54 protein-coding genes and 2 pseudogenes (1 of these 56 running past the window's edge) are annotated in these 56019 nt (G+C 70.3%); 22 read left to right on the forward strand and 34 right to left on the reverse strand.

All coding sequences use genetic code 11. From position 1 onward, the window contains the following. Positions 1-118: 118 nt before the first annotated feature. From ABZ794_RS19215 to ABZ794_RS19250, 8 genes are all read right to left on the reverse strand, one after another. On the reverse strand, positions 119-3241 hold the full coding sequence (locus ABZ794_RS19215) for a hypothetical protein (RefSeq protein WP_357516711.1): 3123 nt from the start codon (positions 3239-3241) through the stop codon (positions 119-121). Positions 3242-3314: 73 nt separating this feature from the next. Next, positions 3315-4031, reverse strand: a complete 717-nt coding sequence (locus tag ABZ794_RS19220; RefSeq protein WP_238691219.1) for an ABC transporter ATP-binding protein — start codon at positions 4029-4031, stop codon at positions 3315-3317. Positions 4032-4051: 20 nt separating this feature from the next. Next, a complete protein-coding gene (locus ABZ794_RS19225) occupies positions 4052-6904 on the reverse strand; it encodes an ABC transporter permease (RefSeq protein WP_357516714.1) in 2853 nt (950 codons plus the stop codon). 87 nt (positions 6905-6991) lie between these two features. After that, on the reverse strand, positions 6992-7210 hold the full coding sequence (locus ABZ794_RS19230; RefSeq protein ID WP_210781026.1) for a hypothetical protein: 219 nt from the start codon (positions 7208-7210) through the stop codon (positions 6992-6994). 209 nt (positions 7211-7419) lie between these two features. Beyond that, positions 7420-8166 (reverse strand): bacterial transcriptional activator domain-containing protein, encoded by a 747-nt coding sequence (locus ABZ794_RS19235; protein WP_357516716.1) that lies wholly within the window; start codon positions 8164-8166, stop codon positions 7420-7422. Positions 8167-8186: 20 nt separating this feature from the next. Further along, positions 8187-9980 carry an ABC transporter ATP-binding protein gene (locus ABZ794_RS19240; RefSeq protein WP_210781028.1) on the reverse strand — a complete coding sequence of 598 codons (1794 nt, stop codon included), beginning with the start codon at positions 9978-9980 and terminating at the stop codon, positions 8187-8189. A gap of 17 nt (positions 9981-9997) precedes the next feature. After that, positions 9998-10522 (reverse strand): TlpA disulfide reductase family protein, encoded by a 525-nt coding sequence (locus ABZ794_RS19245; protein WP_357516718.1) that lies wholly within the window; start codon positions 10520-10522, stop codon positions 9998-10000. Positions 10523-10588: 66 nt separating this feature from the next. Further along, the gene (locus tag ABZ794_RS19250) at positions 10589-11134 is read right to left on the reverse strand and encodes a MauE/DoxX family redox-associated membrane protein (RefSeq protein WP_357516719.1); all 546 of its coding nucleotides are present in this window, start codon (positions 11132-11134) and stop codon (positions 10589-10591) included. Between the two features lie 161 nt (positions 11135-11295). Between ABZ794_RS19250 and ABZ794_RS19255 the strand changes: the two genes are divergently transcribed. Continuing rightward, on the forward strand, positions 11296-11766 hold the full coding sequence (locus ABZ794_RS19255; RefSeq protein ID WP_357516721.1) for a S26 family signal peptidase: 471 nt from the start codon (positions 11296-11298) through the stop codon (positions 11764-11766). 197 nt (positions 11767-11963) lie between these two features. Beyond that, positions 11964-14948 (forward strand): glycoside hydrolase family 3 C-terminal domain-containing protein, encoded by a 2985-nt coding sequence (locus ABZ794_RS19260; protein WP_357516723.1) that lies wholly within the window; start codon positions 11964-11966, stop codon positions 14946-14948. 51 nt (positions 14949-14999) lie between these two features. Here the strand turns inward: ABZ794_RS19260 and ABZ794_RS19265 are convergent. The 4 genes and pseudogenes from ABZ794_RS19265 to ABZ794_RS19280 all read right to left on the reverse strand — a co-directional run. Continuing rightward, positions 15000-15362, reverse strand: a pseudogene (locus ABZ794_RS19265) (cellulose binding domain-containing protein); the annotation flags it as partial. A gap of 42 nt (positions 15363-15404) precedes the next feature. Then, positions 15405-17096: pseudogene (locus ABZ794_RS19270) on the reverse strand (CotH kinase family protein); the annotation flags it as partial. Continuing rightward, complete coding sequence (locus ABZ794_RS19275; RefSeq protein ID WP_210781034.1) at positions 17093-17914, reverse strand: polyphosphate polymerase domain-containing protein; 822 nt, start codon at positions 17912-17914, stop codon at positions 17093-17095. The gene ABZ794_RS19275 and the pseudogene ABZ794_RS19270, both read right to left, overlap by 4 nt. Continuing rightward, complete coding sequence (locus ABZ794_RS19280) at positions 17911-18513, reverse strand: DUF4956 domain-containing protein (protein WP_091393400.1); 603 nt, start codon at positions 18511-18513, stop codon at positions 17911-17913. Before ABZ794_RS19280 ends, ABZ794_RS19275 begins: the two co-directional genes overlap by 4 nt. 1143 nt (positions 18514-19656) lie before the next feature. On the opposite strand from ABZ794_RS19280, the gene ABZ794_RS19285 reads away from it, so the two are divergent. Further along, complete coding sequence (locus tag ABZ794_RS19285) at positions 19657-22131, forward strand: ricin-type beta-trefoil lectin domain protein (protein ID WP_357516726.1); 2475 nt, start codon at positions 19657-19659, stop codon at positions 22129-22131. Positions 22132-22175: 44 nt separating this feature from the next. Here ABZ794_RS19285 and ABZ794_RS19290 read toward each other — a convergent pair whose 3' ends face one another. The 3 genes from ABZ794_RS19290 to ABZ794_RS19300 form a co-directional block, all read right to left on the reverse strand. Then, positions 22176-23366 (reverse strand): DUF1996 domain-containing protein, encoded by a 1191-nt coding sequence (locus tag ABZ794_RS19290; RefSeq protein WP_210781036.1) that lies wholly within the window; start codon positions 23364-23366, stop codon positions 22176-22178. A gap of 198 nt (positions 23367-23564) precedes the next feature. Beyond that, the gene (locus tag ABZ794_RS19295; RefSeq protein WP_124817594.1) at positions 23565-23786 is read right to left on the reverse strand and encodes a hypothetical protein; all 222 of its coding nucleotides are present in this window, start codon (positions 23784-23786) and stop codon (positions 23565-23567) included. A 140-nt stretch (positions 23787-23926) separates the two neighbouring features. Then, positions 23927-24241, reverse strand: coding sequence for an amphi-Trp domain-containing protein (locus ABZ794_RS19300; RefSeq protein WP_357516729.1), 315 nt, complete (start codon positions 24239-24241; stop codon positions 23927-23929). 144 nt (positions 24242-24385) lie between these two features. On the opposite strand from ABZ794_RS19300, the gene ABZ794_RS19305 reads away from it, so the two are divergent. Together ABZ794_RS19305 and ABZ794_RS19310 are read left to right on the forward strand one after the other, a co-directional pair. Beyond that, complete coding sequence (locus ABZ794_RS19305; protein ID WP_238678361.1) at positions 24386-24682, forward strand: DUF6582 domain-containing protein; 297 nt, start codon at positions 24386-24388, stop codon at positions 24680-24682. 65 nt (positions 24683-24747) lie between these two features. After that, positions 24748-25965, forward strand: coding sequence for an FUSC family protein (locus tag ABZ794_RS19310; RefSeq protein WP_357516731.1), 1218 nt, complete (start codon positions 24748-24750; stop codon positions 25963-25965). Between the two features lie 14 nt (positions 25966-25979). Here the strand turns inward: ABZ794_RS19310 and ABZ794_RS19315 are convergent, their stop codons facing one another. Beyond that, a complete protein-coding gene (locus ABZ794_RS19315; RefSeq protein WP_357516733.1) occupies positions 25980-26405 on the reverse strand; it encodes a VOC family protein in 426 nt (141 codons plus the stop codon). Positions 26406-26570: 165 nt separating this feature from the next. Here ABZ794_RS19315 and ABZ794_RS19320 point away from each other — a divergent pair, with 165 nt between their 5' ends. Then, positions 26571-28400 carry a glycoside hydrolase family 15 protein gene (locus ABZ794_RS19320; protein ID WP_210781128.1) on the forward strand — a complete coding sequence of 610 codons (1830 nt, stop codon included), beginning with the start codon at positions 26571-26573 and terminating at the stop codon, positions 28398-28400. Between the two features lie 9 nt (positions 28401-28409). Here the strand turns inward: ABZ794_RS19320 and ABZ794_RS19325 are convergent, their stop codons facing one another. Continuing rightward, positions 28410-29225: a DUF72 domain-containing protein gene (locus ABZ794_RS19325; protein WP_357516815.1), complete on the reverse strand. Its 816-nt coding sequence runs from the start codon at positions 29223-29225 to the stop codon at positions 28410-28412. 124 nt (positions 29226-29349) lie between these two features. Between ABZ794_RS19325 and ABZ794_RS19330 the strand changes: the two genes are divergently transcribed. Both ABZ794_RS19330 and ABZ794_RS19335 read left to right on the forward strand, forming a co-directional pair. Further along, positions 29350-30360 carry a glycosyltransferase gene (locus ABZ794_RS19330; RefSeq protein WP_210781041.1) on the forward strand — a complete coding sequence of 337 codons (1011 nt, stop codon included), beginning with the start codon at positions 29350-29352 and terminating at the stop codon, positions 30358-30360. Positions 30361-30421: 61 nt separating this feature from the next. After that, positions 30422-31150 carry a Clp protease N-terminal domain-containing protein gene (locus ABZ794_RS19335; RefSeq protein ID WP_357516736.1) on the forward strand — a complete coding sequence of 243 codons (729 nt, stop codon included), beginning with the start codon at positions 30422-30424 and terminating at the stop codon, positions 31148-31150. Between the two features lie 10 nt (positions 31151-31160). Here ABZ794_RS19335 and ABZ794_RS19340 read toward each other — a convergent pair whose 3' ends face one another. Together ABZ794_RS19340 and ABZ794_RS19345 are read right to left on the reverse strand one after the other, a co-directional pair. Then, entirely contained in the window at positions 31161-31679 is a 519-nt protein-coding gene (locus ABZ794_RS19340) for a hypothetical protein (protein WP_210781043.1), read from the reverse strand. A gap of 149 nt (positions 31680-31828) precedes the next feature. After that, positions 31829-32023, reverse strand: a complete 195-nt coding sequence (locus tag ABZ794_RS19345) for a DNA repair protein (protein ID WP_210781044.1) — start codon at positions 32021-32023, stop codon at positions 31829-31831. A gap of 169 nt (positions 32024-32192) precedes the next feature. Here ABZ794_RS19345 and ABZ794_RS19350 point away from each other — a divergent pair, with 169 nt between their 5' ends. Then, positions 32193-32855 (forward strand): GNAT family N-acetyltransferase, encoded by a 663-nt coding sequence (locus tag ABZ794_RS19350; RefSeq protein WP_357516739.1) that lies wholly within the window; start codon positions 32193-32195, stop codon positions 32853-32855. 227 nt (positions 32856-33082) lie between these two features. Here ABZ794_RS19350 and ABZ794_RS19355 read toward each other — a convergent pair whose 3' ends face one another. The 4 genes from ABZ794_RS19355 to ABZ794_RS19370 form a co-directional block, all read right to left on the reverse strand. Further along, positions 33083-33781: a TetR family transcriptional regulator gene (locus ABZ794_RS19355; protein ID WP_210781046.1), complete on the reverse strand. Its 699-nt coding sequence runs from the start codon at positions 33779-33781 to the stop codon at positions 33083-33085. Then, entirely contained in the window at positions 33744-34238 is a 495-nt protein-coding gene (locus ABZ794_RS19360) for a DCC1-like thiol-disulfide oxidoreductase family protein (RefSeq protein WP_357516741.1), read from the reverse strand. The genes ABZ794_RS19355 and ABZ794_RS19360 overlap by 38 nt, the downstream gene beginning before the upstream one ends. Continuing rightward, entirely contained in the window at positions 34235-34789 is a 555-nt protein-coding gene (locus tag ABZ794_RS19365; RefSeq protein WP_238691233.1) for a hypothetical protein, read from the reverse strand. The genes ABZ794_RS19360 and ABZ794_RS19365 overlap by 4 nt, the downstream gene beginning before the upstream one ends. Positions 34790-34924: 135 nt before the next feature. Next, entirely contained in the window at positions 34925-36379 is a 1455-nt protein-coding gene (locus ABZ794_RS19370; RefSeq protein ID WP_210781048.1) for a glycoside hydrolase family 3 protein, read from the reverse strand. Positions 36380-36547: 168 nt separating this feature from the next. Here ABZ794_RS19370 and ABZ794_RS19375 point away from each other — a divergent pair, with 168 nt between their 5' ends. Beyond that, positions 36548-37723: an ROK family transcriptional regulator gene (locus tag ABZ794_RS19375; protein ID WP_210781049.1), complete on the forward strand. Its 1176-nt coding sequence runs from the start codon at positions 36548-36550 to the stop codon at positions 37721-37723. A gap of 118 nt (positions 37724-37841) precedes the next feature. Here the strand turns inward: ABZ794_RS19375 and ABZ794_RS19380 are convergent, their stop codons facing one another. Together ABZ794_RS19380 and ABZ794_RS19385 are read right to left on the reverse strand one after the other, a co-directional pair. Next, positions 37842-38855 carry an ABC transporter permease subunit gene (locus ABZ794_RS19380; protein WP_357516744.1) on the reverse strand — a complete coding sequence of 338 codons (1014 nt, stop codon included), beginning with the start codon at positions 38853-38855 and terminating at the stop codon, positions 37842-37844. After that, a complete protein-coding gene (locus ABZ794_RS19385) occupies positions 38852-39850 on the reverse strand; it encodes an ATP-binding cassette domain-containing protein (protein ID WP_210781051.1) in 999 nt (332 codons plus the stop codon). The genes ABZ794_RS19380 and ABZ794_RS19385 overlap by 4 nt, the downstream gene beginning before the upstream one ends. Before the next feature lie 131 nt (positions 39851-39981). Between ABZ794_RS19385 and ABZ794_RS19390 the strand changes: the two genes are divergently transcribed. Both ABZ794_RS19390 and ABZ794_RS19395 read left to right on the forward strand, forming a co-directional pair. Next, positions 39982-40824 (forward strand): ABC transporter ATP-binding protein, encoded by an 843-nt coding sequence (locus ABZ794_RS19390; protein ID WP_091397101.1) that lies wholly within the window; start codon positions 39982-39984, stop codon positions 40822-40824. Between the two features lie 23 nt (positions 40825-40847). After that, a complete protein-coding gene (locus ABZ794_RS19395; RefSeq protein WP_357516746.1) occupies positions 40848-41744 on the forward strand; it encodes a ribokinase in 897 nt (298 codons plus the stop codon). Between the two features lie 38 nt (positions 41745-41782). Here ABZ794_RS19395 and ABZ794_RS19400 read toward each other — a convergent pair whose 3' ends face one another. The 4 genes from ABZ794_RS19400 to ABZ794_RS19415 form a co-directional block, all read right to left on the reverse strand. Next, positions 41783-42511, reverse strand: coding sequence for a hypothetical protein (locus tag ABZ794_RS19400; protein ID WP_357516748.1), 729 nt, complete (start codon positions 42509-42511; stop codon positions 41783-41785). Between the two features lie 47 nt (positions 42512-42558). Further along, the gene (locus ABZ794_RS19405) at positions 42559-42948 is read right to left on the reverse strand and encodes a hypothetical protein (protein ID WP_210781055.1); all 390 of its coding nucleotides are present in this window, start codon (positions 42946-42948) and stop codon (positions 42559-42561) included. After that, entirely contained in the window at positions 42945-43427 is a 483-nt protein-coding gene (locus ABZ794_RS19410) for a DUF6232 family protein (protein WP_210781056.1), read from the reverse strand. The genes ABZ794_RS19405 and ABZ794_RS19410 overlap by 4 nt, the downstream gene beginning before the upstream one ends. Positions 43428-43838: 411 nt before the next feature. Further along, the gene (locus ABZ794_RS19415) at positions 43839-44318 is read right to left on the reverse strand and encodes a DUF6232 family protein (protein ID WP_210781057.1); all 480 of its coding nucleotides are present in this window, start codon (positions 44316-44318) and stop codon (positions 43839-43841) included. Positions 44319-44416: 98 nt separating this feature from the next. Here ABZ794_RS19415 and ABZ794_RS19420 point away from each other — a divergent pair, with 98 nt between their 5' ends. Beyond that, positions 44417-45190, forward strand: a complete 774-nt coding sequence (locus ABZ794_RS19420; protein ID WP_210781058.1) for an enoyl-CoA hydratase-related protein — start codon at positions 44417-44419, stop codon at positions 45188-45190. 122 nt (positions 45191-45312) lie between these two features. Next, positions 45313-46935, forward strand: a complete 1623-nt coding sequence (locus ABZ794_RS19425) for an acetolactate synthase (protein WP_357516751.1) — start codon at positions 45313-45315, stop codon at positions 46933-46935. 48 nt (positions 46936-46983) lie between these two features. On the opposite strand, the gene ABZ794_RS19430 is transcribed toward ABZ794_RS19425, so the two are convergent. The 3 genes from ABZ794_RS19430 to ABZ794_RS19440 are packed head-to-tail and all read right to left on the reverse strand — an operon-like array spanning position 46984 to position 48122. Further along, positions 46984-47400, reverse strand: a complete 417-nt coding sequence (locus tag ABZ794_RS19430; RefSeq protein WP_357516753.1) for a PLD nuclease N-terminal domain-containing protein — start codon at positions 47398-47400, stop codon at positions 46984-46986. Positions 47401-47427: 27 nt separating this feature from the next. After that, a complete protein-coding gene (locus tag ABZ794_RS19435; protein WP_357516755.1) occupies positions 47428-47733 on the reverse strand; it encodes a DUF202 domain-containing protein in 306 nt (101 codons plus the stop codon). After that, positions 47730-48122, reverse strand: coding sequence for a DUF202 domain-containing protein (locus ABZ794_RS19440; RefSeq protein WP_210781062.1), 393 nt, complete (start codon positions 48120-48122; stop codon positions 47730-47732). The genes ABZ794_RS19435 and ABZ794_RS19440 overlap by 4 nt, the downstream gene beginning before the upstream one ends. Positions 48123-48164: 42 nt before the next feature. Between ABZ794_RS19440 and ABZ794_RS19445 the strand changes: the two genes are divergently transcribed. From ABZ794_RS19445 to ABZ794_RS19460, 4 genes are all read left to right on the forward strand, one after another. Further along, entirely contained in the window at positions 48165-48962 is a 798-nt protein-coding gene (locus ABZ794_RS19445) for a GNAT family N-acetyltransferase (RefSeq protein WP_357516757.1), read from the forward strand. Continuing rightward, on the forward strand, positions 48959-49372 hold the full coding sequence (locus ABZ794_RS19450; protein WP_210781064.1) for a hypothetical protein: 414 nt from the start codon (positions 48959-48961) through the stop codon (positions 49370-49372). Before ABZ794_RS19445 ends, ABZ794_RS19450 begins: the two co-directional genes overlap by 4 nt. A 187-nt stretch (positions 49373-49559) precedes the next feature. Beyond that, a complete protein-coding gene (locus ABZ794_RS19455; RefSeq protein ID WP_124862320.1) occupies positions 49560-50339 on the forward strand; it encodes an electron transfer flavoprotein subunit beta/FixA family protein in 780 nt (259 codons plus the stop codon). A 14-nt stretch (positions 50340-50353) separates the two neighbouring features. Beyond that, positions 50354-51313, forward strand: a complete 960-nt coding sequence (locus ABZ794_RS19460; protein WP_091393283.1) for an electron transfer flavoprotein subunit alpha/FixB family protein — start codon at positions 50354-50356, stop codon at positions 51311-51313. A gap of 92 nt (positions 51314-51405) precedes the next feature. Here ABZ794_RS19460 and ABZ794_RS19465 read toward each other — a convergent pair whose 3' ends face one another. Then, positions 51406-52278 carry an anti-sigma factor gene (locus tag ABZ794_RS19465; protein WP_357516761.1) on the reverse strand — a complete coding sequence of 291 codons (873 nt, stop codon included), beginning with the start codon at positions 52276-52278 and terminating at the stop codon, positions 51406-51408. After that, on the reverse strand, positions 52232-52834 hold the full coding sequence (locus ABZ794_RS19470) for an RNA polymerase sigma factor (RefSeq protein ID WP_210781066.1): 603 nt from the start codon (positions 52832-52834) through the stop codon (positions 52232-52234). Before ABZ794_RS19470 ends, ABZ794_RS19465 begins: the two co-directional genes overlap by 47 nt. A gap of 230 nt (positions 52835-53064) precedes the next feature. Here ABZ794_RS19470 and ABZ794_RS19475 point away from each other — a divergent pair, with 230 nt between their 5' ends. From ABZ794_RS19475 to mnmA, 4 genes are all read left to right on the forward strand, one after another. Continuing rightward, positions 53065-53895 carry a DUF4397 domain-containing protein gene (locus ABZ794_RS19475; RefSeq protein ID WP_357516763.1) on the forward strand — a complete coding sequence of 277 codons (831 nt, stop codon included), beginning with the start codon at positions 53065-53067 and terminating at the stop codon, positions 53893-53895. Next, the gene (locus ABZ794_RS19480) at positions 53892-54545 is read left to right on the forward strand and encodes a class F sortase (protein WP_210781068.1); all 654 of its coding nucleotides are present in this window, start codon (positions 53892-53894) and stop codon (positions 54543-54545) included. The genes ABZ794_RS19475 and ABZ794_RS19480 overlap by 4 nt, the downstream gene beginning before the upstream one ends. A gap of 105 nt (positions 54546-54650) precedes the next feature. Beyond that, on the forward strand, positions 54651-55826 hold the full coding sequence (locus tag ABZ794_RS19485; RefSeq protein WP_238691243.1) for a cysteine desulfurase family protein: 1176 nt from the start codon (positions 54651-54653) through the stop codon (positions 55824-55826). 178 nt (positions 55827-56004) lie between these two features. Then, on the forward strand, positions 56005-56019 hold the beginning of the coding sequence (gene mnmA / locus ABZ794_RS19490) for a tRNA 2-thiouridine(34) synthase MnmA (RefSeq protein WP_210781070.1). 1059 nt of this gene lie beyond the right edge of the window; the window shows 15 of its 1074 coding nt (coding positions 1-15); the start codon lies at positions 56005-56007; the stop codon falls past the right edge of the window.

Raw genomic sequence — 56019 nt, forward strand, 5'->3', positions numbered from 1 at the left:
GGGGGGGGGGGGGGCCCTCCCCCCCCAACCCCCCCCCCCCTCCCCCATCCCCCCAACCCATACTTCCCCCTCCCCCCGGGGGGGGCGGCCCCCCCCCCCCCCCCCCAACGCCCCTGGTTCAGTTGGCGTGGGTCAGGCGGGTGGTGATGCGCAGGCCCAGAAGGGTGTCGTTCATCCACGGCACCCGCTCGCGGTGCAGACCGGCGGTCATCTGGTCGGCCCAGACCTCGTACCGCTGCATCAGCGTGTTGGCGCGGGACCGCGCGCTGGTGATCAGGCAGTCGCCCAGTGGGTCACCGGGCAGGTTGGACGAGTCGACAGCGGGCTCGCAGGGCACCTTGAGGCTGACCTGGTCGCGCAGTGGGCGGCTGGAGTCGGGCGAGCACGGCGTGGGCCCGCACTGGGCGTAGTTTCCGCTCGCCGTGGCGTAGGCATTTCCGATCTTGGCGTCCGTCGGCATGTTCACCGGAATCTGGTACTGCCCGAACAGGTTCGCGGACAACACGTCGTCCGAGTCGAGGGCGTTGGGCAGACCCAACCGGGTGTACGCCTGGAGCAGCCGCGCCGCCGTGTTCACCTTCTTCAGGGCGGTGGGCACCGCCCCGCTGACCTGGGTGCTCTGGTCCCGTACCCGGTCGTACATGGACTTCTGCCGGGCCTGGAGGAAACCGCGCAGGGTCGGCGTCAGCGTGGCGTCCAGTGCCGTGTTGTTCACGGCCGTCGCGCCGCTCGCGAAGGCGTACCGGCCGGACGGCCACTTCTGGGTCAGGGCCTGTTCGGGCGTGGTCTGGCTGCTACAGCTGAAGAACTCGCAGTAGACCTGGTAGACCTGCTCGTCCGGCCAGGTGAAGTCGGCGGTGCGCGAGTTCTGCCAGGCCACGGACGAGTTCAGCCGGAACCGGCTGTGGACCTGCAACCGCAGCTTGCCGTAGGAGCGGATCACTCCGCTCCCGTTGCCGGTCGTCCGGGTGTGGACCCAGCTCGGCGTGTAGCAGTGGCCGACCTCGGGCAACTCCCGTACCCCGGCCGGCGGCTCGTCGTGGCGCGGTGTGTACGCGTACTGGAGTGCCCGCACCATGTTCGACATCAGCTCGTAGCGAACGTTGCTGGGCCGGTCGATCTGCCTGCTGCCCTCGCACGCGGGCACCGTCGCCTCGTCTGCCTTCGCCGGCGCCTGGGCGAGCGGCTTGTCGGTGTCCCAGAACAGGTCGTAGTTCTTGGGCGTCTTGACCTGTACGCCGTTGGCGTCCGGCTCGTAGCGGACCTGGACCTCGTTGGTCCGGAAGGCGGCCAGCGCGGTCGACAGTTCGTTGGTGGCGGCGACGTACTCGTTGACCAGCCCGGTGATCAGCCCGTTGGCGTTGCCGTCGACCGGTCGGCCGAAGCTGGCCGCGAGGTCGGCGATACGGGTGCCCTCCGCCTCGATCTGCGCGGCCCGGCCGGCGCTGACCTGGGCGGCGTACGTCGGGTTCTGCAGCATCAACATGGCGTACGACTGCGCGCCGAGGTTCCACACCGTCGGGTTGCCGACCGGTGTCGACGGTTCGACCATCGAGGGGTCACGTCCGCTGGCGACCCGAGCCAGGTAGTTGATCGACCGGGCCTCGCCGAAGCTGTTCAGTACTGTGGTCGGGTCGACCGCCGGGTTGTCGGCGTCGGTCCTGGGCACCACGAAGGCGGCGCCGCTGGCCAGCTGTGTCGAGGTCAGGTGGAATTCGTTCTCCGGGTCGACGAACTCGCCGTACGTCGGGATCGGTTGACCGAAGTTCTCCAGATAGCCGACGTACTTGTTGATGTCGGCGCGGGCGTCGTGCAGGGTGGCGTCGCCGATCGCGGCCAGCACTGTGGCGGCGATGTCCTCCAGGCGCAGGCCGAGCTGGGCGACCTGCTGCTGGACGAGGGTGATCTGCGCGGTGTTGCCGGCGATCGCGGCGTTCAACTTGTCGAACTGGGCCATCATGTTCGCGTACACCGTGTTGATCTGGGCCTCGACCCGCGCGAAGCTGGCCCGCATCTCGTCGCCGAGGGCCCGCACCTCGTCGCGCAATGCTTTCACCTGGGCCAGGATCTGTGCGTCCAGCGACGGTCCGCTGCTGCCGAAGAGACCGACGATCGACATCACGGCACCGAAGACGTTGCCGGTCATCGCCAACGTCGCGGTGCTGAAGATCGAGCCCGCGAGGCCGCGGCCGGTGATCGCCGCCGCGTACTTGGAGATCGCGCTGATCGTGGTGAGGACCGCCTCCCCGATCACCTTGGACTTCTTGCCGGCGGCCGGGTCGGCGAACCCGATGATGGTGGAGACCATGCCGACCCCGGCCTTGATGTCGGAGATCGTCTGCTGCCGAGCCGTGTCCCGGTCCTCCGCCGCCTTCTTGGCCGCCGCGGTGCACGCGGCGCTCGGCGGCCCTTCCGGCGGACACTTGCTGTTGTTCTCGCCGATCTCGAGACGGATCTCCAGGCTCAGGCCGAGCAGCTCCGCGTGCAGGGAGGCAAGCTGCTGCTTGGCCGCCGCGACGTACGCCGTCGAGTCGTCCCGCAGCGCCAGGATCGCGTCGAGGTCGACATGTGAAAGTCCGGGATCCTGCTGGAGCTCCTCGTAGGTGCTGGTGATGTCCACCCCGACCGGCTCACCGAGGACGGCGTTCCAGGCGGTGGCGACGGGCGCGCTGGCGGCCCCCGCCTGTCGGGTCGCGGACCACACCGCGGCGAGGGCGTCGTCGCGGCCGCGCAGCCACTGGGCGGTCCGCAGCGCGCCGGAGGCGAGTTCCTCGCGGGTGTCCCACGGCTCGACCGTCTTGCCGATCACGGCCCCGACCAGGCCGGTGATCTCCGGCGAGGTCCGGGTGTCGCCGCCGGGAGCGCCGAGCAGGATGTCGACGGACTTGAGCAGCAGGTCCTGTTCGGGCAGCAGGAGGTCGAACGCGGTCAGCGAGCCGTCGAGCAGCTGCTGGCGTGCGGTGAGCTGGGTCTGTGCCTGTTCGGCAGTGGCGTTCGGGTGCAGCCGGTGCCACTGGACGAACTCGGCCGACAGCACGACGGTGGTGATCCGAGCGGCGCCCTGGAGATGGATCTCGGCGACCTGGCCGAAGGCCCGGTCGGTGAGCGCTGCCTGAGGGACGGGGACGGGGACGGGATCGGCCGACGCGGGCTCGCCGAAGAGCACGCTTGCCGCGGTGACCGCGATCATCGCCAGCGCGGCAGTCCCGCGCCTGGTGCGCGTGGAACGTTTGGATGTCATGGCGCGAACGTATTGAGCGGCCGGAAAGGGCGCTGAAACCGTGCTGATCCGGGCTGGCTGCCCGGTCCGCGCCTCAGCCGTCCAGGCTGGTGAGGCGCCCGTCCCGCATCTGGACGGCTCGGTCGCAACGCGCGGCGATAGCGGCGTCATGGGTGGCCATGATGAGAGTCGTGCCCTGCTCGTCGCGCAGCCTCAGCAACAGGTCGACGATCGCGGTGCCGGTCTGACTGTCGAGATTGCCGGTGGGTTCGTCGGCCAGCAACAGGGCAGGTTGGTTGATCAGCGCGCGGGCGATGGCGACCCGTTGCTGCTGCCCCCCGGAGAGCCGCGACGGCAGGGCGGCGGCCCGGTCGGCGAGCCCCACCATCGCCAGCAGTTCGTGGGCACGAGCGACCTTGTCGAAGTCGGTGCGGAACGGAATCAGGGGTGCCACGACGTTGTCCAGGGCGGTGAGCGTGGGCAGCAGGTGGAACCGTTGGAACACGAAGCCGACCCGTCGCCGGTAGGCGGCCAACCCCCGGCCGGCCAAGCCGGTCACCTCCTGGCCGCCGACCTCGATGGTGCCACCGTCACTTCGTTCGATGGCACCGATGAGGTGCAGGAGCGTCGACTTGCCCGAGCCGCTCGGCCCGGTCAACGCGATCGCGGTGCCGGCGTCGATCTCCAGGCTGACGTCGTTCACCGCGACCAGCGGTGCGCCGTCGGGCAGCGGAAAGGACTTCCGTACCCGGGTGAGACACACCAGGGGCACGGTGACGGTGCTCGACGGCGCAGCTGACGTCCGTTCCATCGGACCTACTCCTTTGCCGCTCACCCCTCGGCGAGCAGGTGGGCGGTGGGCAGTCGGCGGAGCACGGCGATCGGCACCACCACGGACAGGGCGGAGACGGCGACGCCGAACACCAGGGCGGCTCCGGAACACCAGAGGATTCCAGCGGTGACGCCCCCGGCGAAGGTCGCCGCCGCGCCGAGGCCGGCAGCGGCGCCGAGCGTGCCGCCGATGGCACCCATGCCAATGGCCTCGATGATGACCAGCCGGTTCAGCATGGCGTCGGTCCAGCCGACGGCTGCGAACAGGGCGAACTCGGCGGCGCGCTCGGAGATGTTGAGATAGAGCACGTCAGCGACCGACACGATGCCCAGCACGATCGTGACCGCCACGGCGATGTGATCGACGGTGCGGGCCTGGATGGTGACGGCATCACCGAGCAGGGTGCCGGTGATCGCACCACGGAACGCGAACGTGATCGCCAACAACATGGTCAGCGCGGCCACCCCGATCGTCAGACTCAGCGCGCCGAGCGCGGTCCGACCGGGGGTGCGGGCAAGGTTGGCCAGCGCGAGGGTGCCCAGCCGGCGCGGCGCCTGCCGGCGGAGGGCGAAACCCGAGACGGCGGGCCTGATGATCTCGCCGGGATCCGGCCGGGCGGCCCGCCAGGCCGGCCAGCCGCCGGCGAGCAGGGCCAGGGCCACCGCTGCGGGTACGGCGAGCACTGTGTGGCTCCACGCGATGTTCAGCCCGAGACCGAACGCGATCCCGAGCGCCAGCCCGGTGCCGGCGATGCCTGCGGCGAGGCCGATGCCGACGATCTCGATGAACATCAGCTGGAGGAGGTGCCGGCGGCCCCAGCCGAGGCAGGTGAGGATGCCGAACTCGGTGCGTCTGGCGCGGATGGCGGCGGTGTTGGCGTTGAGCACTGCCAGCGCGCACACCGCGAGCACCAGGACGGACAGCAGTACGCTCTTGCGGTCGGCCGCGCGGACCAGCACGGACGCGACGCCCTTCTGGACCCAGGGCTCGGCCACGGCGAGGTCGGGCCGGCCGTAGTTGCCCGCCGGGTAGTGCACAGTCATCGCGGTGGGCGACGACCCCAGAGTTATGTCGACCTGGAGGCCGGTGCGTTGCGCGATCTCCTCGGCGATCACCCGTACCCGCTCCCGGGAGACCGGGTCGATGCCGACGTCTCCGGCCAGTCGGACTCGTACCACGCTGATCGGTGCGGTGGTGTTGAGCTGGTACTCCGGGTAGCTGGGCTCGGTGCTGTACGCGCCGGGGTCGAAGATGGCGGGCAGGGCCGCCATGGTGGTGAGCATCAGCGGAGGTTGGCTGAGCAGGCCGGTGACGTTCGAATTCGGGGTCAGTCGTCGGCCGCCCAGTGCCCGCCGTGACGCTTCGTCGGCACCCTCGGCGCCCGGGTTGAAGTACGTGTCCATGGGCACCGCTGACAGCGCGCTGCCCAGCGAAACCTTGGCGGGGTCGAAGGTGCCCACCGCGCCCAGCGCGGCGTCGGGCATGCTCACGTCCCCCGGCTGCTCCTGGTAACCGTGCGCCAGGTTCCGATGGACGGCCACCTCGCTGCGCACGCTGGTGTCGGCGAACTCCATCGGCACGTGCCGGGACGACCCGCCGTCGTCCGCGCCCTGACCCCAGATCTTCAGGTCGTACGGATCTGGCTGGGCCCGCAGACCGTCCCCGGCCCGTACCCTCTTCGGCGGTCCGACGGTCCAGAACTGGTCGAGCCACCTGGTGTTCGACGTTGCCAGGTCGTACTCGACACCGAGGTCGTCGGGGCGGAGCAACCGGTCGAGCAGGTTCTGGTACGGCTCTTCGAACGACATCGCCCGTTGGGCGACCGGCGTGCCGGACTCGTTGACCAGAGCGGCGCGGAGCCGCTGGTCGTCGGCGGATCTCCGGACCAGCTCGGGCGCGTCGGAGTTCAGGCGCTGCACTGTGACGTTGAGCGTCCTGTCGACCTGGGGTCGGTCCGCGACGAGGATCGGGAGCACCGAGTAGGGGTACGGCATGCCGTCCAGCCGCCGTGAGGTCGGCGCTTCGGCCGAGGTGAAGTATCGGCCCGAGGTGACGGCCTGGTCCAGCCCGGCCAGCGTGGCCTCCGACTCCGGGTCGACCGCGGCCATCAGGAACGGCACCGTCCACGCCAACGTGACTGTCGGCCGCGTCGCCTTTCCCTCGCGATCCGTCGAGCCCATGCCGCCGACACACGTCAACGACGATCGGGCTCGGAGGTCGGTCGGTGCGAGCCAGTCCTCAGCGGTGATGGCCGGAGCCGCTGGGCAGATCTTCACCCGCTGGCCGTCGGCGTCGACCTCCTCCGGCGGCGGCAGGCCCCCGCCGCTCTTCAGTTCGCTGTTCGGCACCACGTCCAGCCGGTTCCGCGTCGCGTAGAGGAACGCCGGCCCGTCCGGGATCTGGCTCAGCCCCGCGTCTGTCGCCCAGGTCGGCTGGACCCGCAACACCTGACGCTCGGCGGTCGGGTCAAGGTGTTCCGACAGGTCGACCGTCACGGGCACTGTGCGCATCACGTACCCGATCATCGCGACCGGTGCCGCCACCGACACCCCGCGCACCGCCTGGATCTCGCGCCACTGATCGTGGGTGATGCCGCCACGCATGCCCGCCAACTGGCCCGACTGGACCAGATTGCGCTCCTGCTCCAGCGGCAGCACCGCGTCCCGGGGGCGTACCAGGAGGTCGTAGACCGGGCGGTAGTTGGCGCTGACCGCGCCGACCGCTTCCAGCCGGGAGGTCACAGCGGCCCCGGTGAGCACCGTGAACCCGGCTACCGCGACGGCGATCATCGAGAGCAGGGCCAGTGACCGGCGTAGTCGCACCCGCCACTGCGACGCGGCTATCCCCAGCATCGACGCACCGTGCCCCGCATCGTTGGTCCTCCAGCATGAGGCCGTCGGTCGGATGGTGACATCCGACCGACGGCCGCGAATCGACGATCAGCAGCAGCCCGTGGAGTAGCTCACGTAGGACGCGTTGCAGTCTCTCGCCGTGTTGGCGTAACAGCGGACCTGCCCCGCGACCACCTTGTTGTAGTAGTAGTAGCAGAAGGGCCCTCCACACCCGACATAGGCGAGAGAGCAGACGTTGCACGCGGACGCCGTGGCCTTCGGCAGCAGCGTGGCCAGTAGCTTGTCGGCCAGCTTGTTGATAATCATACGACCTCTCTCCTTCTCCGTCGGTACGACGGTTTGTCGACAGAGGCCACGATGTCATCGACCGCTTACGATTCGCTAACGGTGCGCTAATGCCCCCGGCGAGCGGCTGCGGATCGGCATTCGCACTGGTCACGACCGCCCACCGCACGACGACGGCGGCCATGCCGCCGCCTCGTGCGGTGGGCGTCGGTGGCAGGTGGGCGACGGTGCTACCGCTGACCGCTCGCGCGGATGATGCCGACCAACCGGCCGATTCGTTGACCGGGCACGACGCCGAGGTCCCCGGCCAGGATTTCGCACAACTGGTCGTGAGCGGCCAGGGCGGACGCGACGTCACCACGCCTCACGTGTGCCTCGATGAGGTGCTCCCAGGCCCGTTCCCGGTACGGCCACCGGCGTACGAGTGGCTCCATCGCGTCGATGACGGAGTTGTGGTCGCCGAGGACGAGTTGCGCCTCGGCGAGGTCCTCCATCGCCCGCCACCGTCGCTCGTCCAGTGACGCCGCCACGACCGCCACCCCAGCTGACCGCGCGTCGACGCAGGCGTCCCCCCGCCACAGCCGCAGTGCCGCGGAGAGGGCGGCGACCCGGCGTTCGGCACCTTCGGGGAGCCGAGCGCCGGCACCCCGTTGCGTCAGGTCGTCGAAACGGGCGAGGTCTGTCGACGCGAGGCGGGCGCACAACAGGTAACCCGGCGGACGGGTCTGCAGGATGTTCACGGCGTCCGGCCCGCCGAGTCGCACCAGGCTTCGCCGCAGGGCCCAGACGTGGCCCTGTAGTTTCGTCGTCGCCGTCGCCGGCGGGTGGTCGTCCCAGATCACCTCGATGAGACGGTTGACGGCGACCACAGTGCCCAGGTTGAAGGCGAGCGCCGCCAGCAGTGCTCGCCTGCCCAGGCCGCCGACGGCCATCGGCTGCCCGCCGACGGTTGCCTCGATCGGACCCAACAGTGACACTCTGAGCAGGGTGTTAGCGTTCACATCGAGGTCCGAGTGGTGATCGCGTCGTCGTAACCGGATGCCTGGAGTTGGAACAACTCGGCATAGCGCCCTCCCGATGCCATCAGCTCGTCGTGGCTGCCCTGTTCGAGGATGCGGCCGGCGGCCAGCACGGCGATGCTGTCCGCCTCCCGGACGGTGTTGAGCCGGTGCGAGATGAGCAGGCTGGTGTGTGTGCGGCGCAGCGACATCAGCCGCTGGTTGATCTCGTGCTCGGTCGCCACGTCGAGACCTGACGACGGTTCGTCGAGGATCAACACGTCCGCGCCCTCCCTGAGCAGGGCTCTGGCCAGCGCCAGCCGCTGCCACTGCCCCCCGGACAGCACCACCCCCACCCCGGGCAGATCCCCGTCGCTGAAGGTTCGCGTCAGCATGGTGTCGTACCCGTTCGGAAGCGCAACCAGGGTGGCGTCCATGTCCGCCGTCGCGGCTGCTGCCCGTACGCGGGCCCGGTCGTCCAACGCGCTGATGTCGCCGACCGCGATGTTGTCGTGTGCGGAGAACTCGTAGGTCATGAAGTCCTGGAATGTCGCCCCGAGACGGGCGCGGAGCGAGGCCGGGTCGATGGTGGTGATGTCGACGCCGTCCCACCGAATGACGCCCTTGTTCGGGACGTGGAAGCCGCAGAGAAGTTTGACCACTGTCGACTTTCCGGCGCCGTTGTCGCCCACCAGGGCGAGGGACGAGCCGCAGGGGATCCGTAACGTGAGACCGCGCAGGACCCAGTCGTGCTCGGGGGCGTACCGGAACCAGACGTCGTCGAACTCCAGACCTCGCCTCAGTGGCGGCAGGGCGGGCAGCGGAACGGCACGTCGGGCCTCGCGGATCACCGCGGTGATGTCGACGTAGTGGCCGAACACGATCAATGTCTCGCCGAGCATCGCGATCTGTCGGACCAGGCTCGACGCGGACATCTGCAACGCGGTCAGTGCCGCGATCACGAGCACGAGGTCGCCGACGGTGCCATGTCCGTCGACCACCCGTGCGACGAAGACGGCCAGAGCGACAAGCGAGACGATGCCGGTCAGCGTCGCGAGGGCGCTGTCGACCCACAGGGCCAGCCGGTCCTGGTGACGTTCCTGTCCCTGTGCCGCGCGCAGCTCGCGCAGCAGGCGACCCTGGAAGAACTGGCCGAGCCCGAACAGCCGGATCTCCTTCGCGGCGCGCATGTCGAGCAGGAGTGCCGCGTAGAACGTCTGCCGGCGGAACATCGGCACGGTGCGTTCCAACATCGCCCCGCGCATCCGAGCCAACCGGATCTGGGCCACGAGAGTGGGCAGCACCGCCAGCATGACCAACGCGCTCACCAGGGGAGACCAGCGCACCAGCGTCACGCCGAAGGCGACGATGGTGATCATCTCCTGCCCGATGCCCAGGACCATGCTGTTGAGCTGGGTCGGCGCGAAGCGACTCGCCTCGTGGGCGAGCCGGAGCCGATCATGAAACTTGCTGTCCTCCAACTCCGTCAGCCGAGGATGCGCCGACACCGCGGTGAACAGTTCCTGCTGCGTGCGTATCGTCACCCGGCGTTCCGCGTCCCGCTGTACGTACTGCGAGACGTGCAGGATGACCGGCGACACGATGGCCAGCGCGCCGAAACCGACGACACCGAGCCAGATCGTCGACGTGGCGTCGGCGGAGAGACCGTCGATGAGGGCTCGGGTGAACCATGCGGTGGCTACCGCGGTCAGACCACCCACCACCATGATCACGACGCTCACCGCCGCCGCCCAGGGCGCGGCGCCGAAGTAGATCCCGAACGCGCGACGCATCAACGCTGCCGACCGCCTCATCGGCTGCCCAATACCTCGCTCAGGTCATGCCCGCGTGCCGCCAGTCGTCCGTCCGCGCCGAAGAGCACAAACGATGGAGTGCCCTGCACCTGGAAGGCGGCCATCACCGTGCTCGGGCTGTCGTCAATGACGAGGAGGCCGGCCTTCCGCAGCGTCGGGCCAAGCTCGTCGGTCATGCCCTCACCCACCGTGAGGAAGCTGACCACCCGTACGCCCGTGCCGCCGAACTCCTCGGCCCGGTCGGCCAACTTCTCCGCCTGCGTGGGGCAGTGTCGGCATCCGGCGGAGAAGAACCCGACGAGGGTCGGGCTGCCCGCGAGGTCGGCGCTGGAGACCTGGCCGTCCGGTGACACGAACTCCGGCAGGGTGGCGCCGACCGGCAGCCCCGAGGCGGGCGGCGAGTTCATCTCGATGAGTTTCGCCTCCGTCTCGCGTAGCCGCCTGATGACCGCGGCGCTCAGCGCGAGATCGACGAGAACGAGCGCCGCGAGTATGCCGACGGCGGTGGACAGAAATAGCACTGTGGGCTCCTTGGATCGGGGCGCCGAAGCGCAGCGCACGAGAAGTGCGCGATCGATTGGAGAGATTCAGCGGGCGTGAGACGCTCCACGAAGGAGCCAGGTGAGGTCGTCAAGCCTGACCAGCGTCGTGACGATGAATCCCGCTAGGGAAAGAGCCAATATGAGGTGCGGCGGCTCTAGACTTCTGAGCGATATGGCGGGCAGGGTGATCGCGCCAAGAAGGGCGCCGGCGGCCGTGCTGGCGAGGAAACCACTGCGAGCGACGTGCCGCCACGCAACGGGCGTGTCCGTCGGGCCGAAACAGTGGCACCCCGCCGTGGACCCTTGTCGGACGGCCCGCGCGAGCACGACGGTGAACGCGCCGAAGAGCAGCACGGCCGCGGTCAGGCCGATGACAGTGCCCTTGGGCCACAGGACGAGCGCCAGTACGGCTACCTCGGACCCGATCGATGCCACCGCCACCGGGCGGGACCAGCGCACGGGGGCGACCCGCAGTTGGGCAATGGCGTCGGCGAACGCGCGATAACTCATTCGACTACGCACTTTTCCGGTGACAGATATCGCAAGAACGCCGGCCAGCGTCAAAATGGACGCGACAACAGCGACACCCACATAGTCCCCCATTCCCCGTGGTGCCCATGTGCCGAGGTGCGAGTCGCACAGACCTCAAGAACCCCGGCTGGGAAACCCGAGATTATCGGCGTGCTTCGATGCTGTCAACGGGTTGATTTGCCGACGGAAAGATGAGAGTAATACCCCTCGAAGGGGGTCTTATGACCGACGAGTCACAATTCCTGCTCACCGTCCTGGGTGGGTTTGCCGCGCTTGCGGCACCCGTCGTCGGCGTTGCCCTGGCACGTCAGCGACTGATGATAGTCGATGTGATGGGTGACAGCATGGCCCCCACGCTGGCGCACGGCGACCGCCTCGTGGTGCGCCGAACGCGCCGACTCCGGGCCGGCGGCATCGTCGTCGCGCGCCATCAGGAGGGTGGTCCCCGGGGTGTCGTCGCGGGCTCTCCCGCGTCCGGCTGGCTGGTCAAACGCCTCGTGGCGCTGCCGGGCGACGCCGTCCCGGACGTGGTCGCCCCGGCCGTCGGTGCCGGGGTGCGGCAGGTGCCGGCCGGCATGGCGGTGCTGCTCGGCGAGCATCCGGACAGCGTTGACTCGCGTCGGTGGGGATTCGTGCCGCTGAAAGACATCGAGGGCGTTCTGGTCAAGCGGCTGGGGTCTACCGGCCGGTAGGGCAGGCGACTATTGCCCGGTCATTGGCGCGCATCTATAGTTGCGCGGATCACAACAATCATGGCCGTGGTGACGCGGCCGGGTCGTCGAAGCGCTTCGACGATTCGTCGTTCAGGCCCGTCAGCCGGGTGTCGAGCCTGGTCACGCCGGTCTCGGCGCCCCGCTGGGCGTCTGTCGTACGACATGAGGAGAACCGCATGCGGAACTGGCGCCTTCGGCGCGGAATCACCGCGCTCGCGCTCGCCCTGCTAGCCCTACCGACCGTTCCCGGCACCGCGCTCGCCGAACCCACCTACCCGTTCCGAGATCCCCACCTGCCCGTGAACGCGCGGGTCGACGACCTGCTGGGCCGGCTCACCCAGGACGAGAAGATCTCCTGGCTGCACCAGTACCAGCCGGCCATTCCCCGGCTGGGCATCGGCCTGTTCAAGACCGGCACCGAGGCGCTGCACGGGGTGGCCTGGTCCACCGACATCGACAACAACGGCGCGGTGGTCAAGGCTCGTGGCACCGTCTTCCCACAGCCGGTGGGCATGGCGAGCACCTGGAACACGGACCTGATCCGGCAGGTCGGTTCGGCCGTCGGCGACGAGGCGCGCGGCTACCACGCACAGAACCCCCGGGTCTGGGGGCTCAACCTCTGGGCGCCGGTGGTCAACCTGCTGCGCGACCCCCGGTGGGGCCGCAACGAGGAGGGCTACTCCGAGGACCCGCTGCTCACCGCCGAGATCTCCACCGCTTACGGCTCGGGAATGACCGGCGGTGACCCGAACCACCTGAAGAGCGCGCCGACCCTCAAGCACTACCTGGCCTACAACAACGAGGTCCGACGCGACGTGACCTCCTCGAACGTGCCGCCTCGGGTGCTCAACGAGTACGACCGTGCCGCCTTCGAACCGGCCATCGCCGCCGACGCGGCGACCGGGATGATGGCCGCGTACAACCTGGTCAACGGCCGTCCGGCCACAGTGGACCCTGACCTGGCCACCGTGGTCCGCGACTGGACCGACCAGCCGCTGATGAACGTCACCGACGCCTGGGCGCCGAACAACCTCGTCGCCTCGCAGGGGTACTACCCGACCCAGGCCGAGGGGAACGCCGCGATCATCAAGGCCGGCCTCAACAGCTTCATCACCGACGACACCAACGCGCAGCCCACCATCACCGCGATCAAGCAGGCGCTGGCGACCGGCCTGCTCACCGAGGCGCACATCGACGCCCGGATCCGCGAGATCCTGAGCGTCCGGTTCCGGTTGGGTGAGTTCGACCCGGGCGGCGGCCGGTACGGCGGCATCACCCCGGACGTCATCAACAGCCCCGAACACCAGCGACTGGCCCGGCAGGCCGCCGGCGAGGCGATGGTGCTGCTGAAGAACGAGCGGCAGGCGCTACCGCTGGACCCGGCCCGGACTCGCAAGGTGGCGGTGCTCGGCCCGCTGGCCGACACCCTCTACTCGGACTGGTACGGCGGCGACCTGCCGTACCAGGTCACGGCGCTCGGCGGCATCCGCGAACGGCTGGGCAGCTCGGCCAGTGTGAGCGGGCTCGACGGGGCGGACCGGATCGCGCTGAAGGACGTGTCGACCGGCCGGTACGTCACTGCCACCGGCACCACCGACGCCAACCCGGTCACCGCTACCGGTGCCACTGCCTCGCTCGACGCCCAGTTCGACGTTGTCGACTGGGGGCAGGACGTGGTGACGCTGCGCAACGCCGCCAACGGCCGCTACCTCGGCTACAACTGGGGGCCGTTCCTCACCCGCGACGAACAGCCGAACGGCTGGTACGTCCAGCAGCAGTTCAAGCTGGAGCCGCAGGCCGACGGGACAGTGGTGCTGCGCTACGTCGGCTACGAGACCAAGGAGAGCTGGTTCGGCGCCGACACGTACGTGACCATCGGTGACGACGGCGCCCTCAAGCTCGGCGCATCGACCCCGGCCGCCGCGACCCACTTCAGTCGCGAGGTGATCAGCAGCGGAATCGACCGGGCGGTGGCGGCAGCGAAGGCGGCCGACACCGCCGTGCTTGTGGTCGGCAGCAACCCGTTCATCAACGGCCGCGAGGCGCACGACCGGACCTCCACCGCGCTGAGCGCCGGCCAGGAGGCGTTGGTCAAGGCAGTGGCCAGGGCCAACCCACGGACCGTCCTCGTGCTCCAGACCAGCTACCCGGTCACCATCCGGTGGGAGCAGGAGCACGTACCGGCAATCGTCTGGACCACCCACGCGGGCGCGGAAACCGGTCACGCGGTCGCCGACGTCCTCTTCGGCGATCGCAACCCGTCCGGCCGGCTCACCCAGACCTGGTACCGCTCGGACTCGCAACTACCGCCGGACCTGCTGGAGTACGACATCATCTCGTCCGGGCAGACCTACCTGTACAGCCGCGCGAAGCCGCTCTACCCGTTCGGCCACGGGCTGTCGTACACCCGCTTCCGGTACGGCCAACTGCGTACCGGTGCGCAGTCGGTGGCGGCCGACGGCACCATCACGGCCAGCGTCGACGTGACGAACGTCGGCAGCCGGACCGGGACCGAGGTCGTTCAGCTCTACACCCACCAGCGCACCTCGCGGGACACCACTCCGATCCGCCAGCTCAAGGCATTTGAGCAGGTGAAGCTCGCGCCTGGGCAGACCCGTACGGTGACCCTGCGCCTGCCCGCCGCCGACCTGGCGCACTGGGACGTCACCCGCAGCAGGTGGGTGGTCGAGTCGTCCGTCCACGACCTGATGGTCGGGGCGTCCGTCGAGGACATCCGGGCCCGCGCCGCGGTCCGGGTCCGCGGCGAGACCATCCCGGCCCGCGACCTGTCCCGGCCCACCAGGGCGGAGAACTTCGACAGGTACGCGGGCGCCCGGCTCGTCGACGAGACGAAACCCAGCGGTACGGCGGTCGGTGCCACCGCCGCCGGTCAGTGGATCTCCTTCGACGGTTCCGCGCTGCGTGCCGACGCGCGCACCTTCACCGCGACTGCCGCCAAGGCCGGTGCGGGCGTCGGCACGGTCCAGATCCGGTTGGGGTCGCCCACCGGCCGGCTGCTCGGTACCGCCACAGTGCCCAGCACCGGCGACGACTACCGGTACGTCAGCACCAGCACCGAGTTGGCCCGGGCCGTCGGCACCCACGACGTGTACCTGGTGTTCGACTCCCCGCTGCGGTTGGCGGAATTCTCGGTCAGCTGACCGGAAGCCCGGGCCGGGTCGATCGTCGACCCGGCCCGGGCCGGTTGTTGGTCAGCTCGCCGTGCAGGTCAGCGTCGGTGTACTGGGAGTGCCGGTGGACGAGCCGAGGAACCCGAACGCGGTGCTCGCGCCGGCGCCGAGTGCCCCGTTGTAGGCGACGTTGCGGGCGGTGACCGCCGACCCCTGGCTCGTGACTGTCGCGTTCCAGGCCTGGGCGACGCTCTGGCCACCGGCGAAGGTCCACGTCACTGTCCAGTTGCTGATCGCCGAGGTTCCCGCGGTGACCCGTACCTCGCCCTGGAAGCCTCCGGTCCACTGGCTGGTCACCGCGTACGTCGCGGTGCAGCCGGCCGACGGCGGTGGCGTGGTGGGCGGCGGTGTGGTGGGCGGCGGTGTGGTGGGCGGAGGTGTGGTGACGGAACCACCCCAGCCGGCGGTGGAGTCCAGCCAGGCGGCCCGGCGCAGCATCCAGTCCCGCATCACCTGGACCTGTCCCTGCCAGGTGGGCGAGGTCGGGGTGCGGAAGAAGCTGACCGTCGGTGCCGTCAGGTTGGGCCAGCGTTGGAAGTTGCGCTGGGCCGCGTTGGTCAGCGGGGTCGCGAGAGCATTGATCCGGGTCTGGAGCGCGGCGTCGGAGAGCAGACCCCGTCGCAGCGTCTGCCAGCGCGACCGGGCCTGGTTGACGAACGCGGGGTCGCGTAGCAACTGGGCGAACCAGTCGTTGGCCGACGGCTGCCGGGTCTGCTGGTGCTGCCAGCCCGACACCTGGTCGTTGGCGAAGAATCCACCGACACCGAAGCTGAGGTCGAAGTCCCACAGCGGACCCGCGAAGATCTTGCTGTCCCGGTCCTTGTAGAAGTGCGAGCTGCGGACGTAGGCGTCCATCTCCCGACTCAGCTCGTTGACGATCATGAGGTTGACGAAGGAGTCGACGTCGATGTACTTGCGGTATCCGGTGGTCGGGTCGGCGAAGTTCGACGAGTGCAGCACGTCGTTGAACTCCTGGAGGTGACCGCGCAGCCAGTCCCGTTGCTGCGGTTGCAGGGGCGACGGGTCGGCGACCTCAAGGTAGTTCCAGCAGGTGGCCGCCGGCCCGGTGCACGGCAACGTCGGCTCCTCGGCCGCCATCCACTCGAATTTCCAGATGTACCCGCCCTGGATCTTCGGCAGGGTCACGTCGTCGGAGTCCAACTGCTTGAGGTCGAGGCGGTCCTTGGAGTTCTTGATCGTCTCCATGAACATGTAGACGCCCATGTAGTCGCTGGCACCCACCGGTGCCGCGTCCGTGTTGAGGTAGAACTCGGCGAACGCGTAGCGCGGGGCGGGCAGCCCCATCTCGCGCCCGAGGTCGTAGACGAGCGCCTCACGGATCAACGCCTTGTCGGGGAACGGGCCGCGCAACACCCAGTCGGAGTCGGCGGGCATGCCCAGCACCGGGTGGTCGGCGTCGTCGTTCTCGTTGTCCCAGAACTCGACGCGGAACGGCGTCTTCTCGAACGTCGCCGACGAGTTGCCGCGCAGCCGGAATCCCGCCCGGGTGCTGAGCGTCGGGGCGGCCGCCAACGATGTGGTGCCGCCGCCCGCCGGTTCGAAGATCATGGTGGTGGCGTCGAAGTACTCCCGGTCGGGCCGGCCGGCACCGTACGAGTCGATGAGTACCACCGGCAGGTCGTGGGCGGTGGTGACGTTCTGGGCGGCGTACATGGCGGTGCCGGGCGCACCCGTCGGTGTCTGGCCGACGAACGCCTGTGCCCGTAACTGGGTGGTGCGGGTGAAGCGCAGCGCCGAGCCCGAATAGAGCGACGACTGGGCGGTGGGCGGCTGCCCGTTGGTGGTGTAGCGGATCTGAGCGCCGCTGACCGCGCTGCTCAGCGTCACCGCCACCTCCCCCTGGAAGGTGCCGCTGGGCACCGAGAAGGTGATGTCGCCGACCAGGTCGTCGTCCGCGGCGGCCGGTGCGGCGGCGGCGGCGGCCTGGTTGCCGGCGAGGAGTTCGGTGACCGGTTGCGCGGCCTGGACGGCGGCGACGGGTTCGGCACCGGCCGGTGGCGAGGACACCACGAGGATGCCTGCGACGAACACGGCGGTGGCGGCGATCCCGGTGGCACGAAGGGCCGCCACCGGAAGACCGGTGTTTCGGGTGGTCATGCGCACGATGCCTCCTGTTCTGATCGGGTGGGGACTGTCAACTCCAGGAGCGCCGAGGACGGGTCGGCGCGGAAATGGCGGCGTAGCGTCCGTCGCCACGGCACATCTGGAAGGTCCAGGCGGAGAGCCGCGAGACCGGTGGCGTACTTCGAGATACGTACGGGCCGGGTCCCGCGCTGCCACAGCGCGCGGTCGACCAGCGAAGGGGCCGAGCTGGTCTTGGTCTCGACCACGGCGATGCCGGGCAGCCGCAGTGCGCGGTCACCGTCCTGCCAGGTGAGCCCGGTGTCGATGGTGACCCGGCTCGCCGTCGCCGGCAGCAGCAGAGTGGAGCGACGGTAGCTGGTGACCAGTACCGGCTCGAGCGGACTGCCGGTGAGATTGGACAGAATCGACTCCCGGTCGAGCACATCGTCGACGAACCCGCGCCCGGACCGGACGGTGCGGCGCTCCTCGGCCAGATACGGCAGTCGGTGTTTGGTGACCCGTCCGCGTGCTCCGCTGATCTTCACTTCCAGCCAGCACTGGGCGGAGTCGAGGTAGGTCCGGGTCCGTACCTTGAAGCGCCTGCGCCGCCGGTACGCGGCGCAGTGGTAGCTGGCCAGGCAGGGCGTGTCGAAGTACACCGACTCGTATCGGAAGCTGCGCTCACCGTCGATGTCCAGCACCCGGGCGTACGGGGTGAGCTGGTCCAGCAGGTGCGGCAACGCGTCCACCGTGATGACGTACTTGCGGTCAACCCTGCACTGCAGCGCCGCCCGGTCGATGACCTCGGCGAGTGCGATCGGCGTCAACGTCGCCAGCGGTGCCGTGCTCATCGGAGCGCCCCGGCCCGTACCGACTTGCTGGTGCCGGCCGCCGCGCTGCGCCGGGCGACCGAGTATCGGACGTCGACCACTGTGGTCTCGTTGACCATGTCGAGCCGCTGGACGATGGCGTTGTGCACCCGGGCGTTGAGCAGCTGCTCCAGTTGGGCGACGAGAGCGACGTGATCGGTGACGGCGGAGTCGAGCACCATGATCTGGTGCCGGTAGTGCCGGAGCAGGCGTCGGTGATCGCCGACGAACATCACCGCGACGATGAGTGCCATCAGGCCGCCGCTGAGCCAGACCGAGGTGGTGCTGAGTGCGCCGAGAATGCCCAGCGCGAGAGCGGAGAAGTAGTACGCGACCTCGTGCTGGTCGAGCTCCGTCGACCGGAGTCGGATGATGGAGAGTACTCCGAACAGCGCCAGCCCCAGCCCGAGCCCGGCGCCGACGTCGCTGGCGCTCAGCGCGCTCGCCACCGCGAGGACGCCGACGTTGACCCCCAGGTAGGCGACGACCAGGTCGCGCCGGCGGTGCCGGGGGAAGTAGAGCCCGAAGACGAGCAGCGCCACCGCGCAGATGTCGATCGCGAACAGGACGAGCTGCGACATCGCTGGGGTTCCTCCTGGTTCACGCCGGAGCGGACCGACGCCAGGCCGCCGTCGCTGCGTGGCGACCTGCGGAAGGTGGCCGGACCTCCGGGCTACTTTTCGGTAAACTTTCGGTATTTCGTTGGTGACTGTAAGCAGAACATCAATGGAAGTCAATGTGTGATCCGTGCTCCCATGCGGGTCGCAGGGCCGGCTGGCGAGGGTTCTGGGTGCCTGACGTGGGCATGCCCGGGACGCTGCCTCGGCTGGTGAATCCGCCGAAACTTTCGGAGTCTTTCGGACCCCGAAGCCTCTCGATGATCGGGTCCTGGTCGCGGGTTGATCGTTGGTCCGGCCCGGGGTCGCTGAGCCCTCTCGGGACCCGCCCGGATGGGTGGGCTCAGCATCTGCGGCGCCTATGGAGCTGATGCCGCAAACGAATCAGGCAAGGGGGTCGGCTGTCGGTGATGTCGTAGGCGATTCAGCTCCAAAGGAGGGTCGGGCCACCGGCACTCCCTGGCCCGGCACCCGCTGGGTCGCCCTGATTGCTCGCGAAGTTCAGCGCCCCGGCACTGCGGGCTAGCCCCATGCCACCGCCCGGTTGCCGATCGCCGAGGGGTGTGCGAGTGGTCGCGGGCCTGCACGACGAGCCCCGCGGCGTCGTCGCTGCGGATTCGTCGGACGACGTATGCGGGGGTCCGCAGCCGGCATGGTTGATCTGCCCGATCCGAGGGCATTTCGGCATAGACGCCCTCCAATTGCCGGTTGCATTGGTCAGACGTGTGACCTACGCTCCCAGTAAGAATTTCGGGGCGGTTAACAAAGAGTGCGGTCGGGGCGACGGAAGTCCCCGCCGGCCCTTAGTGGCGTCGCTGTTCCGTACTCGTCGCTCGATACGCACTTTGGGCACCACATCGACGACCAGTGAGAGGAACAGACGTGAAGTCAGCCATATCCACCGCGCGAATGTCAGTGTTGGCGGTGGCGGCGCTTGTCGCCGCCACACTGCCGGCAGTGTTGACAAACCAACTACCGGCCTCGGCCGCAGTACAGGCGACCTACTATGTCGCCCCGGACGGTAACGACGCCAACCCGGGGACGATTCAATCGCCGTTCAAGACGGTTGAACGCGCGCGGGACGTGGTTCGTACGATAAATTCGACCATGAGTGGTGACATCAACGTGTATCTCCGCGGCGGGAGATACCCGGTCACCAGCACCGTCGAGTTCGGTGCCAGCGACTCCGGAAACAACGGGTTCCGGGTCGCCTACGCCGCCTATCCCGGCGAGACACCGGTCCTCGACGGCGGCGTCCCGGTGACCGGATGGTCCCAGCACGGCGGCAATATCTGGAAGGCGCCACTGGACCGCGCCAACAAACTGCGGGCGCTATACGTCAACGACAAGCGCGCGTACATGGCGTCGAAGACGATCGGCTCGGCGGGCTGTTACGGCACGTACAACATCACGGCCAACCAGGCCGCGTGGGCCTGGGAGTCGGGGTCGCAGTGTGACGGCGCGAAATACAGCCTGAACGATTTCCCTGCCGTCGCCCGCAACCAGGACGACATCGAGATCGAGACCGGAACGACCTGGACCACTGCCATCGTTGGCGTCCGCCAGGTGACCACGAGTTCCGACGGCGCCAACCGGGTAGCGCTCTTCCAGCAACCGGGCGCGGCCATCGCGCAGGGCGCGTTCAACGGCAACGCCCAGGTGGGTGGCACGCACAAGCTCATGAACGCCTACGAGTTCCTGGACGCCCCCGGTGAGTTCTACTTCGACAAGGGCAGTCGGACGCTCTATTACTACAAGGCCAGCGCCGAGAACATGTCGACCGCGACGGTCTACGCGCCGAACAACGTCTCCACAGTGCTGCGGGTGGCCGGCACCTCGACGAGCAGCCACGCGCGCAACATCACGTTCTCCGGCCTGACGGTGCAGCACTCCGACTGGAACCTGGTCAACGTCGCCGGCTCGTCCTTCAAGCAGGCGCAGCAGGGCAATCTGAGCGCGAACGTGTACGCCAAGGGCAACTTCCACGTCTACCACTACCGCAACGTGGACGTGGTTCCCGGCATCGTCCAGGTGCAGAACGCCGACGGGATCCTCCTGCAACGTAACCGGATCCAACACACCGGTGCCGACGGGATCAGCATGGTCAACGACGTGCAGGGCACACAGTTGATCGGCAACCACACCAACGACATCGCCGGGTCCGCGATCCTCGTGGGCCATCCGCAGCACGTCTACATCGGGGACGGCACGTCGACCAACCGCGAGAAGTACTCCGCGTCGGTCGAGGGGCTACCGAAGAACATCGACATCAAGAACAACTACCTCTACGACAGCGCGGTCCTGTTCAACGGGCACAGCCCCATCTCCGCGTACTTCGCCGACACCCTCACCATCCAGCGCAACCGGATCGAGAAGACCCCGTGGTCGGGCATCACGCTCGGCTGGGGCTGGTGGAACTTCGACGGATCGTCGGGCTCGATCGTGCCGAACCGGCCGACCACCACGGCGAGAAACAACACCATCAGCTACAACCACATCATCGACACGGTGCAGCGCCTCAGCGACACGGCCCCCATCTACACACTCGGGAGCCAGCCCGGGACCACCATCACCAACAACTACCTCCAGGGCGTGCCGTCGGGCCACAAGTACGGACTGCACCCGGACGAGGGATCGGCCTTCATCACGTTCCGCGACAATGTCCTGAGTATCGACAAGAACGTCACCTGGATGATCAACTCGGACGACTTCGGGCGGAAGCACGATCTGAGCATCACGCAGATCTACGGCCCGATCAACAAGGTCTCGAACAAGAATCTGCCGAACAGCACGGTCGCCGACATCCTCGTCTCCTCCGACTATGTCTGGCCCGCGGCGGCGTACGGCATCGCCGCGAACTCCGGCCTTGAGGACGCGTACCGGGACATCATTCCGGCGAGCAATTTCTCCGCACCGAACTATGTGCTGCCGGCCAGCACCTTCGTCACCAGTGCCACCGCGACGATCCCGATCCGGAGCATCGGCGACGCCACCAGGTCGGTCTGGTTGGCGCCGTCCGGCACGACCACCTTCACCGCCGGGCCGACGATGACCAGGGCCGCCGGCACCGCCACGTCCATCGCCGTGCCGGCCACTCAGGGCGAGTACCGGCTGTACGTCGTCGACGCACAGGGCAACCGGTCGGCCGAGTCGACAGCGATCGTCCGGCAGCAGCAGGGCGGCGGCAGTACGGGGAGCGGACAACTCGTGGGTGGCCAGTCCGGCCGCTGTGTCGAGGTGCCCAACTCCTCGACCACCAACGGCACTCAGACCCAACTCTGGGACTGCTCCACGGGCACCAACCAGCGGTGGACCCAGACCGCCAGCAAGCAGCTGACCGTGTACGGCAACAAGTGCCTGGACGCCTCCGGGGCGGGCACTGCGAACGGCACTGCGGTCATCATCTGGGACTGCCATGGCGGGCTCAACCAGCAGTGGAACGTCAACAGCAACGGCACCGTGACGAACGCCCAGTCGGGGCTCTGCCTCGACGCCAACGGCGCCGCCACTGCCAACGGCACCAAGCTCATCCTCTGGTCCTGCAACGGCGGCACGAACCAGCGGTGGACGCTGCGTAGCTGACCCGATCAGACCCCGGGGCCAGGCCGACACGGGCCTGGCCCCGGCTACTTCTGGTAGCCGTAGTTGTCGCAGGTCCGGCGTCCCTGCACGCAGTTCTTCGTGCGCTTGTTCATGGTGTCGACGTCCCACATCACGAACGCGTCGCCGTGCATCGACGAGGCGCTCTTGCCCTCCTTGTCCGAGGACAGGTAGTAGCCGGCCGGGGTGCCCTTGGCCGGGTACTGGATGTCGAAGGTGATCGCCGGGATCCGGACCGGGTGACTGGTCGGGCAGGAGTTGCCGCTGCCGTACGCCACGTGGTCCTTGTGGTTGGGGCTGTCCAGGTGCTTGCCGTCCCAGCAGTCGGGGAACTGCATCATGAAGTGCAGCGTCGCGTCGCCCCCGCAGATGGGCCAGTTGCCGTTGGTGCTGCGGGCGATGCCGTCGAGGTCACCGGGACCGTAGAAGGCGCAGTAGAACTGGCCGGTCGCGCCGCGCGGGGTCGGCTTCTTCTTCCTGGCGTCGCCGGAGATCATGCGCAGGCCGTTGGGCATCGGCATCTGGCCTGTCGAGTTCTTGGCGAGCGAGCGGTAGTAGACCCGGAACCCGGTGGTCTCGACCGGCTTTCCCGTCGCGTTGTCGTAGAGCGTGGGCACCCAGTAGGCGGAGTGGTCCTGGACGGGCTTGCAGGAGGTGGCAGTGAACTTCGTCAGGTCGCCGGCGACGGTGTTCGCGTCGACGGCCTTGTTGCCGACGAACGAGTGCATGTGTGACGCGCCCGGTAGGCCGGGGGCGACGATCGGGTCGTCCGGTAGCCGGTGGCTGTACTGGCAGTCCGCCCGGAACTCCGGGAGGTTACCCACTCCGGACGGGACGGGGTCGGTCTTCAACGCCCGGTACGCGTCGGCCTGCGCCTTCCAGGTCGCCCGGTCGACCGGAATCCAGCCGGTTGCCGGGACCTTCGGCGCGGCAGCGGTCGACGGTGTCGCGCCGGCCGACGGGGTAGTGGCGGCCGACGGCGTCGCGGAGATCGACACCGCCACGCCGGGCGCCGCCGGCTGCCCGGCCGGTGATGACGGGTATTCGAGGGCGTTGGCCGCGTTCGACGCCTCGGGCTGCGCCGCGCCGTTGCCCAGGTACACGCCCCCGGCCGTGATGACGAGTACGGCCGCCGCGCCGACGGCCACGCCGAGCCTGTTGCGGCCGAGCCAGCCCGGAACGCGATGACGGGGCGGCGGCGGGCTCTCGTACGACACGGGTCACTCCCAACGAGTAGACGCCAGGATGACCCGAACGGCCACGGCGGCCGAATGGTAGGCGCTTCCGGCTCGCGCTCGGAAGGTCTTTAAACCTTCCTTAAAGTACGCGCGCAGCCCGGCGTGGGTGTGGGCATCGACCGTCGGACTCGACGGTCGATGCCCACACGTGCTGCCGGGTCGACTCGACCGGCGTCGCTACTTGGCGGCGTTCAGGGCCACCAGTGCCTGGGCGGTACGGAAGTACGGGCTACGACCGAGGTCGCCGACGGTGGTGATGTTGAACGCCTCCTTGAGCAGCTTGGCATCCCCAGCGCTGACGCCGGTGAGCGCATCCACCGGGGAGTCGACCAGCTCGGCGAGAGTCTTGTCCTGGTAGGCCTTGACGACCAGCTTGCTGAAATCGGCGGCGACAGTCATTCGTTCTCCTTCGATCTAAGGGGTGGGCAACTCGTAACTCGCCCAAAACTGAAACATCCGGCGGATCTAGATCATCATGTGCGGATGGGGACCCACGGTGGACAGCGCCAACGAGGGGCCGCCGGGCGCTCGTCAGGCGGTCACGCCTCCGGCGTGGCCTCGGCCGTCTCGGTCGGCTCGGCGGCCTCGTCGTCCTTCGAGGGCTCCTCCTCGTCCGCCACCGTGACGCGCGCGGGCTCGGTCCAGGAGAACTCGATCTCGACGGACACCTCCGTCTCGCTCTCCCGCTCGATCTCCAGCTCGCACCGCACCGTGTCGGCGACCGTCACGGCACCCGCCGCGCCGTAGAAGAGCCGCCCGTCAGACTCCAGCTGGTTCGCCAGTTGGCGCAGCCAGGCGGCCAGGTCCGAGCGTGACACCGTACGGGCGTCCTCGTAGATATCCATGTCGGCCATGCTCGCATTCCATAAAGGACAGCGTGCGCAGGGCTTCGGCTTCGGACGGCCCCGGCCGGCATGATATGGATCTTGCCGGTGGCGATCGTCGGAAAATGTCGGCTTCGGAGGTGCCGTCGGACAGCGTGCGGGTAATGCTGGGCGATGACATCGACCTGGAAGCCCCACGAGAAGCACGGCGGCCTGTCGGACAAGGACAAGCGTGAGCTGCCGGAGAGCGTCTTCGCGTTCCCCGACAAACGCAAGGAACCGATGACCGATGCCAGCCACGTCCGCAACGCCATCGCCCGGTTCGACCAGGTGCAGGGCGTCACCGACAAGGACCGCGACCTGGCCTTCCAGAACATCCTCGCCGCCGCCAAGCACTACGGTGTCGACGTCGCCGAGACGAACTGGCGCCAACTCGGCAAACTCCCGCACACGCCGAACCCCGCCCACTGACGGGACACCGGCACGATTTGGCTTGCTGGCCGGATAGGCCCGTATTCGCTGGGTAAGCCGCGCGGATGCCCGCCAAGCAGGAGCCGGCAGCTGACAACGCCCCGCCCCCGCACGGGGTGTCCCGGGCCGACCGAGCCTGGGCCAGCCTGCCCGATCGGGTGCGGCACGGGCTGCGCTCCCGCGCCTGGCGGTTCCGCCTCTACGGGCTGCTCGCCGTGCAGGCCGGCGTCGCAGCGACGATCGCCTGGTTCGTGGGGGCCCAGTTCCTGGACAATCCCTCCCCGGTCCTCGCGCCCACCACCGCTGTCGGCATCGTGGCCGCCTCGATGGGCACACGCCTGCGGCGCACCATCGAGCTGCTGGTCGGGGTCGTCCTCGGGCTCGCAGTCGGTGACGCGCTCATGCCGCTGTTCGGCATCGGGGCCTGGCAGACCGGCCTGGTCGTCGTACTGGCGATCATCGTCGCCATCCTGCTCAAGGGCGGTGGCTCCCTGCTCACCCAGGCCGGTGGCACAGCGGTGCTCATCGCCACCCTGGAACCGCCAGTGCGTGACCTGTCCGTTCCTCGCTTCGTCGATGCCGCGGTGGGCGGACTGGTCGGGTTGGCGGTCGGTCTGCTGGTGGTGCCCATCCACCCGCAGCGGACGGTGCAGCGGCTGGCCGAACCGGTTCTCGACCCGGCCATCGCCGCCCTGCACAACCTGGGCGCGGCGCTGCGCCGTCGGGACCTTGACGGCACCGAGCAGAGTCTGACCGGCCTGCGGATCCTCGGGTCGCGGGTGACCGCGCTGGACGAGGGGCTGGGGGCAGCCCAGGAGGTGGTGCGACTGGCGCCGTTACGGTGGCACCAACGCAGGTCCCTGGTCCGCTACACCCAGGCCGTCCGACATCTCGAGCGCAGCCTCTACGGTTGTCGGGCCGTCGCGCGGAGACTCACCAAGGCTCTCCGGGAGGATGAGCCGATACCGGAGGAGTTCGCGGCCGCCATCGAGCTGCTGGCCACCAGCATGCATACGCTGAGACGCACCACCACCCCCGAGCGGGCGGACCCGCAGCAGGCGCGCCAGCAGATCCTGACTGCTCTCAAGCTGGTCGAAGAGGCGCAGGGGCCCCCCGCGCCGGATCCCACCCGTCCGCACGCCCACCGGTTGGGCTACTCGGGAATGATCGCCGCGGGTGAATTCCGCATGGCCGCCCAGGACCTGCTCATCGCCAGTGGGTTGGACACCGACGAGGCGGCAGCGCTGGTGCGGCAGACGCCGGGTCGGGACGAGTGGGACTGAACCCCGATCACCCCTCAGGTCGCCTTCATCCCGGCGAGGACGTCGAGATAGTGCGGGTTCTTCATGACCCCCAGCACGTTGCCGAACGGGTCGACCACCGCCGCGGTGATGAACCCCTCGTCTCCATGCGGAGTGATCGGCTGGTACTCCGTGGCACCCAACGCCAGCAGCCGCTCGACTGTCGCGTCGAGGTCGTCGACGCACCAGTGCATGACCACGCCGCCGGGCCCGGTCGCCGCGCCGGCCGGTGCGTACCTACTGTCGATGATGCCCAGCTCGGCCTGATAGTCCCCGATGCGGAACTCGGTGTAGGCCGGGCGTCCGTCGGGGCCGGGGCGCATGAAGTACGCCTCGATGCCGAGGAAGTCCGCGTACCAGGCGGTGGCTGCCGTCACGTCGTCCGCCCAGATGTTCAGGGTGGCGAATCCTCGCAGGCTCATCAGGTGTCCTCTCGTCGATGTCGTCGGTGTTGACGCTATCGACGATTGCGGAAGGTTAGCTTCCGCAATCGGCCGCGCGTCTCGACGGTGTCGAGCCACGGGCCGCATTTTTCCCCTGCACCCGGGTAGTCGCCGCCATTGCCAGTACGAGTGGCGGGGGACAGCGTGGACAGCTACCCGGCAGTCGAGGACCACGGTCTGATCGGTGATCTACAGACCGCGGCACTGATCAGCACGGACGGTACGGTCGACTGGTTCTGCGCGCCCCGCTTCGACTCGCCGAGCGTCTTCGGCGCGCTGCTGGACCGCCGCAACGGCGGCCACTTCCAGCTCTCGCCCGACGGCGTCGACTACACGAGCAAGCAGCTCTACCTGCCCGGTACGCCGATCCTGATCACCCGCTTCCACAGCGCCGACGGTGTCGGTGAGCTGTTGGACTTCATGCCGGTCACCGGTGCCGAGGCCACCGACCGACACCGGTTGATCCGGCTGGTCCGGATGGTCCGGGGGAGCATGCGGTTCCGCTTCCACTGCCACCCACGGTTCAACTACGGGCGCGATCCGTACGAACTGGAGGTGCACCCCGAGGGCGACGTCTTCCGGAGCCCGACGATGGCCCTCACCCTGGCCGCCTTCAAGAACTCGCTTCGCGAGTTCGACGCGAGGGACATCAAACGGGACACCGATGGCGTGTCCGCGTCGTTCACCCTGCACGCCGGTGACATCGGCGGGGTGGTCCTGGAGACTGCCTGTCCGCACGCGCCTCGGGCACTCAGCACCGACGAGGCGTGCGATCTGCTCGCCGAGACCCGCGACTACTGGCGGCGGTGGGTGGGCGGTTCCCGGTACAAGGGGCGCTGGAGGGAGGTGGTCGAGCGGTCGGCGATGACCCTCAAGCTGATGACGTACGCACCCACCGGCGCCCTGGTCGCCGCGCCCACCGCAGGACTGCCCGAACAGGTCGGCGGGCAGCGGAACTGGGACTACCGCTACACCTGGATCCGGGACGCGTCCTTCTCCGTGCACGCGCTGCTGCGCCTGGGCTTCACCGAAGAGGCCGAGAAGTATCTGCTCTGGCTCGACGCGCGCATCCGTGAGGCACGGGACGGCAACCTTCCCCTGCAGATCATGTACCGCATCGACGGCTCACCGGACCTCCCCGAGGAGGTGCTGGGTCACCTGGAGGGGTACCGCGGCTCCGCGCCGGTGCGGATCGGCAACGGCGCCGCGGGCCAACTCCAGCTCGACATCTACGGCGAGGCGCTCGTCTCGTTGGAACTCGCGGACCGCAACGGGCTGATCGCGCCGTACGAGGGGTGGCGCAAGACGGCCGGGCTGATGGACTGGCTCTGTGCGCACTGGGACCAGCCCGAGGACGGCATCTGGGAGACCCGTTCCGGCCGGCAGGACTTCACCTACGGTCGGGTGTTGTCCTGGGTCGCGCTGGACCGGGCCATCCGCATCGCGCGTCGCCGGGGCCGCCCCGGTGACATCGCCCGCTGGTCCGCCGAACGTGACGCTATCTACGAGCAGGTGATGACCCGAGGGTTCAACCAGGAACGTGGCGCGTTCGTGCAGCACTACGGGTCGGACATCCTGGACGCGTCGTTGTTGGCGATGCCGGGGCTGAACTTCATCTCGCCGACCGACCCGATGTGGGAGTCGACGCTGCGGGCGATGGACACCGGCCTGGTCTCCGACAGCCTGGTCTACCGCTACGACCCGAGGGCCTCGCCGGACGGTCTCGCCGGCACCGAGGGCACCTTCAACATGTGCACCTTCTGGTACGTGCAGGCGCTCGCCCTGGCCGGCCGGATCGACGACGCCCGGTTGACCTTCGAGAAGATGCTCACCTACAGCAACCCGCTCGGCCTCTACTCCGAGGAGATCGCGCCGACCGGTGAGCAGATCGGCAACTTCCCGCAGGCGTTCAGCCACCTCTCGCTGATCAGCACGGCGGCCCACCTCGACGACCTGCTCGACCAGCAGGGTTGACCCGTCGGGTCAGAACAGCGTCAGCGGCTCGACCGGGATCGGCTCGGGCAACGCGTCGAGCCCGGGCACGCGTGCTCGTACCTCGTCGTGGAACCGGCGGGCGAGCGCCGGCGCGTCGGCGTTGTCCGGGGTGTGGATGAACATCGTCGGCGAGCGCCCCTCGCGAAGCCAGGTGACCGTCACGTCGATCCAGCGCTGCCACCCCTCGACAGTGCGCGTCGAGTCGTCGCGACCGAGGTAGCGGACGATCGGCCGGTCGGTCAGCGCGACGGACCTGAGCGGCACGCGGGGCTTCTTGGTCCAGGCGTCCCGCTCCGGGTCGCTGGTCGGCGGGCTCGCGAAGAAGGCGGTCGTGTCGAAGGGGATCCACTCGGCCCGGGTGGCGGCGAGTGTCGCCCCGAGCAGTCGGGTCGCGTGGGCGTCGGTGAAGAACGCGGGATGGCGGACCTCCACCGCGTACCGGTGGGACCGCGGGAGCTGCTCCAGGAAACGGCCCAGGGCCGGGACGTCGGCGGGCGCGAACGAGCCGGGCAGTTGGATCCAGAGGGCGTGGGCGCGCGGGCCGAGCGGTTCGATGGCGTCCAGAAAGACGCGCAGCGGTTCGTCGACGTTGGTGAGGCGGCGTTCGTGCGTGATGACCTTGGGAAGTTTGAGGACGAACCGAAAGTCGGGACCCGTCTGGGCGGCCCACGAGGCCACGGTGTCCCGGGCCGGGGTCGCGTAGAACGTGGTGTTGCCCTCCACGGCGTCGCACCAACTGGCGTAGTGCCGCAGGCGCTCGGTGGGCGGCAGTCGGTGGCCCGGCCACGACCGGTGACTCCACATCGCGCACCCCACGTGCAGACGCATGACCGCCCTTCCCACTGGTGACCGCGCTCGACCGGAGCCCACCGTATACGGGCCGGCGGACCCGGCCGGGCCCACGGTGCGGCAGGTAGGGTCCGACGCCATGCGTGTGCTGTTCGCCAGTCTTGCGTCCGTCGGTCACACCTATCCGCTGATCCCGCTGGCGATCGCCGCCCGAGAGGCCGGGCACGAGGTCCACTTCGCCGCCGGGACGGAGGTGCACCCGCCGCTCGCCGCGCACGGCCTGCGACCGTTCCGGCCCGGCGACGCCTTCTACGAGGTGTACGCCGAGGATCTCGCGCCGGAGCTGGCGCGGCTGCGGCCCGACCTGGTGGTGCACGAGTGGGGGCTGCCGGGGGCGGCCGTGGCGGCTCACCGGGCCGGGATCCCGGGCCTGTGGCACGGGTTCGGCCGGATGTTCCCCGAGGGCATCGGCCTGGAACTGCCCACCAGGAACGCCGAGGTCGTCGGCCGGCCGCACCTGGACATCTGGCCGCCCTCGCTGCAGGACACGAACTTCCTCGCCACCGAACGTCGGATCGAGCTGCGACCTGTCGCCTTCTCCACACCGGCCCCGCTGCCTGAACGGGTGAGCCGTCGCACGTTCCGGCCGTTGATCTATCTGAGCCTCGGCACCGCGTTCGGCACGCCGGAGCTGCTGCGCACCGCCATCGCCGGCCTGGCGGCGCTGGACACCGAGGTGGTGGTCGCGGCCGGCCGGGTGCCTCTGGAACAACTGGGCGAGTTCCCCGACCACGTCAGCGTGCACCAGTGGGTGTCGCAGGCGGAGTTGTTGCCGCTCGTCGACCTGGTGGTGCACCACGGAGGTAGCGGCACCACCCTCGGCGCGCTCGCGGCCGGCGTACCGCAGTTGCTGCTGCCGCAGGGCGCCGACCAGTTTGCCAACGCCGACACGCTCGCCGCCGCCGGTGTCGCGGTGCGGCTCCTTCCCGGCGAGGTGGACCCGAGCGCCATCGCCGAGCAGGCGCACCGCCTGCTGCCGCGGCGGGGCCAGGTCGAGCAGCACGACGCGGCCCGCCTGATCGCCGAGGAGATCGCCGGCATGCCCTCGCCGGCGGCCGTCGCCCGACTCCTGCCGGAGTACGCCGCCTGATCGGACGCAACATCGTCAACTCAGGGTTGACGATACGCATGCGTCAACCTATGGTTGACGCATGACAGATCCTCTCCAGATGAGTAACACCGTCAAGCTCGACGACCTGATCCAGGCGATCAAGACGGCGCACACCGACGCGCTCGACCAACTCACCGACGCGGTCATCGCCGCCGATCACCTCGGCGAGGTCGCCGACCACCTGATCGGCCACTTCGTCGACCAGGCCCGGCGCTCCGGCGCCTCCTGGACCGACATCGGCCGCAGCATGGGGGTCACCAAGCAGGCCGCCCAGAAGCGCTTCGTGCCGAAGGCGACCGAGGCGGCAGCGCTCGACCCCAACGCCGGCTTCGGTCGGTTCACCACGCGTGCCCGCAACGTGGTGATGGCCTCGCAGGAGGAGGCCCGGGCCAGCGGCAACGCCGAGATCGCCCCCGAGCACCTGGTGCTGGGCCTGCTGGCCGAGCCGGAAGGGTTGGCCGCCAGGGTGATGGCTGGTCGTGGCGCCACCCCCGAGGTGGTACGGGAGGCGGTCGGTGCCGTCCTCCCACCACGGGCCGAGCAGGTTCCGGACCTCATTCCGTACGACGCGCGCGGCAAGAAGGCGCTGGAGCTGACCTTCCGGGAGGCGCTGCGCCTCGGGCACAACTACATCGGCACCGAGCACATGCTGCTCGCGCTGCTGGAGCAGGAGGACGGCGCAGGGGTGCTCACCAACCTCGGCCTGGACAAGGCGACGGTCGAGGCCGACCTGGCCGCCGCCCTCGCCGCCGCCGTCGGAAAGAAGTGAGAACCCGGGGTCAGGACGCCTCAGGGAAGCCGTAACGCAGGGCGTGCTCCGGATCGGCCGGGTCGATCTGGCGTACGCCCGCGTCGGCGAGGCGCTTGTTGACCTCGTCGAGTTGCTCGCGCACCAGGCGGGCCTCCTCCTCGGTGACCCGGCCCCGGTGTGGCTTGCCGGCGTGCTCCAGCGTGCCGTAGTCGATCTTCTCGGTGCTCTTGCGGGCCTTGGGTGGGCGAACCCGCTCGGCCGTCTTCAACAGCTGCGCCATCGGCACGTCGGTGGCCATCGCGTCGAACTCGCTGGCGGTCAACACCACCCGGCGGGGCTCGCCGCCACCGTGCCGATCGTGGATCTCCACCACCGCCACGTCCAGCGCGGCGTCGTCGATGTTCTCCACCTCGCCCGGGGTGGCGTCCAACTGCACGGGCCCGGCGACCAGGTCCGGGTGCTCCAGCACGACGATGCGGACCACCTCGTCGTCCTGCTGCAGAACCGTGCCGGTGAAGTCGGAGACGTGGATCGTCTTCTTGCCCATGCGCGGAGCTTCTCCTGTCGTAGGCCGGGATGGCGGACCACAAGAAATTACCCGACAGGTGTGCGAAAGCCACCGCTGGACCTCCTCCGGTGTGTCGCCCCGGGCGAACGTCAGAGACTGCCCTTCGGCGCCACCGACTCGGCGGTGCGTCAGTGGTTGTTCAGACGGTGCCTACTGGAGTTGCCGACGGACAGCTTGTTCAGGCCGGCCCACGACAGGGCTCCGCCGCCGATCGTCCGCGGGTTCCGGTAGCGCGGCTGGGGCGGATTGCCTCCGACGGCCTCCGCCGCCTGCCAGAGTCGCTCGGGGTCCTGCTGGTAGTGGTCGCTCGGCTGAATCGGCATGCGTTCACCGTCCCAAACAAAGGTGTCCAGATATGGAAATACATATGACGGTCGATTCATGTGCCTGGTTCCCGCACCCCTTTCCCGCTCGGCCCTGACGTATCCTGCGCCCGGCCCCGCCGTCCGGCGTACGGTGATCGACAACGGGTCGGGTGACGGGGAGGTGCGCATGCTCGACCGGCGACTTCACCTGCACCTGGCCACCTGGCTCGGCCAGTGGCCGGCCGGGCCTGGGTTGCACGTGGTCGCCTCGCACCGGCGGGCCGAACCGGCCTGGGATGGCCGGCTACGCCCCGCGCTCGCCGTGGACACCGGGCAGAGCGCCGTGCTCTCCGTGGCGCCGGACCGTGTGGCGGCGATCCGCGCGTTGGTTCGCCGTACGCCGGCTCGCTTGCTCGCCGCGCTGCCGGAGGCTGTCGGCCGACCCGATTTCTGCGTACACGACGGCCCCTTCCGGTGGAGCCTGGCACCCGCCCCGCTGCCCGACGTGGGGGAGTGGACCGAGCCGACCGCCACCGGGCTGCCGCCGTGGCTGCGACTCTTCGACCGACCGGTGCTGGTGGTCCGTGACCCGGACGGCGCCTATCTGGCCGGTGCCGGGATCAAACGGCACGACGCGTACGGGCACGAGTTGGCCGTCGGCACCGTGCCGGCCGCCCAGGGGCGCGGCCTGGCCCGTCGACTGGTGGCCCAGGCGGCGAGGCGGGTGCTCGACGAGGGGGCGGTCCCCACCTACCTGCACGAGCGGGACAATCACGCCTCGGCCCGGGTCGCCGAAGCGGCCGGTTTCCCGGACCGGGGCTGGCGCGCGTACGGCGTCTATCCGCGCTGAGACAGGGCGGGGCTGGGCGCGGACCGTGGATCCCGGGCCGGATCCACGGTCCGCAACCTCCCCCCAGGCCCCGGTTCCGGGTGTAGCGGCTGTCGCCGGCGGCGTGCCGCCACGTGTCGATCACGCTACGTATCGAACAGGCTTGGGGCAAGGTTGAAGCTGTTGGTTCGGAGTGTCGAAAAGCGGACTTGACCTGCTGCTTCGCTGGCCGAAGGAGGTCGGCCGGATCAGTGACGGAGCGTGCGAATCAGGTCGAGCACCTGTCGGGTCACCGGCCGCAGGACCCGGAGCCGGGACAGCGTCACGAGCCGGTCGACCAGTGGTACGGCCCCGTCGATGAGCTGGCGGGTCTTGGTCTGGCCCGGTGATCGGTCGTGCACCCAGTAGAGGATCACGCCCATGTACGCGAGCCAGAGCAGCTCGGGCAACTGCGGGCGCAGCTCGGCGTCGACAGTGGCCGTCGATCCGGTCAACACCTCGCCGAAGAGGTCGATGGCCGCCTGTCGGGGGCCGGAGGACTCCGCGGAGAAGGGGCTCAACGGGGAGGTGGGCTCCGCCGCCGTCTTGAAGAAGGTCGCCGCGAACCCGTGTGAGGGCGTCAACACGTCGATCCCCGCGTGCAGCACTCCGGCGAGCCGGGGACCGAACGCCTCCTCCCGATCGAGCACTGGCTGCGCGGCGGCCCGGTGCTCGACCTGGGACTGGGCGTAGAACTCCTGAATCAGATGGTCCTTGGAACCGAAGTAGTAGTAGGCGTTACCGACGGCGACGCCGGCCTCCTGCGCTATCGCCCGCATGGTGGTCTGGGCGTATCCGCGTTCGCGGAACAGCCGCATCGCGGTGTCCCGGATCAGCTGCCGGGTCTGCTCGCCTCGGGCGGTGGCTGGGTCACCCGCAGTGGTCGTCTGCGCAGGCTGCTCGGTCATCGAGGTCACCGTATCCCGCCGGTTCGTCGGTCGGCTCGGCCCACGGGTCGCGGATCCGCTCCCGGATCGCCGAGGCGGCGGCCACCGTCTGCCGGGCGAGGGGCAGCAGGTGCGGTCGGGCCAGCCGCTCGGCAGTGGACCGATGGTCGGTCAGTGCCCAGAGGCAGGCGAACCAGGCGCCGTCGCCCGCGTACACCTCGCCAGCGTCGGCGATCACTGTGAGATCGCGCAGCGTCGCGTCGTGGTCCAGGCCGGGGAAGCGCCGCCGGGCCTCGGCGGACCCGGCCGGCACGAACTCCAGAGGTACGAGTTGGGCGCGGGACGACAACCAGCGGCGGGCGGCGCGGCAGAGCGGGCAGGCCGCGTCGAACAGGACGGTGAACCCCCGGATCCCACCGCCGGAGTGAGCGGTGGGATCCGGGAGCCGACCGACGCCACCGGTCGGGGGCACTGTCATCGGGTTGGTGGGTTGGTCGTCGGGCCGCCGCCCGGCTGCGGGCCACCCGGCTGGGGTCCGGCCGGGTGCGCGCCGGTCGGCTGCGGTCCGCCCGGGTACGCGCCGACCAACTGCGATCCGGGAGGGGCGGATGGCATGGGGAGTCGGCCGATCGGGGCGAGCGGGGGGTGGGTGGCGAGCTGGCGGAGTCGGTTTCGGCGGTAGCGACCGAGCGCGAAGACGTTGAAGAAGTGCAGCGCGCCGAGGACCAGCAGCACCAAGCCGATTTTGAGAGACAGCTCCTCCATGGCCTGGCTGGTCGAATCGACTGGGTCGGGGTGCTTCATCGCCACAGTGACGTAGCCGAGGTTGAGCAGGTAGAAGCCGACCACCAGGAGGCTGTTGACCGCTCGGGCGAGTCGTTCCTCGGCGAACACCTCCTCCAGGAAGACCTGCCCGTTGCGGGACAGCGCTCGCGCCACCCAGATGGTCAGGCCGACGCTGACCGCGAGGTAGATCACGTACATCCAGACCTTGATGTCCATGTGGACGCCCTTCTTGAACGTGTTCAACTACCGACGTCATCAGACTAGGGCTGATATTGAACATGTTCAAGAAGTGGCGACCAGTGACTGTGGACACTCTGGTGCGGCGCTGAGGGCGCGCCATCCGGCCGAGCGTCTCAGCCCGGCCGGATGGCGCCCTGCTCAGCCGGCCAGGCCGAGCACCTCGGCCGCCGCGCGACCGTTGGCGTGGCTCGCGCCGAAGGTGGTGACGAAGGCGCGCACGCCCGCGGGCCGCCACTGTGCCGGCCAGCCCATCTCCACCACTGTCACCGGGTGCTGGGCCGCCAGGTCGGCGATCAGCTCCGGGCCGCCGGGCAGCCGGTGCAGGTGTCGCCCGACCAGCACGATGGGACGGTCGCCCGCCAATCCGCGCAGCGTGGCCGGGTCGGTCTCGGCCGCGATCACCCGGATCTCCGGCACCCCGTGCAGGTGCGGACCCAGACCCCACGGCACCCGACCCTCGGCGATCGTCGACTCGGTGTGCAGTTGCACAACCAGTGGCTGGTCCAGGCCGGTGAGCAGACCGTCCACCCGGACCGCTCGACGCGCTGCCGCGTACCCCAGCTCGGGGTCGCCGGTGGTCGGCGACCCGCTGGCGGCCCGGGTCCAGGCGGCGAGATCGGCGGCGCGGCCGGCCGCCTCCTCGACCCGCGCCCTCGCCAGCCGGCCGTCGGCGAGCGCGTCGACGATCTCGGCGGCCACCCGCTCGACCAGTTCGGCGTCGACCTTCGCGCCGATGCAGAGCAGGTCGGCACCCGCGCTCAGGGCCCGGACCGCAGCCGGCCCGACCCCGCCGGCGGCCACCGCGGCGCCCCTCATCTCCAGCGCGTCGGTGATGACGGTGCCGGTGAAGCCGTACTCGGTGCGCAGCAGGTCGACCAGGACGGCTCGGCTGAAGGTGGCCGGGTCGGCGCCGGTGAGCGCCGGCACCCGGATGTGCGCTGTCATCACGGCGCGCGCCCCGGCGGCGACGATGGCCGCGAACGGCGGTAGGTCCCGCTGGCGGAGCAGGCCCAGCGGAGCGTCCACCGTGGGCAGCTCGTGGTGGGAGTCGGTGACGGTGGCGCCGTGCCCGGGGAAGTGCTTGGCGCAGGCGGCCACGCCGGCGGCCTGCAACCCGGCCACGGCGGCGGCCGAGTGGGCGGCCACCCGCACCGGGTCCGCGCCGAAGGACCGGGTGCCGATCACCGGGTTGTCGTCGGCGGTGTTGACGTCGACGGTGGGGGCGAGGTTGACGGTGATGCCGAGCGCGGCCAGTTCGGCGCCGATCGACTGGTAGACCCGTCGGGTGAGGGCCACGTCGCCGATCGCGCCCAGGGCGGCGTTGCCGGGGTACGGGCTGCCGGTGGCGTGCGCCAGCCGGGTCACGTCGCCACCCTCCTCGTCGATCGCGATCAGCGCGTCCGGCCGACCGGCGCGCAGCGCGGCGGTGCTCGCCGCCACCTGCGCGGGATCATGCACGTTGGTGCCGAACAGGGTGTGCCCGGCCAGCCCGTCGGCCAGCAGGTCGACCGCCCAGTCCGGCGGGACCGGTCCCGGGTACGCGGCCAGCAGCGTGCCCAGCGCGAGCCGGCGCAGTCCTGGATCCAATCCCACGTGCTTCCCCCTTCGGTGCCCCCGCGGGTACGAAACGTCGTACCGGTGGTGGTCTTGGCCCTGCCGACTCGGCGGAGCGTCCCACCGTCGAGTGGCCGTTACGCTACGGCTACCCGTTCGCAGGTCGGTTTACAGTTAGCAAAGTTTACTAAAACTAGAGGACGTCTCATGAGTGCGACCCGGCTGCCCGGCACCCCCCGCCTGTTGCGGGCGCTCAACGACCGTGCCGCGTTGGAGCTGCTCCTCGAACGCGGCCCGCTGACCCGGGCTCGACTCGGCGAGCTGACCGGGCTGTCGAAGGTCACCGCCTCGCAACTGGTCGAGCGGCTGGAGGAGCGCGGCCTCGTCGCGCGGGTCGGCGAGCAGGCCGGCGGGCGAGGACCGAACGCCCAGCTCTACGCCGTCCGCCCGAGCAGCGCGCACGTGGTCGGCGTGGACGTCGGTCCGGACCGGGTGGTAGCCGCCTGCGCCGACATCACCGGTGCTGTCATCGGCCGGGTGGAGCAGTCGACCCGGGACACCGACGACCCGGTGGGCGTGGTGCACAACGCCGTCGTGCAGGCGGCGAGCAGCGCCCAGGCGCAGCTGAGCAGCGTACGACGGATCGTGCTCGGCACGCCGGGCCTGGTCGATCCCGGCACCGGCGACATCACCTTCGCCTTCAACCTGCCGCGCTGGCACAGCGGTCTGCTCGCCGCGTTGCGGGACGACCTGCACACGCCGGTGGTCTTCGAGAACGACGTCAACCTGGCCGCGGTGGCCGAGGCGCAGTCCGGCGCAGCGCAGGGGCTGTCGGACTTCGTGCTGGTCTGGGTGGGCGCCGGCGTCGGCCTGGCGATCATGCTGGGCGGGCGGTTGCACCACGGCAGCACCGGCGCCGCCGGCGAGATCGGCTACCTGCCGGTGCCTGGTGCTCCCATCCCGCGTGACGTGTCCCGCCGCGCCAAGCCAGCCTTCCAGCAGTTGATCGGTGCGGACTCGGTGCGCGCGGTGGCCCGCGAGCACGGCTACCCGGACGCCGACGCCGCCGAGGCGGTCCGCACGGCCGTCGCGGCCGGCGCCGACGGCGGCCCGATGCTCGACGAACTGGCCCGTCGGCTCGCGCTCGGCGTGGCCAGCACCTGCGTGGTGCTGGACCCGCCACTGGTCGTGCTCGCCGGCGAAGTCGGCCAGGCCGGTGGCGCGGCGCTCGCCGACCGGGTGCAGCAGGAGGTCGCGGCGATCACCCTGGTCCAGCCGCGAGTGGTGCCGACCGGGCTGACCGAGGAGCCGATCCTGCACGGCGCGCTGCGCACCGCCCTGGACGCGGTGCGCGACGAGGTGTTCGGCTCCACCGTCGGCTGAGCCCGCTGCGGCGGTCATGTGAAGGAATATTTCACCGCGTGTCTGTGCGGTGCAAGCTCTTGCCGCGTACCGGCCTGCTCCGGGCCGCCCATCGCAGGACGGGCGGCCCGTTACAACCTCAGATCAGGTCGCGGCGCCGGAACACGGCGAACGCCGCCGCGGTCAGCCCGCCGGTGATCGCCAGCAGCACCAACAGCGCCGGCAGCCAGGTCACCGTGTAGAACCCCTCGCAGTAGGGGAATTCGGTGCTGCCCCGGCAGAGCTGCTCGTCATAGAACCGCGCCTCGCCGTTGAGCCACGCCCCGGTGTGGCTGGAGAGCATGAACAGGTCCGACTTCCGTGCGTCGACGATCTCCAGGACCAGCCGGGCGCCCAACTCCCAGACCACCGCGTACGCGGCGAACGCGCCCAGCGCCGCCGACGTGTGCCGACCCAGTGTGGCGATCGCGAAGCCCAGCGCGGAGGCCAGCAACACCAGCACCAGGCCACGACCGTGCACCGCGCCGAGCGAACTCCAGAAGTCGCCGTCCAGCCGGCCCGGCAAGCCGGCGGTCTGCCCGATCACCCAGAACGTGCCGAGATAGGCCAGCGACGCCAGCAGGGCAAGGACCAGCACCGTGCCGAGCAGGGTGCCCAGCTTGGTCGCGAGAACCGTCAACCGGCGCGGTCGCCAGAGCAGCAGGTTCACCACCCCGCCGGAGTTCAGGTCGGCGCCGATGTAGGAGGCACCGACCAGGAACCCGAACAGCACCAGGAACGCGATGAGGAAGTACAGCAGCGGCTCGGCCTGCTCGGCGAAGCTGAACACCCCCGGCAGGAAGTCGGCGGCGATCGGTAGCCGGTCCTGCCGGATTGGGTCGATGTCCGAGCAGTCGCTGGGGAAGTACCTGTCCGTGTCGGACTGCAAGGTGCCGTCCTGACGGGCCAGGCACTCCTGGTGGGTGGCCTCCAGGTCGCGCCGGGCCTCGGCGGCCTGGGCCCGCGCCGAGTTCAGCTCACTGACGCTCGGCTTGTGGGAACCGGCCAGCGTGGTCGCCGCCGTGACGGCGAACGCTAACACCAACAGGACGAGCATGAGCTGCACGAAACGACGCGCGGACAGTCGCTCCAACTCGGCACGCACCAGGTTCACGCGTCCACTCCCCGATCGAGGTCGATCACAGCTTCGCCCTGCGGCAGCGACGAGTCGCCGACCTGCCGGGGCACCGACGGATGCTCGTACGCGCCGGTCAGCTCCAGGAAGACGCTCTCCAGATCCGGCCGCAGCGGCGTCAGCTCGCCCACCCACAGACCCTGCTCACCGAGCACCCGGCTGATCGCCGTCGGGTCGCTCACCCCGCTCACCACCAACGCTCCGCCGTCCACCGCCGCCGTCAGCTCGGCCGCGTGCAGCAGCTCGACGGCCCGCTCCGGTTCGGCCACCCGGACCAGGAACTCGTGCCGGTCGTGGCCGGCCAGCACCTCGTCCACCCGACCGGTCGCGACCCGCCGCCCCCGCGAGATGATCGTGACGTGGTCGCAGATCAGCTGGATCTCGCCCAGGATGTGACTGGACACCAGCACTGTCACCCCGTTGGCCGCCAGCGACCGCATCAGGTCCCGCATCTCCCGGATGCCCGCCGGGTCCAGTCCGTTAGCCGGCTCGTCCAGGATGAGCAGACGCGGGTCCTTCAACAGCGCGGACGCCACCGCCAGACGCTGCTTCATGCCCAGCGAGTAGCCCTTCACCCGTTCATCGCCCCGGTCGTGCAGGCCCACCAGATCCAGCACCTCGTCCACCCGCGAGACCGGCACACCACCGGCGCGGGCCAACAACCGCAGTGTCCGGTAGCCGGTGAAGTTGCCGAAGAACTGCGGGCTCTCCACGATGGCGCCGACCTGACCCGCCACCCGGGGCAGCAACTCCGGCGACGGTTCGCCGAGCACCGTCATCCGGCCGCTGTCGGCGCTCACCAGCCCGAGCAGGGCCCGCAGGGTGGTGGTCTTGCCCGAGCCGTTGGGGCCCAGGAAGCCGTGGACCTGACCCGCCTCGACCAACAGGTCGAACCCGTCCACCGCCACCCGTCGGCCGCTCCGCAGGCTGCGGAAGGTCTTGCGCAGACCCTCGATCTCGATGACCGCGCTCATCCGCGCGGCTCCGTACGTGGGCGGGGCATGGGCCGTCCTTCGGGCTTGGTGATCAATGACACGGCGCTTCACCCTATGGCCGGGGTGCCGCCCATGGGGGGCACCCCGGCGCTGCGTGGTTGGATGGTGTGGTGACTGGTGACCTGATCCCCGGCGCTGCTGGCGCCGCGCCTGCCGCCGCTTTCGTGGACCCGGATCTGGTGGTCAGCCTCGACGGCGTCGGCGTACGCCGCTCTGGCACCGCCCTCCTACAGGACCTGACCTGGCGCGTCGAACTGGACGAGCGGTGGGTGGTGCTCGGCTCCAACGGCGCCGGCAAAACCACGCTGCTCAACCTCGCCGCCGGTCGGCTGCACCCCACCACGGGTGTCGCGCACGTGCTCGGCGAGCGAATCGGCCGCACCGACGTCAACGAGCTGCGTACCCGGATCGGGCTCACCACCGCCGCGATCGCCGAGCGGCTGCCCGCCGACGAGCGGGTCAGCGACGTGGTGGTGACCGCCGCCTGGTCGGTGGTCGGCCGCTGGCGGGAGAACTACGACCGTGGCGACGAGGCGCGTGCGCGGGCCCTGCTGAGTCAACTCGGCGTCGGTGGTCTCGCCGAACGCCGCTACGGCACCCTCTCCGAGGGTGAGCGCAAGCGGGTGCAGATCGCCCGTGCCCTGATGACCGACCCGGAGCTGCTGCTGCTCGACGAGCCCGCCGCCGGGCTGGACCTGGGCGGTCGGGAAGACCTGGTCGCCCGCCTTGCCGAGCTGGCGTACGACCCCGACGCCCCGGCGATGGTGCTGGTCACCCATCACGTCGAGGAGATTCCGCCCGGCTTCACCCACGCGATGCTCCTGCGTGAGGGCGGGGTGGTCGCCCAGGGCCTGCTCGCCGAGACGCTGACCGGTGACAACCTCTCCAAGACCTTCGGGCTGCCACTCGTTGTCGAGCGGTCGGGCGACCGCTTCACGGCTCGCGCCGCCTGAGCGTCGGACAGGCGGAGACGGCCGTGCCGCAGACCCGGGTTGCCGTGGTGGGCAGCGCCAACATGGACCTGGTCGCGATGGCACCCGCGCTGCCTCGACAGGGCGAGACCATGCTCGGCACCGACTTCGTGATGGTGCCCGGCGGCAAGGGCGCCAACCAGGCCGTGGCCGCGGTCCGGGCCGGCGCCTCCTGCGCCTTCCTCGGCGCGATCGGCTCGGACGCCTTCGGCGTCACCCTCAAGGCCCGCATCACCGCGGCCGGCGTGGACACCAGTCAGCTTCGCGTGGTCTACGGCACCTCCGGAGTGGCGCTGGTGATGGTCAACGCCCAGGGGGAGAACGCCATAGTGGTCACCCCCGGCGCGAACGACGCCCTGGTCGGCCTCACCGAGGAGGAGCTGACCACTGTGCGCGCGGCGGACGTCCTCGTCGCCCAACTGGAGATCCCGGTGCAGACCGTGACGGCCGCCGCCGTGGCCGCCCACGAGGCCGGCACGAGGGTCATCCTGAACGCCGCCCCGGCGCGGGACCTCCCACCCGAGCTGCTCGCCGCCGTGGACCTGCTGGTCGTCAACGAGGGCGAGGCGCAGGCGCTCGCCGGCCGGGGTCGGGAGGAGCCGCGCGCGCTGCTCGACCTGACCCCCCGGGCCGTGCTCACCCTCGGCGGTGAGGGCGCCTGGTACGTCGACCGGGACGGCACCGAGGTGCATGTGCCGGCGGTACGTGTCGACGTGGTCGACTCCACCGCCGCCGGTGACGCGTTCACCGCCGCGCTGGCCGTCGGCTGGGGCGAAGGGCGCGACCTGGTCGACGCGGTGCGCTGGGCGTCGGCGGCCGGCGCTGCCTGCGTCCGCAAGCTCGGCGCCTCGGTGGCGCTACCGCGACGCGCCGAGATCGACGAGCTGTACGTACCGGCCTGACCACACCGGCTCGCTCGCTCGCTCGTGCGGGCCGGCCGTCAGCTGACGGGTTCGTCGGTGAGCTTCTCGCCGCGTCGACGCAGCATGCCCAACCCGGGGATGCCGGCCACGGCGAGCTTGAGGTCGCGGGTCACGTCCAGCAGGTCGTGCAGGTCGGGGCCGACCCGGTCCAGCGTGGCCAGGATCGGCAGGATGTCCGCCGTCAGGTGTTCCTTGAGCTTCGGCAGCTCGTCGATCAGGTGGATCGCCGCGCTGATCTCCTCGTGGCTCAACTCCTTCACGAACCGCCCGGCCATCGGCGCGGCCCGGCGCAGCGCCGGCTCGTATGCCGCCAGCAGCTCTGCCGCGGTGGCGGCGGCCTCCGTCGCGGTGCCCACGGTGGTGGCGGCGCGGTTCGCGACCCGGTCGGCCTCGGCGACCACAGTGCCCGCGGCCCGGGAGACCCGGTCGGCCTCGGCGACCACCACGGCGGCGGCGGTGGCCACCTCGGTGGCCGTGTCGATGGCGGTGGTCGCGGCGGCGCTGATGACGGCCACCTCGCGGACCGCCGCCTCGGCGTCGGTGAGCACCTGGTCGGTCCGGTCCAGGGTCGTCTCGATCCGGTCGACCACGCCGTTGATCCGGGCCATCAGCGCCTCCACCCCGTCGAGCACGGCGAATGCGCGGGCGGGCACGGCCGCCATCGAGGCCGCGGAGCCGAGCGCCTGGTCGAGAGCGGAGCGGGTCAGACCGACCACGGCGGCCGGGGTGGGGAGGGGAATCGCCATGGGATCAAGTGTGCGTCGGCTGTGCCACAACCGCCCGACGGAGCCGGTCAGCGGGCCCGTCGGCCGGCGGTGTCGGCGCGGGCCACCCGCAGCGCCCACCAGATCAGCGGCACCTGCAACGGCAGCCGGCCGTACGCGATGGCCCGCTTCGTCGGGCGGCGCTGGCGCCAGTCCACGGCCATCTTCACGTTCGCCGGTAGGACGGCGACGAAGAGCGCGGCGGCTGCCCGCCCGCCGGCCCGCCGGGTGGTCGGGTTGGCGACCGCCGCCGCCACCGCCAGTTCGGCCACGCCGCTGGCGTACGTCCAGAATCGGGGCGGGCCGGGCAACGCGCGCGGCACTATCGGGTCGTAGACGCCGGGTCGCAGCAGATGGGTGACGCCGGCCGCCGTGAGCAGGCCGGCCAGCGCGACGGCCTCGCCGCGGCGGGTGGTCATCGTTGGTCCCCCTGCTGTTCGACGGCGCGCTGCACGGCTCGGTAGATCTGCCCGAACCGTAGCGCGTCCGGGGTGCGCACCAGCAGGTCCTCCCGGCCGTGGTGCTGCACCCACAACTCGTGCACATGGTTGCCGCGCTCGTAGGAGCGGTCCAGCCAACCCAACGGGATTTCCAGGAACGGCATCAACGCGAGCGCCCCCACCGCGCAGGCGGCGAGGATGATCAGCGCCAACTGCCAGTTGCCCCGGTCCTGTGCCGACCAGGCCAGTGACAGCACGCAGACCACCGCGACCAGCGGCGGCAGCGAGAGCAGCAGGACCAGGACACCGCGCCCCAGCACACGGCCGCGTACGGCGAGGGTTTTCTGCCCCCGGTCGTGCCAGACGAACGTCACGTCGGACAGGGCGATCACGTGACCGCCCGCCCGGATCGACTCGGAGGTCACCTGCACCGCGTCGTCCCGGTAATAGAGGGTCATCACTAAGCCTAACCACCGCCAGGCAACCCTCGCCTCGCTCGGACCTTGGCACGTGGCTTCTTTCGCAGTGGATCGGCCAGCCTGCGCAGAGGTTTCGACGGAGGCCGTCCGGCGGGGTGGAGGTGATGTCGCAGTGGTCCTTTGGAGCTGAATCGTCTGCGACATCACGCGTCGCGCCGCAGCCTTGTGGCCTTGCGGCCTTGCGGCACAGAGGCACAGAGGCGCCGCAAGGCCAACGGTCCGATTCGTCTGTGATATCAGCTCCATAGGCACTGCAGGAAGGTTGCGCCGGCGTCCGCTGCGCCGGCGTCCGCTGCACCCCGCCTGGCTCGGCGAGCCCGGTCGCTGCGCAGGTCCCACCGGTGACGACCGGCCCCGGTCGGGTAGGGACGTGAAGCGGAACCAGGCCGGCTAGCGGCGCGTGACGGGGCGGGCCGGCTGGCTGTGCTCGACCGCACGCTGCACCGCCCGGTAGATCTGCCCGAAGCGCAGCGCGTCACCGGTGTGCAGCAGACGCACCGGCTGACCCCGCCAACGGGCCCAGATCTCCAGTTGGCGGCTACCCCGGGCGTACGAGCGGTCCAGGTGTTCGAAGAGGAAGTCGGCGACCGGCCCGACGGCCAACCCGACCAGCACCGACGCGCCGACGATCGCGATCGTCACTGTGGGTGAGCGGTGCAGCCAGACGGCCACGCCGATGCCGAGCACCGCCGCGACCAGCGGGCCGGCGAGAGCTGCGCCGATCGCACCCCGTCCGACCAGCACGCGCCAGGAACGGGTGCCTCGGCGGTGCCAGATCATGGTGATGTCGGCCAGCTTGTAGCTGCGACCGTCGACACTGACGGTGGTGGAGGTGACCTGCACCGACCTGTCGTCGTAATACGTGATCATGGCTGGACTCCCGCCCACGGGGCTGACACCACACTACTTACCCAAACGAGCCGGGTCGTAAGGTTGGCACGCGACTTCGACGAGGAAGTGAGGGCAGCGTGGGCGAGTTCGTTCGGCTGGAGACCACTGACGGCATCGGCACGATCCGGCTGGAGCGGCCGCCGATGAACGCGCTCAACACCCAGGTGCAGGAGGAGTTGCGCGCCGCCGCCACGGCGGCCACCGCCGATCCCGAGGTCCGCGCCGTCATCGTGTACGGCGGGGAGAAGGTCTTCGCCGCCGGCGCCGACATCAAGCAGATGGCCGACATGTCCTACGTGGACATGGCCGACCGGGCGGCGAACCTGTCCAGCGCGCTCGGCGCGATCGCCCGGATCCCCAAGCCGGTGGTCGCCGCTATCACCGGGTACGCCCTCGGCGGCGGCTGTGAGCTGGCGTTGGCCTGTGACTGGCGGGTCGTCGCCGAGGACGCCAAGCTCGGCCAGCCGGAGATCAAGCTGGGCATCATCCCGGGTGCGGGCGGCACCCAGCGGCTGGCCCGCCTGGTCGGCCCGGCCCGCGCCAAGGACCTGATCATGTCGGGGCGGATGGTGGACGCGCAGGAGGCGCTGCGCATCGGCCTGGCCGACCGGGTCGCCCCGGCCGCCGAGGTGTACGACACGGCCGTCGCGCTGATCACTCCGTACCTGACCGGTCCGGTGCAGGCGCTGCGCGCGGCGAAGCTGGCGGTCGACGGTGGCCTGGACATGGATTTGAACTCGGGCCTGGCCTGGGAGAGTCAGCTCTTCGCGGCGCTGTTCGCCACCGACGACCGGCGTGAGGGCATGGCGGCCTTCGTCGAGAAGCGCAAGCCGGGCTTCACCGGCCGCTGATCCGTCGCCTTCCGCCCCGACGGCCTCCTGACCTCGGCAGCGTCTGCTGGCCGGGGCCACGGTCGCACTGCCAAGTGACTGGCCGGTAACCTGTGATCCCGGCCACGGACGATGGGAGCGACATGACGGAGCGGATCGAGGGTCACGGCGGCGAGTTGGCGCTCGCGGCACTACGCGCGCACGGCGTACGGGAGATGTTCACGCTGTCCGGCGGGCACGTCTTCCCGCTCTACGACGCCGCGTACAAGACCGACTTCCCGATCTACGACGTCCGGCACGAGCAGTCCGCGGTCTTCGCCGCCGAGGCGGTCGCCAAGCTCCAGCGCCGCCCCGGTCTCGCCGTGCTCACCGCCGGGCCCGGTGTCACAAACGGCATCTCCGGCATGACCAGCGCGTTCTTCAACGCCTCGCCGGTGCTGGTGCTCGGCGGGCGCGCGCCCGCGTTCCGCTGGGGCTCGGGCAGCCTCCAGGAGATGGACCACCTGCCGCTGGTCGCCCCGGTCACCAAGCACGCCGAGACGGTGTTCAGCACCGACGACATCCCGCGTGCGGTGGGTGCGGCGCTCAACGCCGCGCTCACCCCGCACCGCGGCCCGGCCTTCCTCGACTTTCCGCTGGAGACGGTCTTCTCGGTCGCCGAGGCCGACTTGCCCACCGTGACGGGTGTCGACCCGATCGCCCCGGACCCGGAGGAGGTCGGCCGCGCGGCGATGCTCATCGCCGGGGCGCAGCGGCCGGTCATCATCGCCGGCTCCGACGTGTACGCGGGCGACGCGGTCGCCGCGCTGCGCGAGGCGGCCGAGGCGTTGCAGGTGCCGGTCTTCACAAACGGCATGGGTCGCGGCTCGCTCCCGCCGGAGCACCCGCTGGCGTTCGCCAAGGCTCGTCGGGCCGCGCTCTCCGGCGCCGACGTGGTCGTGGTGGTGGGCACCCCGCTGGACTTCCGGCTCAGCTTCGGCGACTTCGGTGACGCCAAGGTGGTGCACATCGTCGACGCCCCCAGCCAGCGGGCGACGCACGTGCAGCCGGCCGCCGCCCCCGCCGGTGACCTGCGCCTGATCCTGTCCGCGCTGGCCGATCACTCCGGTGACCGGGCCGACCATTCCGACTGGATCGCCGACCTGCGCGTCGCCGAGGACGCGGCGAAGGCTCGCGACGCCGCGGAGATGGCCGCCGAGACCGACTCGATCCGCCCGGCCCGGATCTACGGCGAGCTGCGTCGGGCGCTCGCCCCGGACGCGATCACCATCGGCGACGGCGGCGACTTCGTGTCGTACGCCGGGCGGTACCTGGAGCCGGCCCAGCCCGGCACGTGGCTGGACCCGGGCCCGTACGGCTGCCTGGGCACCGGCATGGGCTACGCGATGGGCGCCCGGGTCAGTCACCCGGACCGGCAGATCTGCGTGCTGATGGGCGACGGCGCTGCCGGCTTCTCGCTGATGGACGTCGAGTCGCTGGTCCGCCAGAAGCTGCCGGTGGTGATCGTCGTCGGAAACAACGGCATCTGGGGGCTGGAGAAGCACCCGATGCGGGCCATGTACGGCTACGACGTGGCCGCCGACCTCCAGCCGGAGCTGCGGTACGACACGGTGGTCAGCGCGCTCGGCGGGGCGGGGGAGACGGTCGCCAAGGCGGCCGACCTGGGCCCGGCGCTCCAGCGGGCGTTCGACTCCGGAGTGCCGTACCTGGTGAACGTGCTCACCGACCCGACCGACGCGTACCCCCGGTCGTCGAACCTGGCCTGAGTCGCACCCGCCGCCGTCGTCGCTCCTGCGCCGGCGGCGGCGGCGCGTTCACACCTCCGGTCGGTCGCCCTCGCGCGGCGGCTCACCGTCACGGCGGCGCAGGTCGTCCTCGCGCCGCCGCAGGTCTTCCTCCCAGCGCTGGAACAGCTCCTGGTCCTGCTGCTGGGCGCGTTCCTCGACGGAGCGCAGGAACTCCGGGTCGTCGTCGGGGGCCACCGGCCGAGGGCGCTGCCGTTCGCCGCCGCCGGTGCCGACCGGCCAGCCCTTACGGGTGCCGGGGCTGGGCTCCCGGCCGACGATGAACCAGGCGATCGAGCCGACCAGCGGGAAGAACAAGATGATCAGCACCCAGGCGATCCGGGGAAGGGCGCGGATCTTGCCCTCCTCGGCGGAGAGACAGCTGATCAGCGCGCAGACGGCGAGGACAATCTGCACCAGGAAGAGGAGTACGCCAAGCCGGGCCATGCACCCATGATGACGCACCGGCGCGCGTCACCACAGTCCGCGCAGCACCAGCAGCACTCCCAGTAACGCCAGCACCACAGTGCCCACCGTGACCAGGGGAAGTGTCCGGCCGCCGGTGCGGGCCGGACCCGTTCCGGTACCCCGTGGCCAGCAGAGCACCAGCAGGGCGCCCCACACCAGAACGGTGCCGCCGGTGATCAGCGCACCGGTCGCGTCGCCGGTCGACGCCAGCCGGACGGCGAGCACGCTCACCACGGTCACCGTGAGCAGGGTGCGCCGCCAGGCCAGCCGGGTCCGCTCCGGTTGCAGCCCCGGGTCGCGTCCGGTGCTCACTGCTCGCCGACCGCCCGCATCAGGACGGCGACCACCAGCAGCAACGCGCCGACGCCGACGGCGAGCGCCAGGACGGCGGGGAACCGGGACGCGGGCAGCTCTTGACCGAGCCGGATGGCCCGCTCGGTACGCGACCAGTGGTCCACCGCGCGGATCGCGACCGCCGCGCCGAGCAGCAGCAACGCCACAGCGATCACCTCCCGCAGGTGGCTCATCGGCAGGGGTGGCAGGAACTGCGCGGCGGCCAACCCGCCCCCGACCAGCGCCAACCCGGTGCGCAGCCAGGCGAGGAAGGTCCGTTCGTTGGCCAGGGAGAAGCGGTAGTCCGGTGTTTCACCGACCGAGCCCAGCTCCGCCGGGTCGAACCACCGCCTGATCGCCTCCCACACAGTGGGAGATTATCCGCTTCCCATCCCGCTTAGCCTGGGCCGGTGACTGATCTCGACGTACAGACGCTCCGGGCCGCCTACGACAACCAACTCCGTCCGGAGATCCCCGACCCGGTTCCGGCCGGGGTGACGGTGGAGCGGGACGGGCCGCTGGTCCGGATCTCCGGGCTCGACTCCGGTGGCTTCATCACCTACCGCGACCTGGGCGGGTTGACCGGCGACGCGCTGGACGAGCTGATCGCCCGGCAGGTGCGGTTGTGCAGGGAGCGGGGCGAGTCGGCGGAGTGGAAGCTCAACGAGCACGACGAACCGGCGGACCTGGCGGACCGGCTGCGGGCGGCCGGCTTCGTGCCGGAGGACCGGGAGACCGTCGTGGTCGGCCCGGTCGCGCCGCTCGCCGCCGCGCTGCCGGTCGTCCCCGAGGGGGTACGCCTGCGTGAGGTGACGTCCCGGGAGGACCTGGAGCGGATCGCCGCCATGGAGGAGGAGGTCTGGCAGGAGGACCGGTCGCACCTGGTGTGGGGCCTGGCCAAGGAGATCGACGCCGACCCGCACTCGATCACAGTGGTGGTGGCCGAGGCGGACGCGACGGTGGTGAGCGCCGGCTGGGTGCGCTTCGCTCCGAACACCGGCTTTGCCACCCTGTGGGGTGGGTCCACACTGCCGCAGTGGCGTCGCAAGGGCATCTACCGGGCGCTGGTCACCTACCGGGCCCGGCTCGCCGACCAGCGGGGCCGGACGCTGTTGCAGGTCGACGCCTCGGAGGACAGCCGGCCGATCCTGGAGCGACTCGGTCTCGTCCCGATCACCACCACCACCCCGTACGTCTACACTCCGTGATCATGGAACAGCGGTTGACGGACGAGGAGCGGCTGACCCTCAAGACGGGTGCCTTCGGCGCGGTCTTCCTGGTCTCCAACGCCGACCCCGGTGTGCTGGGGGTGATCCGGGAGAGCATCGCCGCCTCCGGCGCGCTGGCCGACGCCAGTGGCACGGTCAAGGAGGCGCTGACCACCGGCCCGCTTCCGCGACTTCCCCGGGACTCGCAGCTGGAGATCGAGTCGGTGGTACTGCCGGCGCTGGGGCAGGCGGTGCGGATCCTGCGTGAGAAGTCCCCACGGGACGTGGACGCGTACCGCGAACTGGTGTTGGCCGCGGCGGACCAGGTGGCCCGGGCGCACGACGGGGTGGCGCCCGCCGAGGCGGCGGCCATCGACCAGATCCGGGTCGCGTTGGCCGAGCCGGCCTGACCGGCCACGCGTCGGTGAGCTGTGTCACTCTGAGTGCTGCGGGAGCGCAACCTACTGGCAGGTAACATTGCGCCGTGGGCAACTGCACAACCGCCCTCGGTTGACCTGGCGTCGACCGACGCGCGACGCTGCGCCCCAGACCGGGCGAGCGAATCGCAACACCACACAGGAGGGTCGTCGAAGCGCGATGAACATCGTCGTACTCGTCAAGCAGGTGCCTGATTCGGGCGCGGACCGCAACCTGCGCAATGACGACAACACCGTCGACCGCGGTTCGGCGAACAACGTGATCAACGAGATGGACGAGTACGCCATCGAGGAGGCGCTGAAGATCAAGGAGGCGCACGGCGGCGAGGTCACCATCCTGACCATGGGTCCGGACCGGGCGACCGAGTCGATCCGCAAGGCGCTCTCCATGGGCCCGGACAAGGCCGTGCACGTGCTGGACGACGCCCTGCACGGCTCGTGCGCCGTCGCCACCTCGAAGGTGCTCGCCGCCGCGCTCGGTCAGCTCAATGCCGACCTGGTCATCTGCGGTGCCGAGTCCACCGACGGTCGGGTCCAGGTCATGCCGCACATGATCGCCGAGCGGCTGGGCGTCGCGGCGCTCACCGGTGCCCGCAAGCTCACCGTCGACGGCGCCACGCTGACCGTCGAGCGGCAGACCGAGGAGGGCTACGAGGTGGTCACCGCTGCCACCCCGGCCGTGGTCTCCGTCTGGGACACCATCAACGAGCCGCGCTACCCCTCCTTCAAGGGCATCATGGCCGCCAAGAAGAAGCCGGTGCAGACGCTCTCGCTGGCCGAACTCGGGGTCGCGGCCGACGAGGTGGGCTTCGACGGCGCCACCAGCGCCGTCGTCGAGCACACCAAGCGCCCCCCGCGCTCCGGCGGCGCCAAGATCACTGACGAGGGCGAGGGCGGCGTCAAGCTGGTCGAGTTCCTCGCCACCGAGAAGTTCGTGTGAGAGGGGGGTCTGACATGTCCGAGGTTCTCGTCGTCGTCGAAGCCACAAAGGAATTCGGCGTCAAGAAGGTCACCCTGGAAATGCTCACCCTCGCGCGTGAGCTGGGCACCCCGAGCGCTGTGGTGCTGGGCGGCGCCGGCGCCGCCGAGGCGCTGAGCGGCAAGCTGGGCGAGTACGGCGCGGAGAAGATCTACGCCGCCGAGGGTGACGAGATCGACGGCTACCTGGTGGCCCCCAAGGCGACAGTGCTGGCCGAGTTGGTCAAGCGGGTGCAGCCGGCCGCCGTGCTGCTGGCGTCGGCCCAGGAGGGCAAGGAGATCGCCGCCCGGCTCGCCGTCAAGCTCGACAACGGCATCCTGACCGACGTGGTCGGCCTGGACGCCGACGGCACCGCGACCCAGGTCGCCTTCGCCGGCTCCACCATCGTCAAGTCCAAGGTCACCAAGGGCCTGCCGTTGGTCACCGTCCGGCCCAACTCGGTCACCCCCGCCCCGGCGGCGGCCACCCCGGCGATCGAGCAGCTCAGCGTGTCGGTCACCGACACCGACAAGCTGGCCACTGTCGTCGAGCGGGTCGCCGAGCAGAAGGGCTCCCGCCCCGAGCTGACCGAGGCCGGCGTGGTCGTCTCCGGCGGTCGGGGCGTCGGCAACGCCGACAACTTCAAGCTGGTCGAGGAGCTGGCCGACCTGCTCGGCGGCGCCGTCGGCGCGTCCCGCGCGGCCGTCGACTCCGGCTTCTACCCGCACCAGTTCCAGGTGGGCCAGACCGGTAAGACGGTCTCCCCGCAGCTCTACGTCGCCCTCGGCATCTCCGGCGCCATCCAGCACCGGGCCGGCATGCAGACCTCGAAGACCATCGTCGCTGTCAACAAGGACGGCGAGGCGCCGATCTTCGAGCTGGCCGACTTCGGGGTGGTGGGCGACCTGTTCAAGATCGTCCCGCAGGCCGCCGAGGAGATCCGCAAGCGCAAGTAAGCCAGCGATACGGCAGTGGCCGCCCGTTCGCACGGGCGGCCACTGCCGTTGGGAGCTGATCGGCGAGCCGGGGAGCTGAGCCGGCCCGCCGATCAGCCCGTCAGAGAGCCCCTCAGCAGACTGTCGCCGGAGTGGCGGGTGTTGTTGTCGTACTGCTCGGCGGAGACGTCGACCACCGAGTAGCTCTTGAGGTCGACATTCGGGGGGAGGGGTAGCAGCGCGTCCGAGCCGCCACCAAGGGTGCCGACCGAGAACATCTCCATCGTCGTCGGATTGATGAGCCAGACCTCGTAGTACCCCGCGACGCTCGGGAGATTCGCCACCTGCAGATGTAGTTGGCCGTCCTTCAAAACCCGGGCGTCACCCTTGGCCGTCGGCGGGGTCGACCCGTACGCCGCCAGCGGCGCGCTCGCCACCACCACCGGCGGCGGGGTGGGCGTCGGATCGTCCGGTCGGAGCACCGAGACGGTGCCCACGACGCCGACCGCCGCGGCGGCAGCCGCGGTCACCGCGGTGGCCACCCAACCGGACCAGCCGCGACCCCGGCGGGATCGCCGCGCCGGGTCCAGTCGGGTCACCGTCGACTCGGCCGCCGCGCCGAAGGTCTGCTCAGCCGTCGTGGTGTCGGCCGCCGCGCCGAAGGTCTGCTCGGCCGTCGTTGTCTCGGCCTGCTCGGCGGTCGTGGTGTCGGCCTGCTCGGGCACCCGGTGTCGACGGGTCTCGGTCAGCAACGGCCCGGCCTCCGCGGCCCTGACCTGGGCTTCGATGCCCTGCCAGACGTGCTCCGGCGGGTCGGGCAGGTCAGCCAGGCCCTGCGTCTCGGTGCCGAGCCCCGCCACCTGTCGAAGGCTCGCGACCTCCGCGCGGCAGAGCGCGCAGGTGCCGAGGTGGGTGCTCTCCCCGTCGTCCGCCTCGCTCTCACCGAGTGCCAGAAATACCAGCCGGTCGTGGTCCAGGTGCTGCACCGTCCACCTCCCATCTGCGTTTCAAGCTCGCCATGCCGCGTCGGATGTGACTCTTCACGGTGCCCAACGGCACGCCGGTCACAGTGGCTATCTGCTGGTGTGTCAGGTCGTCGTAGAAGGCCAGCTCCAGCATTCGTCGCTGGTCGTCCGGGAGACGAGCCAGCTCGTCGGCGATCACCAACCGGTCCACCACGCGGTCCGGGTCCGGTTGGGTCTGCGCCGGCTCGGGCAGCTGTCGGACCGTCTCCACCACCCGGCTCTCCCGGGCCGAGGCGCGCATCCGGTCGATCACCTTCCGCCGGCCGATGCCGAGCAACCAGCCGATCAGCGACCCCTTGGCCGGGTCGAACGTGTCGCGACCCAGCCAGGCGGCGACGAACGTCGCCTGGGTGACGTCCTCGGCGTCGCTGCGGTTCGCCAGCATGGACGTGGCCAGGTGGAGCACGGCACGACCGTAGCGGTCGTACGCCTCGCGGAGCGCCACGTCGTCGCCGTCGCGGAACCTGCGGTCGAGGTCGTCCACCGGAGGGTCCGGTTCCTGTCGTAGCGCCGTCATCGGGCGGCTCGCCTTCGATGGGGCATGCCCGACTGTAGCTGCCACAGTCCCCGCCCCACTTCCCCGGTCGATGTCATCTCACCAGCTCTTCGTCTCCCGACCCCGTTCCGGATGCGGTCGGGGCCGGAAAAGAAAAGCGCTTCCCGGGCGCATCCACCCGTCCGACAGCCGGCGTAACCCGTTCTGCAAGCCAGGCCTGACGAATCAGCACCAAATATCAGGAGGCAGACATGCAGCTCTCGTACTTCCGTCGGGTCGCCGCGGGCGGCGCGGTCGCCGCGCTGGCCTTCGCCGGCGTCGGCGCCCTCACCGCCGGCCCCGCGTACGCCGCCACGTCGAAGGTCTCCGTCGTGCACGGCATCCCGGACACCCCGGTCGACGTCTACGTCAACGGCAAGAAGACGCTGGACAACTTCAAGCCCGGCGACGTCGCCGGCCCGCTGAACCTGGAGGAGGGCGACTACGACATCGCGCTCACCAAGCCGGGCGAGCCGATCGGCAGCGCGATCCTCACTGTCGACGACGCAGCGGTGCCGGGCGGTGCGAACATCAGCATCGCGGCCCACCTCGACGCCGCCGGCCAGCCGAAGATCACCCCGTTCGTGAACGACGTCTCGAAGGTCGACGCCGGCAAGGCGCGGCTGATCGTCCGGCACACCGCCGCTGCCCCGGCGGTCGACGTGCGCGCCGGTGGCACCCCGGTCTTCGAGGACCTCACCAACCCGAACGAGGCCAAGGGCGACGTCGACGCGGGCGAGGTGAAGGCGGACGTGGTGCTGGCCGGCACCGACACCGTGGCCATCGGCCCGGCGGATCTCAACCTCAAGGAGGGCACCGCCACGATCGTCTACGCGATCGGCTCCGCCGAGGGCAAGACCCTCGACGTGGTGGCCCAGACCATCACCGGCCTGCACTCCGCACCGGGCGGCGTGCCCAGCGGTGACGGCGGCCAGGCCGGCACGGGCGTGGACACCTGGTGGTACGTGCTCACCGGTGCCGGCGTACTCCTGCTGCTTGGTGGTGGGGTGCGGATGGCGACCACGCGGACGGGCCGCACGTGACGGTGCGCAATCGCGGCGCGCTGGCGGCCCTGGCCGCCGGCGTTGCCGCGCTCACCGCCGCCGCCCTGGTGGCGTGCGCCAACCAGCCGGCCGGGACGGTGGGGGCCGAGGAGGCGAGCACGCTGGCCAGCCCCGCACCGACCGCCGCCAGTGCCCCGTCCGTGCCGGTCACCGCTGGTGAACTGCCCGCCGGCCCGAAGATCATCCCGCCGGTGCGGCTGCTGATCCCGGCGATCGGCGTCACCGCCACCGTCAACGCGGTCGGCATCAACGAGCGGACCAACGAGTTCGAGGTGCCGCCGAGCGTCGACCAGATCGGCTGGTACCGGTACGGCCCCGGCCTGGAGGCGGAGGTCGGCTCGGTCGTCATCGCCGGTCACGTGGACAGCGCCAAGCAGGGCAAGGGGGCGTTCTTCCGGCTGCGTGAGCTGGACCAGGGCGACACGTTGACAGCGACCGGCAGCGACGGCGAGGCGCGGCGCTACCGGGTCGTCGCCCGGGAGGAGTACGCCAAGACCAAGATCCCACTGGACCGGTACTTCGCCCGCGACGGCAAGCCGCGGCTGACCCTGATCACCTGTGGTGGGCCGTTCGACGCCAAGGCGCGCAGGTACCGCGACAACATCGTCGTCACCGCGGTGCCCGCCTGACCGGGTCCACGCGCATCGGGCCGGGGTGGAGTTCCGCCCCGGCCCGATGCGCGCAGTCCCCTCCGGCATCCGGTCCCCAAGGTGTCGGCCGTACGCTGAACGGCGATGGCTTACCTGGATCACGCGGCGACGACTCCCATGCTCGATGAGGCACTGGAGGCGTACGTCGCTACCGCCCGCGAGGTCGGCAACGCGTCCTCCCTGCACGCGGCGGGCCGCCGTGCCCGCCGCCGGGTCGAAGAGTCACGCGAACAGGTGGCCGCGGTGTTGGGCGCCCGGCCCTCTGAGGTGATCTTCACCGGTGGTGGCACGGAGAGCGACAACCTCGCGGTCAAGGGCATCTTCTGGGCCCGCCGATCAGCCCGGCCCGACCGCCGCCGGGTGGTCTCCAGCGCCATCGAGCACCACGCGGTGCTGGACGCCGTCGACTGGCTGTCCCAGCACGAGGGCGCCGAGGTCGGCTGGCTGCCGGTGGGCGCCGTCGGTCGGCTCGACCCGCAGACCCTGCGCGCCGAGTTGGCCGCGCACGCCGACCGGGTGGCAGTGGTCACCGCGATGTGGGCGAACAACGAGGTGGGCACCGTCCAGCCGGTGGCCGAGTTGGCCGCCGTCGCCGCCGAGCACGGTGTGCCCTTCCACACCGACGCCATCCAGGCGGTCGGTCAGGTGCCCGTCGACTTCGGCGCCAGCGGGGTCGCCGCGCTGACCGTCACCGGGCACAAGTTGGGCGGCCCGACCGGGGTGGGCGCGCTGCTGCTCGCCCGGGACGTGCCGGCCACGCCGCTGCTGCACGGCGGCGGCCAGGAACGCGACATCCGCTCCGGCACCCTGGACACCGCCGGCATCGTCGCCTTCGCGGTCGCGGTGGAGACGGCAGTGAAGGGCCAGCAGGAGTACGCGGCCCGGGTGGCCGCGCTCCGCGACGACCTGATCGAGCGGGTCCGCCAGGCGGTGCCCGAGGTGATCTACAACGGTGACCCGACCGATCGGCTGCCCGGCAACGCGCACTTCTCCTTCCCCGGCTGCGAGGGTGACGCGCTGCTGCTCCTGCTCGACGCGCAGGGGATCGCCTGCTCGACCGGCTCCGCCTGCTCGGCCGGCGTGGCCCAGCCCTCGCACGTGCTGCTGGCGATGGGCGCCGACGACGACCGCGCCCGCTCCTCGCTGCGCTTCACCCTGGGGCACACCAGCACCCAGGCCGACATCGACGCCCTCATCGCGGCCCTGCCGGCAGCTGTCGACCGAGCCCGCCGGGCCGCCGCCCTCCGCACCCCCCGCTGACCCGGGCCCAACCCCCGCGATCTTGCGCTTTCGGTTGGCCTTTCGGGCCTTGCGCGGCATATGTCGGCGCAGAAACTGCAAGATCGCGAAGGTTCGTGGGCGGGGCGGGCACGGGTTCAGGGGGTTCTCGGGGCTGGTGGATAGGGTTGTGGTGGGGACGGGGAAGGGGAGTGGGTCGGTGAGGGTTCTGGCG

It is taken from the genome of Micromonospora sp. NPDC047187, from assembly GCF_040643355.1.
GTDB lineage: Bacteria > Actinomycetota > Actinomycetes > Mycobacteriales > Micromonosporaceae > Micromonospora > Micromonospora salmantinae.

Excerpts from the sequence above, each read along its gene's own strand:
- ABZ794_RS19285 (WP_357516726.1), top strand. The coding sequence starts at position 19,657 with ATGAGTGGTGACATCAACGTGTATCTCCGCGGCGGGAGATACCCGGTC.
- ABZ794_RS19225 (WP_357516714.1), bottom strand. The coding sequence starts at position 6,904 with ATGCTGGGGATAGCCGCGTCGCAGTGGCGGGTGCGACTACGCCGGTCA.
- ABZ794_RS19240 (WP_210781028.1), bottom strand. The coding sequence starts at position 9,980 with ATGCGTCGCGCGTTCGGGATCTACTTCGGCGCCGCGCCCTGGGCGGCG.
- ABZ794_RS19340 (WP_210781043.1), bottom strand. The coding sequence starts at position 31,679 with ATGGGCAAGAAGACGATCCACGTCTCCGACTTCACCGGCACGGTTCTG.
- ABZ794_RS19220 (WP_238691219.1), bottom strand. The coding sequence starts at position 4,031 with ATGGAACGGACGTCAGCTGCGCCGTCGAGCACCGTCACCGTGCCCCTG.
- ABZ794_RS19355 (WP_210781046.1), bottom strand. The coding sequence starts at position 33,781 with ATGACCGAGCAGCCTGCGCAGACGACCACTGCGGGTGACCCAGCCACC.
- ABZ794_RS19310 (WP_357516731.1), top strand. The coding sequence starts at position 24,748 with ATGCCCGCCAAGCAGGAGCCGGCAGCTGACAACGCCCCGCCCCCGCAC.
- ABZ794_RS19375 (WP_210781049.1), top strand. The coding sequence starts at position 36,548 with ATGAGTGCGACCCGGCTGCCCGGCACCCCCCGCCTGTTGCGGGCGCTC.
- ABZ794_RS19335 (WP_357516736.1), top strand. The coding sequence starts at position 30,422 with ATGACAGATCCTCTCCAGATGAGTAACACCGTCAAGCTCGACGACCTG.
- ABZ794_RS19325 (WP_357516815.1), bottom strand. The coding sequence starts at position 29,225 with ATGTGGAGTCACCGGTCGTGGCCGGGCCACCGACTGCCGCCCACCGAG.
- ABZ794_RS19400 (WP_357516748.1), bottom strand. The coding sequence starts at position 42,511 with ATGGCGATTCCCCTCCCCACCCCGGCCGCCGTGGTCGGTCTGACCCGC.
- ABZ794_RS19405 (WP_210781055.1), bottom strand. The coding sequence starts at position 42,948 with ATGACCACCCGCCGCGGCGAGGCCGTCGCGCTGGCCGGCCTGCTCACG.
- ABZ794_RS19485 (WP_238691243.1), top strand. The coding sequence starts at position 54,651 with ATGGCTTACCTGGATCACGCGGCGACGACTCCCATGCTCGATGAGGCA.
- ABZ794_RS19230 (WP_210781026.1), bottom strand. The coding sequence starts at position 7,210 with ATGATTATCAACAAGCTGGCCGACAAGCTACTGGCCACGCTGCTGCCG.
- ABZ794_RS19315 (WP_357516733.1), bottom strand. The coding sequence starts at position 26,405 with ATGAGCCTGCGAGGATTCGCCACCCTGAACATCTGGGCGGACGACGTG.
- ABZ794_RS19275 (WP_210781034.1), bottom strand. The coding sequence starts at position 17,914 with ATGAGCACGGCACCGCTGGCGACGTTGACGCCGATCGCACTCGCCGAG.
- ABZ794_RS19280 (WP_091393400.1), bottom strand. The coding sequence starts at position 18,513 with ATGTCGCAGCTCGTCCTGTTCGCGATCGACATCTGCGCGGTGGCGCTG.
- ABZ794_RS19300 (WP_357516729.1), bottom strand. The coding sequence starts at position 24,241 with ATGGCCGACATGGATATCTACGAGGACGCCCGTACGGTGTCACGCTCG.
- ABZ794_RS19415 (WP_210781057.1), bottom strand. The coding sequence starts at position 44,318 with ATGATCACGTATTACGACGACAGGTCGGTGCAGGTCACCTCCACCACC.
- ABZ794_RS19305 (WP_238678361.1), top strand. The coding sequence starts at position 24,386 with ATGACATCGACCTGGAAGCCCCACGAGAAGCACGGCGGCCTGTCGGAC.
- ABZ794_RS19455 (WP_124862320.1), top strand. The coding sequence starts at position 49,560 with ATGAACATCGTCGTACTCGTCAAGCAGGTGCCTGATTCGGGCGCGGAC.
- ABZ794_RS19255 (WP_357516721.1), top strand. The coding sequence starts at position 11,296 with ATGACCGACGAGTCACAATTCCTGCTCACCGTCCTGGGTGGGTTTGCC.
- ABZ794_RS19410 (WP_210781056.1), bottom strand. The coding sequence starts at position 43,427 with ATGACCCTCTATTACCGGGACGACGCGGTGCAGGTGACCTCCGAGTCG.
- ABZ794_RS19295 (WP_124817594.1), bottom strand. The coding sequence starts at position 23,786 with ATGACTGTCGCCGCCGATTTCAGCAAGCTGGTCGTCAAGGCCTACCAG.
- ABZ794_RS19360 (WP_357516741.1), bottom strand. The coding sequence starts at position 34,238 with ATGACAGTGCCCCCGACCGGTGGCGTCGGTCGGCTCCCGGATCCCACC.
- ABZ794_RS19425 (WP_357516751.1), top strand. The coding sequence starts at position 45,313 with ATGACGGAGCGGATCGAGGGTCACGGCGGCGAGTTGGCGCTCGCGGCA.
- ABZ794_RS19475 (WP_357516763.1), top strand. The coding sequence starts at position 53,065 with ATGCAGCTCTCGTACTTCCGTCGGGTCGCCGCGGGCGGCGCGGTCGCC.
- ABZ794_RS19330 (WP_210781041.1), top strand. The coding sequence starts at position 29,350 with ATGCGTGTGCTGTTCGCCAGTCTTGCGTCCGTCGGTCACACCTATCCG.
- ABZ794_RS19260 (WP_357516723.1), top strand. The coding sequence starts at position 11,964 with ATGCGGAACTGGCGCCTTCGGCGCGGAATCACCGCGCTCGCGCTCGCC.
- ABZ794_RS19385 (WP_210781051.1), bottom strand. The coding sequence starts at position 39,850 with ATGAGCGCGGTCATCGAGATCGAGGGTCTGCGCAAGACCTTCCGCAGC.
- ABZ794_RS19470 (WP_210781066.1), bottom strand. The coding sequence starts at position 52,834 with ATGACGGCGCTACGACAGGAACCGGACCCTCCGGTGGACGACCTCGAC.
- ABZ794_RS19215 (WP_357516711.1), bottom strand. The coding sequence starts at position 3,241 with ATGACATCCAAACGTTCCACGCGCACCAGGCGCGGGACTGCCGCGCTG.
- ABZ794_RS19350 (WP_357516739.1), top strand. The coding sequence starts at position 32,193 with ATGCTCGACCGGCGACTTCACCTGCACCTGGCCACCTGGCTCGGCCAG.
- ABZ794_RS19345 (WP_210781044.1), bottom strand. The coding sequence starts at position 32,023 with ATGCCGATTCAGCCGAGCGACCACTACCAGCAGGACCCCGAGCGACTC.
- ABZ794_RS19460 (WP_091393283.1), top strand. The coding sequence starts at position 50,354 with ATGTCCGAGGTTCTCGTCGTCGTCGAAGCCACAAAGGAATTCGGCGTC.
- ABZ794_RS19430 (WP_357516753.1), bottom strand. The coding sequence starts at position 47,400 with ATGGCCCGGCTTGGCGTACTCCTCTTCCTGGTGCAGATTGTCCTCGCC.